Genomic DNA, 55511 nt, shown 5'->3' with positions numbered 1-55511 from the left:
GGGGGCGCGGCCGCGGGGGGCGCCCCGGGGTGGGGGGGGGGGGGGGGGGGGGGGGGCCCCCCGGGGGGGGGGGCCCCCCCGCGGCGCTGTACCGAACCCGTCGACGTCGCAAGGAGTGTGCCCGTGTCGACCTCACCGACAGCCGGCGTGACCCGCCACCCCGGCAGTGTCTCGGCGCTCGTCCGCGAGCTGCCCCGGGTCAACGCCCCGCTCACCGCGCTGCTCGCCGCGCTCGTCGCCGGACAGGTCGCGGGCGTCGTGCTGCTGCCGCTGGCGATCGGCCGGCTGGTCACGGCGCTGACCGCCGGTGGTGGCCCGGCGGCGTCCCTGGCGGCGTGGGTGGGGCTCATCCTCCTGGCGCTGGCGCTCGTGCTGGACATCGCCCTGGAGCCGATCCGCGCGATGGTCACCGCGAAGCTGAGTACCGCGGTCGACGGCAGCCTGGCCCAACGCACCGTCGAGGGCGCGCTGCGCCCCGCCGGGGTCGCGCACCTGGACGACCCGGACGTCGCCGACCAGATCGAGCAGGCCCGCGGGGTCGGGATCGGCGCGCACGCCCCCGGACAGGCCGTCAACGCGCTGGCCGCGCTGGTCCCGCTCCGGCTCACCGGGTTGGCGTCCGCGGTCCTGCTCGGCTGGGCCGGACAGTGGTGGATGCCGGTCGTACTCGGCGCCGCCTGGATCGTCACCGGCCGCTGGCAGGAGAAGGAGATGGCCCGCGCCGTCGTCGCCAACACCGCGAGAACCGTGCAGCTACGGCACGCGGCGTACCTGCGCGACATCACGGTGACCGCGCCGTCGGCCAAGGAGCTGCGCCTGTTCGGCCTGCACCAGTGGCTCGCCGAACGCTTCGCCCGGGAATGGTGGGACGGCATCGTCGAGATGCGCCGCAAGACCACCGACGGCCGGCGGCACCTCGCGGCCAGCGGGCTGCTGCTGGCGGCACACGTCGTCGTGGTGATCCCGCTGGCGTACGGAGCCAGCACCGGCGACCCGACGGTCGGGCAGCTCACCATCGCGCTCCAGGCCCTGCTGGGACTGTTCGCCCTGGGGTTCACCGGCGACCTGCAACGGCGGCTGCACCTGGCCAGTGCGGCGGTACCGCCGGCGCTCGCCGTGAGCGCGCTGGGAGGCCAGCGGCCCGCCGTCGCCGGGCCGGCCGCGACGGGGCTGCCGCACCGGGAGATCCGATTCGAGCGGGTCTCCTTCGGATATCCCGGCGACGCCCGCCCGGTCCTCGACGACCTGGACCTGGTCATCCCGGCCGGGTCCTCGCTGGCGATCGTCGGGGACAACGGCGCCGGCAAGAGCACCATCACCAAGCTGCTGGCCGGGCTGTACCGGCCGGACGCCGGCCGAATCCTCGTCGACGGGCGGAACCTGCACGATCACGATCTCGCGAGTTGGCGCCGGCAACTGGCCGTCGTGTTCCAGGACTTCGGGCGGTACCCGTTCTCGGTACGCGACAACATCGCCTTCGGCGCCGTCGAGGCGGCCGGCACCACGGAGGCGGTGGTCGAGGCCGCCCGGCTCGGTGGTTTCCTCGGCGTCGAGCAGGGGCTGGCGGGCGGCTGGGAGACCCCGCTGACCAGCGCGTACACCGGCGGAACCGAGCTGTCCGGCGGACAGTGGCAGCGGCTGGCGCTGAGCCGGGCGCTCTACGCCGTGCGGCAGGGCGCCAAGGTCCTCGTCCTGGACGAACCCACCGCACACCTGGACATCGAGGCGGAGTACGAACTCTACGCCCGGTTCCTGGAGATCACGGCCGGGATCACCACGATCCTGGTGTCACACCGGTTCGCCACCGTCCGGCTGGCCGAGCGGATCGCGGTGGTGCGGGGCGGCCGGGTGAGCGAGTACGGCAGCCACCACGAGTTGCTCGCGGCCGACGGCCGGTACGCCCAGATGTTCCGGGTGCAGTCCGCGCCCTTCACCGATCCGGCAGGAGGCCGTCGTGGGTAGCTGGTGGAGCGCCGCCCGCCTGGTGGTGGGCGTCGCGGTCCGGGCGGACCCGCGACGCGCGGTGCTGGTCATGGTCTTCGTCCCGCTGTTCAACATCGTCGCGGCGGCGCAGGCGCTGGGGCTGCGCAGCATGGTCGACGGCGCGGTCGCCCGGCAGGTCACCGAGGCGCTGACCGGCGGTCTGGTCCTCGTCCTCGTCACCGTCTTCGTGCACCAGGCGAGCGCGGTCGCCACCGACCTTCGGCAGGTGCTCCAGCAGCGGGTCGGACTCGAGTTCGACCGCCGTCTGATGGCGTTGTGCTCCGGTCCCGCCCACGTCAGCCACTACCACGACCCCGAGTTCCTCGACACGGCCGAGCTGGTACGGCAGCGCCGCACCGAGTTCGGCGGGGCGTTCGCAGCGCTGGTGGAGAACGCCGGCCTGCTGGCCCGGTTCGTCGGCGCGGTGGCCCTGATGGCCGTCGTCAGTCCGGTGCTGGCCCTGCTGCCGGTCTTCATCGTGCCGCTGGCCCTCGCCATCCGCGCTCAGGCGAACCTCGTCGCCGCGGCCGAGGTGGCCGGCGCCGAGGCCGACCGCCAACGCGCGGCGCTGCTGACCCTGGCCACCGACCCGGCCGCCGCTCCCGAGGTCCGGCTGTACCGGCTGGGTGGCGAGATCGCCGCCCGGCACCGGGAGGCCTTCGCCGTCTCGGCGCGCCGCCGGGAGGCTGCCCGGGCTCGCGGCGCGGTCGCGGTGGCGGCCGGTTGGCTGCTGTTCTGCGTCGCGCTCGTCGGCGGGTTGTACATCGTGACCCGGTCCGTGCTCTCCGGCACCGCGTCGGCCGGGGAGGCGGTCCTGGTGCTGCTGCTCGGCACCCGGCTGGTCGGCGCCACCACCGGACTGAGTTTCCTGATCGGATGGCTGCGTCGTTCGCTGCACACCGTCGCGCTCTACCAGCGGCTGGCCGGATATCCGCACGCCGGTGCCACCGTCGGGCGGAGCCGGGACCTGCCCGAGCGCGGCGACCTCGTCCTCGACGGCGTCAGCTTCCGGTACCCGGGCGAGGCGACTCCGGCGCTGGGCCCGATCGACCTCCGGCTGCCGGCCGGCGCCACCGTCGCGGTCGTCGGTGACAACGGTGCCGGCAAGTCCACCCTGGTCGCGCTGCTGGCCGGCCTCTACCCACCGTCGACCGGGCGCATCACGTTCGGCGGGCAGGACCTGACGCAGGTGGATCCGGACCTGTGGCGGAGCCGGGTCACCGCGGTCTTCCAGGATTTCTGCCGGTTCGAGCTGCTGGCCAGGGAGTCGGTCGGTGTCGGCCGGCTCGGCTCGATCGACGACCGGGAGGCGGTGGGCGGTGCGCTGGAATCGGCCGGCGCGGCCACCGTGGTGGCAGAGCTGCCCGCCGGCCTCGACAGCCGGCTCGGCCGGACGTTTCCGGACGGTACCGACCTGTCGTCCGGCCAGTGGCAGAAGCTCGCGCTCGCCCGGGGCCGGATGCGGACCGCACCCACGGTGGTGCTGCTCGACGAGCCGGCGGCGAGCCTCGACCCGGACAGCGAGGCCGAACTGCTGCACAGGTACCTCGCACCGGGCGGGTCGGCCACCGATGCGCCGATCACCGTCGTGGTGTCGCACCGGCTCACCACGGTGCGCGACGCGGACCTGATCGTGGTCCTGCACGAGGGCCGGATAGTCGAGTACGGCCCGCACGCCGAGCTGGTCGACCGGGCCGGTCGCTACGCCGAGATGTACGCGCTGCACGCCGCCGCGTACGTCTCCGGCCCGACGGTCCTGGAGTCGGCTGCGGCGGTGGCCCGGGGCGAGGTCCGGGCAGGCTCGAGTCAGACCAGGTAGGTGTCCGGGGTGGTCGGCGGCCCCGGACCGCCCTCGGCAGCCCGGCTGAACCAGTCCGCCCGCAGCTCACGACGGGAACCGATGCCGAGTTTCCGGTACACCCGGGCCAGATGGCTCTCGACGGTCCTGGCCGACACGACCAGCCGGGTCGCGATCTCCCGATTGGGCAGACCGGTGGCGGCGAGGGCCGCGACCTCGTTCTCCCGGGCCGTCAGGGTCGGCGACGCGAGGTTCGGTGCGGGCAGGCCGAGGGCGCCGCGGAGCCGACCGGCCAGCGCGACGGCCCGGGCGTAGTCCTGGTCGCGCCCGGGCGACACCCAGGTGGCGGCCTCGGCCAGCCGCCATGCCGGCCGGTGCAGCCCGATCTCGGCGAGCCGGGTGGCGTGTTCGAGCAGGCCCGGGCGGTCACGGTTGAGCAGCGCCAGTTCGCCGCGCGCCTCGGTCACCAGCCGCCTCGCGTCCACGTACCGCAGGCAGCGGGCCAGCCGGTCGGCCAGGGCGACCGGCTGGTCGGCGGGCGGCAGCCGCGCCGCCCAGGTCAGATACTGCAGCTCGACGCTCCAGCAACCCGCCGTGTGTGCCGCCGCCACCGCCTCCTCCAGACGTCGCCCGGCGGACCGGGTGTCGCCTCGGGCAGCGGCGACCGCCCCGTCGGCCCACGGCCGGAGGCCCGGCAGCATCGCCAGCCGGTCCGGCGGCTCCACGTCCAGCACCCGCTGCGCGTCGTCCGGCTGCCCGGTCCCGGCGAGCGACACGGCGAGCCACGCCGACGCCTCCGACCGGAACGGCCGGAAACCGACGGCCTGTTGCGCCAGCGCCTCACGCAGCGGCTCGATCGCGGCAGGGTACTCGGCACGGAGCAGCCGTGCGTACCCGACCAGCAGCGGCCAGTCGACGGCACGTAGCCGGGTTCCGGGTACCGTCCCCGGCGGCCTCGGCCAGCGCCCGAGGATCGGATCGGTGACCGGCAGCGACGCGCTGCCGTCCCGCCAGAGCCCGACCAGGGACAGCGCCGCCGCGGCCAGGCCCGCCGTGTCCGGGGCCCCGGCGCCGCCGCCGGCATCCGCCACCACCGCCGCGCCGGCGGCGGCCGCCTCGTCGGTGCGGCCGACGAGGGCCAGCGCCACCGTACGGGCGATCCGGCACCGCAGCGCGGAGGAGCCGCCGGCCGACCCGTGGGGCAGCCGGTGCAGCAGCCGGTCGGCGACCCGGATGGCCTCGGCCGGGCGCTGGCCGACCAGCAGGACGAGCGCGCCGGCACCGTCGACGACGTCGGCCTCGGGTGCGTCCAGCGACGCGACGGCGCGCAGCGCCCGCAGGTCGGCGTGGGCGGACGCCGGGTCACGCTCGGTCGCGCAGCGGTGCAGGGCGAGCGCCGCCGAGAGCACGATGCGTCCGGCGGCCGAACGCTCGGACGCGGTCGCCTGGTGAAGTATCGACTGCGCCTCGCGTCCGGTACCCTGCTCGGCGAGCGCGTCGGCCAGCACGACCGTGGCGCGTGCGGACCGGTCCCGACCGAACGCGATCCGCGCCAGCCGGAGTGCCTGCTCCGGATCGTGCGAACGTAGCAGGCGGGCGGCATCCGTCAACACCGCCCCGGTGACCGGCACACCCACGGCCGCCTGCCAGCGGGCGACCGTGACCGGATCCGGTGCCGTACCACCGACCTCGCGGGCCGCCTCGACCAGCGCCGACGCGACCCGGCGCCGCCGGGCCGGTGACACCTGTGCCCAGGCGATCGCCTGGAGCAACGGATGGCTGAATCCCACGGACACCCCGTCCTCGGTGTCCGTGGTACGCAGCAGGTCCAGATCCTCCAGCTCCTCGACGGCAGCCGGGGCAACCCGGTCGATCAGCTCGATCGGCAGGTCATCGCTCACGGCGAGCGCGGCCAGCGCGTCCCGGTGGGTCGGGGTGAGCCGGTTGGATTCGGGCAGGAACAGCTCGACCAGCTGCGGTGGCACGCTGAGCGGACCACGCCACCACCACAGGCCCCGGTCCCGGACCAGTCGGCCGGTGGCGGTGCCGTGCCGGACCAGCTCGGTCGCCAGTCGCGGGTTGCCGCCGGTCCACTGGTAGACAAGCTGCACGGTGGTCGAGGCGACCGCGTGACCGAGCATCGCCCGCATCAGGGTCGCCGTCTCCGCCGGGTCCAGCGGTGGCAGGTCGACCCGACGCAGATGCCGGTCCTTCCAGAGCGCCACGACGGCGTCGGGCGTCGCCACGTCGGCCCGGGTGGTGACCATCAACCGGATGTGACTGTCGTGCGCGAGACCGAGCAGGGTACTCGCCGACCGGTCGTCCATCCAGTGCGCGTCCTCGACGACCAGTAGGGGCGTGCGTGATCGTCCACGCCGTACCAGCTCGGCGCGGATCCTGCCCGGTACGAGGGCGGGGTCGCCGGTGACCGGAAACAGCTGGCAGAACGGCCCGAACGGAATCGGACGTCCCGCTTCTGTGGCGGTGGTACGGGTGACGGCGTAGCGGTCGGTCGACAGTTGCCGGGTCACTATCTCGACGAGTGTCGTACGGCCGGTCCCCCGCTGCCCCACCAGTACGGCCCCCCGGTCGGTGGTCAGCGCGGTGATGATCTGCTGGACCAGGCCGGATCGTGCGACCAGTGGTGTCCGGATGCGGTCCACGGATTGCCCCCTCCCTGCCGCGGACACCGACATCTCGCCAGATGTCGACTGTGTCGTTCGGAAATTCGGTTCGGCAACGCCGACTACGAATATTTCCTTATCGTCGGAAGAAACTTCGGGCGACGTACCCGAATTGCGGTCAAGTCGGTGACCGGTGGCGAATGGGCCACGCACCGGGCCTGCGAGACGAGCACACCGGGATCCCTCTCGCTTCCGCAGTGGAGAATCCGGTCCAGCTCAGCCCTTGGCTGGATCTTGCCCTGCGGAGATTCGGCATTCGGATCCCCCGTACCAGCATCACGAGTACTCGCTCAATGTCGTTGGATTGGCCGACGATGCCAGGCGCGACTGGATCGTGACTGAACGCAGGCTGGACGGCCGGCGCGCGACGACCCGACGGACCGTGTCGACAACGCGTGTGCCATGCGCACGATCCTCTCCCCCGACCGGATCAAATGATCAACGACAGATATGCGACGGCGCAAGAACCGACCGACTCCGCAAATACGTCATGGCGACCAATCCGCTGATCTTCCCGGACGCGCGCACCCGAACTGATCCGTTCGGATTACACAAAGTGAGCCGAAGCAGACCAGGTGCGTACCGCGCTCGCTTTACCGTTCGGAATCCCGATCCCGAGGGCTGGCGTGGGGTTCTGCACGGCGTCGAGAAAATCGTAGCGTCGCCCCGAGGGTTGGGATCCGGTCTGTCGGATACCCAGCGTGCGTGGCTGCCTGGCCGGCCGGGACGGCGACGCCGGGCGCTGCCCTACCGCTTCTGTATCTTGGCCGCCGGCCAGGAGGTGACCAGCGGGGGTAACGCGGCGATCAGCATCAGGCTGGTCGGCAGCCCCTGGGCGATGAAGGCCGGAGCGAACACGGTCGCGATCGGGGCCCCGGCAGCGGGTACGGACGCGACGAAGAAACAGACCTCGTAACCGATGAGCATTTGTCGCGGCGGGAGGTGCCGGGCGAACTGCGCGGCCAGCAGCGTACCGCCGGCGGACAGGCCGGCGGTCACCTGCAACACGTGGCGGGAAATGCCGAGGCTCGAGGGGATGATCTCCCCGAGCGCCCGGTCCTGCCGATCAAGCCGCTGGGCGGCGAGTGAAGGTGGCGTTCCGGCTCGTACGTCCCCGACCGGTGGCTAGCCTGAGCAGGCAAGCTGCCTCGGCGGTGCCGAGGCAGCTTTCTGCTCCGCTCCAGGCCTTGGTCTTTCTGCTCCGCTCCAGGCCTTGGTCAGAGTTTCACGTACCCGTCGAACGTCTTGCCCGGATACCACGGCATGCTCTCCAGGTCGGCGAAGCCAGGAATTTCCGTGATCATGTGTTGCATCATCCTCGCCCGGGTCGCCGCGTCCGGCAGCGGGCCACGCAGCACGGTCATGTTCTCGTCGAGGTGGTCCGGATCGCTGGTGGCCTGCAACACCACCGTGACGGCGGGGTGCGAGAGGACGTACTTCAGGAAGAACTTCGCCCAGGTGCCGGCGCCGAAGCTCCTCGCCCAGCCCGGCACCCGGTGCCCCTCGACCAGCTTGTGCAGCCGGCCCTTCTCCATCGACATGTTGACCATCACGCCGATGCCCCGATCGGCGGCGAGCGGCAGGATCCGCTCCTCGGCGTGCCGGGTGAAGATGGAGTAGCGGACCTGCACGAAGTCGACGTCGAAGTTGCGCATCAGGACCTCGATCGCCGGATAGTACTGCGGCGCGTGGTGGCTGACCCCGACGTACCGGATCTTCCCCTCGCCCTTCCAACGCCGCAGGATCGGCACGGCGGCCTCGGCGTTGACGAGGTTGTGCACCTGCAACACGTCCATCCTGTCGCGCCACAGCCGGGTCTTCGACGTCTCCAACTGCCGCACCATGTGGCTCTCGTCGCTGAGGTACTCACCGGTGGACCAGCTCTTGTTCGTCAGGAAAATGTCGTCGGCGATGCCGAGATCGGTGGCGAAGTCACCGACCGACAGCTCGGCCCCGCCGTACAGCGGAGAGGTGTCGACCACCCGGCCGCCCGCCTCCCAGTACCGCTTCAGCACCTCCCGCAGGTGGCCCCGCGGGGCACCGGGCCGCTTGTCGAACGTCATGAAGGTGCCGAGACCGACCGCGCGGAGCCGTTCGCCGGTCCGCCCGACGACCCGGGTGATCTCACCGCCGCTCCTGCGATTGGCCGCCGGTCCCGCCGGTGCGGCGCCGACGGCCTCGGCCCGGCCGGCGGCGCCGACGGCGAGCAGCGCGCCGGCGCCGGCCGCTCCGGCGGCCGTCAGCAGGTTTCGCCTGGTCGGGTTCCCGCCCGGGCGGGAAGCCGGTGGGTCGCTGGGGAACGCCATGGGGACTCCTCCGTGTGTCATGGACATCGCCCGACGGAGAACGGACGGCCCTGCCCTCCGGCGCCGTCGGCGCGTTACACCGACCATGTTCGTTCCGGCGTCGCACCCGGCACCTCCTGCTGCCGGCGACCGGCGCCGGGGCGTCCGGCCGGCCGGTCGGCCGAGGGAACCGGCCAGGTGGAGGAGGCGCGCGGGCCGTGGGGTCACGACATCGGGGGTAACCGGAAGCGTGGGAGCCGGACGCGGCGACGGGCTCAGCCGCGGCCGATGCCGGCCCGGACCGCCAGCACGGCCAGCCGGACCCGGTTCGGGGCGCCGATCTTGGCCAACAGGCTGGTGACGTACGTCTTGACCGTGGTCACCCCGAGGCCCAGCCGTTGCGCGATCTCGCCGTTGGAGAGCCCTCCGCTGACCAGTTCGAGGACCTCCCGTTCCCGGCCGGTGAAGCTGAACCGGGCCACCGGGTCAGCCGCGCGTTCGCCGGCATGCGTGCCGACGGCAGTCGCCACCAGCCGGCCCAACACATCGGCGCTGAACGGACTCTCGCCGTTGGCGGCCCTGCGGACGCCGTCCAGGAGTTCGGCCGGGGCGGCGTCCTTGACGAGGAACCCGCATGCGCCCGCCCGCAGCGCGGCGTAGAGGTGGTCGTCGTCGAAGGTGGTCAGTACCACCACCCGGACGCTCGGCCGGGCCGCCAGGATCCGCTCGGTGGCCACGATGCCGTTCATACCCGGCATGTTGAGATCCATCAGTACGACGTCGGGCAGCACCTCTCGGGCGTAGCGGACCGCCGCACTCCCGTTCTCGGCCTCGCCGACCACCTCGACGTCCGGTGCCGCCTCGCAGAGCATCCGCAGCCCGGCCCGGACCAGGTGTTGGTCGTCAACGAGCAGAAGCCGGATCACGACGCGCCCTGCTCAACCGGGCCGCCCCGGGCAGCAGGGCGTGCAGCCGCCAGCCCCGGTCGGTCGGGCCGGCGGCAAGCCGTCCGCCGAGGATCTCCACCCGCTCACGCATTCCGGCCAGCCCCAGACCGAGGCCGTACGACGCCGCCTCCGTCGGGTCCTCGCCACCGTCGTCGCAGACCTCGACGCGGACGTCGCCGTCGGCGGTCATCCGTACCGCGGCCGAGACCCGGGCTCGGGTACCGGCGTGCTTGGCCACGTTCGTCAGCCCCTCCTGGACCAGCCGGAGTACGGCCAGACCGCGTACCGCGTCCACGCCGGTGATCCGGGGATCGACGTACGCGTCGACCCGCAGCCCGACCTTGCGACTGCGCTGCACCATCTCGGCCAAGGCGTTCGGCAGCTCGGACGGATCCAACAGCGGCTGGTCGAGGCTCGTACCGGTCGACGGCCGGCGCAGCAGTCCCACCAGCCGGCGCAGCTCGGCCAGCGTGCTCGTACCGCTGGCATGTACGTCGTCGAGTACCTCCCGGACCTTCGGGTCGGTCTCCGGCAGCACATGCCGGGCCACGCCGACCCGCAGCACCATCGACGCGATGTGATGGGCGACCATGTCGTGCAGGTCCCGGGCGATCGCGGTGCGTTCGGTGGCGCGGGCCAGCGCCTGCTCGGACAGCCGGCGCCGGTGCTCCTCGGCGAGCCACCGCTCGGCCTGCCGGGCCTTCTGCCAGACCGAGCGGAGGTACGCACCGAGCAGCAGCGGCAGGCCGATCAGCACGGTCACCCGGTACAGCACCGGCGCGAGGTCCAGCGGCAGGCCGCTGACGACCCGGGTCGCGTAGACGCCGGCCAGCGCGCTCCAGCCGACGAGCAACTGCCACCCCGTCCGCTACATCGCCAGCTCGAAGACCGCCAGACTGGCGCCGACCTTGATCGGTACCAGCAAGCTCGCACCGACCTGTTCGGCCGTGCCGAGCAGCGCTGACTGGACCAGCACGATCGCGAGCGGCCACCGACCACTGCCGGCGCTGACCGCCACCGCCGTCATCGCCAGGACCCAGTCGACCGGGCGTACGGGTGTCGCCGGGTCCCGCAACTGCACCAGGTATCCCACGGCACAGGTAAGCAGGATCAGCAGCCGCAGCGGCAGCATCCGCCGGTCGAACAGCCGGCTGACCCAGCTCATGAAGACCGCGGCCGGCTCCGGACCCTCGGCCGGCCTCCGCGTTCGGTCCCCACCCGTCCCACCGTGTGCCGGGGAGAACGGCGGCGACCCGGTATCGGAACGGGATCCGCGTCCGACCTGGTCGGACGATTCGATCTCGGTGGGCGGTCGCGCACTGCCGAGCGGCACCGCGTCGCCGGTCGGCATGACGTCCTGCTGGCCGGTCCGCTCCACCGGTTGGCCCGGGAGTGCCCGCCCGGTCCGGCCCGGGCCGAGGCCCAACGTCACGGCCGGCTCCGCCGCCCGGCTCGAGGGTACCGCCGGGTGTCGTCGGCGCGGCGGGATCCACCTGCCGCTTCGGCACGTCCCCACCGACCAAATGCGATCATCTCACCCATCCCGCAGCGCAGCTATCAGGACCGGAATCTAGGCCGAGCCAGTTAACGATTGGTTGGTCCGCCACCCACGGCAGGCCACCGGGTCACCGCACCGGAAGCACGACGTGTCAGCATCGGTGATCGACGGAGGGTCGGGACGGCCGCGCGGCCGAGGTGCTGCTTGCCGGCGGCCTCCGGGAACGCCTCGACCTCCCGCGTCTCCGCGTGACCGTTCCTCCTCAACCCGGGCGGTCGGGGTTCCTGTCGAGGAATTCGGCCAACGTCCGCCACTGCCGGTGTCGGGTAGGCGTCATCGTCGTAGTAGCCGATGTGGGAGTCGGTGGGCAGTGTTGCCGCCGCGGAGCGACAGCGATCGTACAGGCAATTCTCGTCCTGCACCGGGTCGAGATCACACGAAAAAGGGCTCCCAATAGGCATCGAGTCTGGCCGATCAGCTTTCGATCTCAGGAGTTGGCAGAACCGTCGGTGGCCGCGGTCCGGACGCCGTGGAAGCTTCGACACTAGATCAAAGGCCCTGAAGTTGGCCGTAATCGATACCATCGAGCAGGGAGGGAGACCGCATGACCCGCAGTACGACACTCCTGCGGAAGATCGGCTGGACGCTGCTCACCGGTTTCATCGGCTTCGCCGGCTCCGCTCTGTTCGACGAGGTCCTCGAAGTGACCCTCGCCGACCAACTGATCATCACCATAGTCATCGGCGGCGTAACGCTCCTTGCGCAATACCTGATCGACATGGAACGTCGCTTCGCCGAGTCCGAGCGACTCCAGAGCGAGACGACCGAAGGCCTGCGCAACATGATTCAGCGCGGCTTCGAAAGCGTCGACGAGGCGACCGAACTGATGGCTGAGCTAGAGCAGTCGGCAGTCCGCCGCGAACTACTCAAGCAGGTGATTCGCCGTTCTGCGCACCTCACGCAGGCGGCCCCCCCACTGGTGCAGGCCCTAGCGGCAAGCGAGACCAAGCGGCTCGCCGATACCCTGCAGTCGCTGTCCGACGGCCACGAGGTCTTCTACGACGGCGAGGACCGGGAGTTCCTGCTCGCCCTGACCCGCGGCACCAGGGTGTCCCTGCTTGCCACCAGTTGGGCGACGATCAACGCGGACGGCGTCGGCTTCGAGGCCGGTTTCTGGCTCAGCGACCTGGGCGCCCGGTATCTCGACCTGCAACGCATGGCGCTCCGCCGCGGTGTGGTGATCCGGCGGGTGTTCATCATCGAATCAGCAACGCTGGTGACCCACCCGGAGCTGAGCCGCATTCTCGCACTGCAGAAAGGCGCCGGCGTCGAGGTGCGGCTGGTGGACGGCAGCGAGACACCGCAGGACGGCGGGCTGTCCGACTTCGTGATCTTCGATGAGCAGCTCTGTTACGACACGACGCCAGTCTCGCGCCGTGAAGCGCACGGCGCGCCGTGGCGGCTCACCACCCGGCTCGTACTCAACGAGGAGACGGTGCGTCACAGGGCCGAGCGATTCCACGAGCTGTGGATGAACGCCCTACCTGTGAGCCAGACCCACGTCGGCGAGGACAGCTCGCCCATGGTCCCCGGTGCGAAACCCCTCGGATCGACGTAGGTCGGCGGTCGCGTGGACCACGCGTAGCCACCGGTCGCTGCCGTCGTAGCGGGCGGTGAACGGCCGGCGCCCGTGGACGCTGCGCAGATTGTCGATAATCATGATCTCGCCGGGGGCGAGTGGCACGTCCTGTAGGCTGCGATCGACGGCCTTGATGGCTGCCGCCAAGGCGTCACCGGCCGCCCCGTTCTCGGGGCCGCAGTTCATGAATGCCGGGTCGAGCCGCACGAACGGGCGCCTGGTGTCGCCACTGAGCACGGCAACCGCGGGCGGCGTATTGCCCGTCTCGCTGGCCACGTTCGACGAGTCCGGCTCGATGCGAAAGAGCGGCTGGAACAGCAGCGACCGGGTGAGCTCGTCGAGCGGGACGTCGAGGATACGCGCGAAGCTGGTCGCGGTGCGGTCGGGGTTGCGAAGGCAGAGCAGGCAGATCCAATCCGGACGCAGCGGATGGTACGCGTCCTCGTTGTGCCACATGAGCTCGGCGGACGAGCCGGAGCCGCGCTGCGTCGTCTCGTTGCCGGGCAGCGGGCTCACGTCCCGGACGAGCCGCCCCTCGTCCACACCGGCCTGCGAGACCGGGTAGCCGAGGAACGATGCGATGAGCAGCAGCATCGCGTCGGCCCGCGCGAGTTCGTCATGGCGCGTGGGCTGCACGGTAACTGGAGGGCTGCTGCCGAGGTCGGTGTCGATGATGGGCAGCCCACCGATGACGAGACCGCTGTCCGTGGAGAGTCGGAAGTCGATCAGGGCCCGGCGCAGCTCCAGGGGAAGTTCCTGGCTCATCAGCGCAATCTGGCGCAGCCGCGCGACGGGCGGATCGTAGCGGAGATCGGCCACCACCCGGCTGGCCAGCGCCCGGACGGCCGCGCCGTCCGTCGGCGCGAGCAGCAGCCGTCCAATCGGGGGCGCCGTGTTACCAGACACCACTATCCTCCGCTGATACGTTTCAGGGTCGACTCAAAGCCGACAAACCGATCCACTCAGTTTATCTCGCAGAGGATACGTCACCGGCCTAACCGGATTTCCCGGGCCGTCGACGCACGATCCGGAGCGGGAGCCACGGGCGAACAAGTCGCCGGTGGGGCCAGCCCAGAGGGCTGTACGCGCGGCACGCCCGAGCATCGCCGACCGGGACAACTGCCTTCTCGGCGATCGGCCGACAACAGGCGGTCGGCAAGTTCTCCTCCGTGAGTTGACCGGGCGCCGGTCACATCATCGGATGAGATTCCTTCGCTTCTGTCCAGGATTGATATCCACCGGTTCGGTGGAAACGTTTGAATGACGATTTCGCACCCGGCGACCTCAGTGGTGAAGTGCGGGTACGGGTTCAGCTTCGCCTCCCGAACCCGACAGTCGGACGCGGTCCGCCAGCACTGCACCAGTCCTGACGTAGCACGGGCCGGCCGGCGGCCGACTCGCCCGCAGGTCCAGGCAGGGTCAGGCTACGGCCCGTAGGTGTTGGCGCGTCCATTCCTCGAAGGTCGTGAGCGGGATACCGAGGACCCGCGCGTATTCCGGGCGGGCGGGTTGTCCGGCCACGTTCATCAATTCGTGGGAGGTACCCGCCCACTCCGGCATTCCCGCGGCGACCGCCTCCTCCTCGGTCATGTCGGGCGCGGTCAGTCCGGTACCCAGAGCGCGGGAGAGGATCTTGGCGATCTCCGTCATCGCCAGGTATTCGCTCGCCAGTTCCAGCTCGACCCCGTTGAACCGATCGGGTTCGGCAACGGCGGCGGCGGCCGCCTCGCCGATGTCGTCGACCGCGACGAGCGAGAGCCGGGTCTCGGGCTTCAGGACGGTCACCAGGCCACCCGCGACACCACGGGGAAACAGGTATGCCACGGCGGGCAGGAAGTTCTCCATGAAGAAACCCGGCTTGAGGAGCGTCCAGTACCTGAAGCCCGCCTCGCGTACGCGGTCCTGGATGCCGGCCTTGGTGGTGTAGTACGGCTCCATGGCGGCCCAACGGCCATCGGCCCAGCCGGGGGCCTCGGTGTGCTGTCCGGCTCCGGAGACGGTGGTCTGCACGAACTGCGGCACACCGGCGGCCAGCGCGCCTTCGATCAGGTTGACTGCCTGGGTCAATTCGCCGTCGAAGTCGATAGCGACTCCGCTCACCGCGGGCATCTGCACCGAGAAGACGGCTCGGGCTCCTTCTGCGGCCCGGATCACGGAGTCGCGGTCGTGGAGGTCGCCGGTGACCAGTTCGGCGCCGAGTGCTTCGACGGCCCGGGCCCGGTCGGTCGCGGGATTACGGACCAGCGCCCGGACGGCAACGCCGGCTGCGAGCAGGGCACGGGCGGTGGCGCCGCCCTGCTGTCCGGTGGCACCGACGACCAGGACGGATGCGGGATCGGTGGACACGGAGCTCCTCCTGTGGTGCGCACGGATTAAACGGCGGGGTCCGCCGTTTCTGCATCGCTACGATACGGAGGCCCCCGCCACTTAGCAACCTCGAGACAGGACGCCATGACCGGCCAACGTGCGGATGCCCGGCGCAACTACGCGCGCCTGCTCGCGGTCGCCGAGAAGGCGATCGCCGCACACGGCGCCGACGCATCTCTGGAGCAGATCGCCCGCGCCGCGGGAGTCGGATCGGCCACGCTGCGCCGGCACTTCCCCAGCCGCCGCAGCCTGCTGGACGCGGTCTTCCGGGAACGGATCGAAACACTCTGCGCCCACGCTCGCGACCTGACCGAGGCGGCCGACTCCCGGGCCGCGCTGCTGGAGTGGCTGAGCACCGTCACCGCGTACGCCGCAACCATCCGAGGGCTGGCCATCGCGCTGGCCCGCCACAGCACAGCCGACCTCGGGGTGCCACCCGAGCACTGCGCCTCGGATCGACTCACCGAGGCAGGCGACCCCCTGGTGCGCCGCGCCGCGAACGACGGCGCGCTGGCCCCGGGGGTAACGATCACCGACCTGCTCGCGCTGATCACCGGCATCGCCCTGGCCACGGAGAACCACGCGAACCCCGCCGCCGAAGCGAACCGACTACTCGGCCTGACCGTGGCGGGAATCAGCCCCCGTCAGCGATGAGTCGGGGGAACGCCGTCCGATCCGAGGAGCGAGCGGATCACCGTCGCCAAATCTCCAGGTCGGATACTGCTCGGCCAGGTAAGGACGGTGGCCGTTCCAGTCGGCCGGCCCGAGCAGGTGCAGCGGCGACAGGTGAAGCTCGCCGCGTGAGTCCTGGTGGTAGCCCCAGGCGAATCCGACCAGGGGGACGACGAGTCGCCGGTCCCCGTCCCAGGGGCCGATCGTCAAAAAGCTGTGTGCCTGCCACTGCACGGCACCGGTACGCCACCGGGAGGGAGCGTCGAACAACACCGGCCGGAACCCGTACCAGGCAAACGGTGCACTGGAGTCGGTGAACAGGTCGAACGGGTCGACCTCGAACGGGTCCGCCGCACTCGGCTCCCGAACCAACTGCACCCACCCCAACAGTGACCGGTAGCCGCAGGCACTGAACTCGACGGAGGCAGTACACACCGGCATGCCCAGGTCCCGCTCGCTCTTGCCGACGGCGACCGGGTCAGTGTTGGGCACCACCTCCACCAACACCCGACCACGCTCGTCGCCGAAGTCGAATCGAATCTCCACAAGGCCCTCCTCGCACCAAGACCGCGCAGTCAACCGCCGCCAGCCGGACGTCGCGGTACGCGACAGCAAAGCCGCGCCCCCGAGGCGCCCGGAAGGACCGACCTGAGTGTGTCGACATAATCGATGCGATCGCCGGACGGGCCGGGGCTGCCCCGAGCCGACTCCCACGCCGCCAGGGCGGATGCCCGTTCGACGGAGACCGCGTTGACGGATCGTCGCTGCAGCATCACCCGTTGTCGTGAGCCGGATCATACCCTCCCGTGTGAGCCTGACTTTTACAAACTTCGATGTCACGGGCGCCGGCTCAACGGGGAGTCGCTCTGCACTGTGGACGGTAACGGAAAGGAGTCTCATGCGCGGACGCAGACGAGCGACCCTGGTAGCGGCGGTGACGCTCGCACTGGGCGGGCTGCTCGGGATGGGCGCCGCTCCGGCGGCTGCGGACCCGCCGGGCGGCACCCTGCGTGGTGTCTACTCCGACGGCCAGTTCTGCAACAGCTACGGCAGCGAAGGTGCCCAGACCGGCCTGTGGAGCTGGTACTACTGCGAGTACCGCCAGTACGGCCCCACCGGCCCCGGCTACTACTTCCTCTGGACCTTCACCTACTGACGCCCGCCGACGTTCACCGGGTTCCCGCTGTGTCGTGCATCCTGGCCGGTGACGGAAACGACATCACGTCAGGACCGGCCGGCACCGGGTAGGTGCCGGCCGGCTCGACGGGGTACTACTCCCCCACGCACAGCACAGGATCCGTCCTTCCGGCCCGCCTGGCAGGCGATGCCGCAGCACCTACGCAGGGTCCGGCTGGGCCGCAGGGCCGTCGAGCCAGGGACCGAGCAGAATCATGGTGCGTCGGTAGAGATCGTCTCGAAAGCTTGCCGCGCGGACCTGTCCGGCCGGCTCGGCCACCCGGTTCTCGTCCAGATAGGCCCCGCTCGGCACGCCGGGGTCACCGGCGGCGTGGATGACGTTCGCAGCCCCGTACGGCGCATTCCTGCCCTGGACCGCGAACATCGCGTGCAGCAGCCGGGTGTCGATGACCCCCGGATGGACACTGACGATCCCGGGCCGGTAGTGCCCGGACTGGCGAACGGCGTGGGCGACCAGCGCGAGCTTGGACCGCGCGTACGCGGCAGCCGGCTGGTAGCCGTGGTGGAACTGCAGGTCGTCGAGATCGAGGTGCGCCGAGAGGTGGGTCGCCGAGGACACGTGCACGATCCGGGCCGTCGCGGGCATCAGTGGTACGAGCCGTTCGGTGAGTAACACGGCCGCCAGATAGTTGGTCTGCAGCGTCGCCTCGTAGCCGTCCGCGCTGCACCGGCGGCTCTCCGCACCGGGACGACCCGCGTTGTTGATGAGCAGATCGACCTGGTCGGTGGCGCCCGCCACCTGCCGGGCCAGCGCCACGACGTCGTCGAGGCGGTCGAAGTCGGCCTGCGCGTAAACGACCTCGGCCCGCCCGGCCGCACGGATTCTCTCGACCAGCGGCCGTACCGCCGAGTGCGGCTCCGGACCGTGCACGAACAGCCGCTGGGCCGACTCGGCGATGCGGAGTGCTGTCGCCGCGCCGATCCCGCTGGTCCCTCCGGTCAGCACCACCGTTCCGGATGTGTGGCCGATCATCCCTGCTCATTCTCCGTTCACCATGGGCGTCTGTCCTGACATCATCGGCCGGGTGGCGCCCGCAGCGTCGTCTCGGCGACCGGCGCGTCGGTGCCCGCTGTCGCGCCGAGCTACCGGCGACGACCCTGGCGCCGACGTTGCGGACTTCCCGGGGGTAGGGGCGCCGCCGGTATGCCTCGGCTGGGCCGTCGGCGCCTGCCACCACCCGCCCCGTCCCTCGACCAGGACCTGCTCGCCGCCGGTGAACGCGCCGTCCGCGTACCGCCCAGGCGCATGGCCGGCTACGGACGCCGACAGACCTCACCTGCGCCGTACCCCGAGTCGGCGTATCGTCAGGGCCCCGAACTCCGTTGTGGTTGCCGAGGCGGCGGTGGGACGTGACGACGCAATTGCGGATCTACACCGCCCGACCGGGGCGGCTCGACGCGTGGGTGGAGGCCTGGCAAACTCTCGTCGTGCCGCTACGCCGACGCTTCGGCTTCGAGATCTCGGGATCCTGGGTCGATGTCGCGCGTCAGCAGCACCTCTGGGTCGTGTCGCACCCCGGCCCGCAGTCGTTCGAGGAGGCCAACGCCGACTACTGGCGCTCGCCGGAGCGCGTCGCGCTGAGCCTCGATCCCCACGAGTACCTGCTCGACGAGGAGATCCGCACCGTCGAACCGGTGCTCTGACCTCGGGCGGTCCCCGTCAGGTCTCCGGATAGCCGATCATCCGCCTGGCCTCGCCGAGGAGCGGGGATCGGGTCAGCGGGTGTCCGTCGAGTTCGGTGGCGGCCAGGATTCCGCTCAGCGATCCGGTCAGCCACACGCCGTCCGCGCACAGCAACTCGTCCGGGGTCACCAGGGCCTCGTCGGTGGCCAGGCCGAGCAGGGGTGCCCGGGTGATGAGCGCACCCTCCGTCGTACCGGCGACGATGCCGGACCACCTTGGCACGGTGAACATCGTCGAGGACCGGATCCAGACCAGGTTGAAGCTGGGGCACTCCAGTGCGTAACCGTCGGAACTGAGCCAGAGCATTTCCTGAGCACCCCGGTTGGCAGCCCACCGCTGGCTGGCGGTATGCACGGCGTAGGACAGGGACTTCACGCCGCCCAGCAGCCACGGCGCATTCGCGCGTTCATGGACCGGGAACCCGACGGTGCCGGTAACGAGACGAAGGCCACGCTGCCGATTGAGCGAGGTCCACGGCGGCACGGGCTCCACGGTGGTGAAGATGGTGGGGCGGCCGGTGCCGACCCGTCCCCGCGTACACACCAGGCGTTGGACGGCCTCGACATCGCGGGGCCAGGCCGCTGCCACGTCGAGGACGAAGGTGCGCAGTGCGTCGGGTTCCGGCAGCGACAGCTCCAGCCTCGTTGCCGACCGGTACAGCCGGTTCAGGTGGGCGGGCAGCAGTACGGGCGCTCCGGCGGCGAGGAGCCACGCCTCGAACGCCCCGTCGCCGCGCAGCAATCCCGGATCGTCGGCGTGCACGATCGGCGTGTCCGCCTCGACCAGGCCGCTGCCGAAGACCGCCACAAGCCGATCCATTGTCGAATGCTCCTTCGCCGCGCTGCCAGGACTGGGTGGCAGCTCTGCCATGTCCTCGATCGGAGCACCGCCGGTGCCGGACGCCGCGCTCGCCCGCATCGCCGCCGGCCTATGGTAGGACAGGTGCCGGCCACTTCGTGCTCGGCAGGGTGCCGACCTGACCCGAGACCGAGCATGTTCGAGAGGCCTCTGCCGTTGTCGGGCAGCCGGCTCGACGACACGGGGGGAGCCGAGGCCGAGAACGAGATGAGAGGGTGTTCGAGCGCATGGAAGCACCCGCCGAGAACGAGGGAGCGATCTCGTCCGACCTGGATCCCGTCGCCGTCTGGACCGACGGTCGACTGGGCCTGCCCGGCACCAAGACGGCATCCGGCCTGATCCTGACCGGTGACCGCTGGACGATCGCCTGCGTGGTCGACGCGCGTCATGCCGGTGCCGATGCCGGCGAAATCCTCGGCGTCGGACGGCTCGGGGTACCCGTGCTGCCGGATCTCATCGCGGCCCGCGGTGCTGGTGCCCGCAGCGTGGTGATCGGCGTCAACTCGATGGACGCCTACACCGTCGTCCCCGCCCGGCTGAAGGGCTTCGTCGTCGAGGCGGTCGGGCACCGGCTCAACGTCATCTGCAGCACCCACGCCCGGCTGAACGACGATCCCGAGTTGGTCCGCTTGGCCGCCGCCGCCGGTGTCGAACTGGTCGACGTCCGGGGCGACGGCCCCCGGGAAACCCTGTCGGCCGACCTGTCGGTCGACGCGACCGTGCTGCTGACGACCGGCACCGACTGCGCGGTCGGAAAGATGACGACCGCCCTGGCCGTACACCGGGAGGCGCTCTCCCAGGGCATCCGCAGTGCCTTCCTCGCGACCGGGCAGATCGCGGCGATGTGCGGCGCCGACGCGGTGGTGCAGGTCGACCGCATCTTCGCGGACTTCATCACCGGGGCCGTACAGCATGCCGTACACCGCCTGGCCGGCGCGGGGCACGAACTCGTCGTCGTCGAAGGACAGGCGTCGACCCTGCACCGGGTCTACGGCGGCAACGCGGTCAATCTCCTCTACGGGGCCGCCCCCGATGCGATCATCATGTGCCACGACACCGATCGTCAGGTCCGGGCGATGTTTCCCGGCCTCCCGGTCCCACCGGTGACCGACGAACTCCAGACGATCGCGGACCTCGGCCGCCGGATCGGCATCCCGGCCGCGCTGGCCGGCTTCTCGGTATTCGGGCGCAAGCCGTTCCACGAGGGAGATCAGCACGCCGTGCCGGTGGTCGACACCCGTGACCCGGGCGCCGCCGCCGTCCTGCTGGACTCCGTCCTGCGGCTGACCCGGCACAGCGAGCGCGACCGGCGCTGAGGGCTCAGTGCTGCGCGGACAGGTCGTCCGGCAGCGGAAGCATGTGCGACTGCCGCTCGTCGGCGGACAACTCCCGGAACACCCGATGGCGGGCCCGACTCCGAAGGTCGTCGAGGTCGGGCTGGACCGGCCAGAGCCGGGCCGACTTGTCCAGCGACGCGGTGAGCAGCGTCCGCGCGTCGGTCGACCACGCGACCGATGTCACCCGGTCCACGTGTACGCCGACGACCTGCGGCTCCGCGTCGTCCTGCGCGCTCCACACCCGTACCGTGCGGTCGTAGGAGCCGGTGGCGATCTGGTCACCGGCCGGCGACCATGCGACGGCCCGTACCCGCCCCTCGTGACCTTCGAGCGTCCGGACGTGCCGACCGGTCCGGGGATCCCAGATTCGGGAGGTCCAGTCGGCCGAGCAGGTGACGACGAACTGTTCGTCCGGTGACCAGGCCACGCCGTCCACCCAGTTGTAGTGTCCGCGGAGGACGGCGATCTCCTCACCGGTGGAGCTGTCCCAGATCCGGGCGGTACGGTCGTCCGAGGTCGTGGCGATCATGCGCCCACTCGGCGACCAGGCGAGGCGTACCACCCAGTCGGTGTGGCCGCGCAGTTGCAGCAGCCGGCGTCCGGTGGTGGCGTTCCAGATCGAGGCCGTGGCGTCCCGGCAGGCCGTGGCGATCCGTGTGTTGTCCGGGGCCCACATCAGACCCTCGCAGATCGTCTCCTCGTCCAGCCGGAGGTACGGCTCGACGCCACCCGGGCGCCACAGTTGCACCGAGCCGTCGTTGGCGCACGAGCCGAGGCGCTGACCGTCGGGCGACCAGGCCACACCCCAGACGGTTCCGGTGTGCCCGGTGAAGGTGCTGGCCACTCCGGACGCCACGGTCCAGACCCGGACCGATCCGTCGTCCGAGGCGCTCGCGATCCGGGCCCCGTCCGGCGCCCACGCCGCCGCGCGGAGCCCGCCGGTGTGCCCGGTGAACGACTGCCGTTCGGCGCCGTGCGGCAGTACGGACCAGACCCGGGCGGTGCGGTCGCTGGAGGCGGAGGCGAGCGCGGTACCGTCGGGCGACCAGGCCACACCCCAGACAGCGTCCTCGTGTCCGCGCAGTGCCGCGATCTCCCGGGCGTCGCTGACGTCCCAGATCCGTACGGTGCGGTCGCTGGAGGCGGAGGCGAGCGACCGCCCGTCGGGCGACCAGGACACGTCCCAGACGAAGTCGGTGTGCCCGCGGATCAGCAGCAGTTGGCGGCCGTCGGCGACGTCCCAGATCCGGATCGTCTGGTCGCCGGAGGCCGTGGCGATCCGCCGTCCTTCCGGGCACCAGGCCAGGCCCTCGACGAAGTCGGTGTGCCCCCGCAGCGCCGTCTGCTGCTGGCCGGCCGTGAAGTCCCACACGATGGCGGTGCGGTCGTGCGAGGCCGAGGCGAGCAGCGTGCCCTTCGGCGACCAGGAGAGACCGTAGACATCGCCGGTGTGCCCGCGCAGCGTGGCGGTCTGTTCGCCGGTATCCGTCCGCCACACGTGGATGTGGTGATCCTGTGCGCCCGCGGCGACGTACTCGCCGTCCGGCGACCAGGCCACGCCTCGGACGATGTCGCCGGCGCCGTAGAGGGTCGGCGGTGGCTCGTCCGCGCCCACCCGCCACAGCTTCACCGTACGGTCCCGCGCACCGCTGGCGACCCGGCGCGAGTCGGGCGCCCACGCGATGGCCTCCACCATGGCGTCGTGCCCGGTGAACTCGGCGACCGTCCGGCCGGAGTCCGGATCCCAGACCCGGGTGGACCTGTCCCGGGAGCCCGTGGCGATCAGGCGGCCGTCCGGGGACCAGGCGATCGCCCGAACGGTATCGGTGTGTCCGGCGAACACCCGGCGCAGGTGGCTGAAGGCGAGCGCGGACATCAGGGCGCGTTCGATCAGGGGGGTGACCGGCGCCTCGGCGATCGCCGCGATCGAGAGCAGGATCGACAGCTCCGGGAACCGCTCCGCGTTGGCCAGGACGTACCGGCCGATGTTCTCCGACACGCGACGCAGAAAGGCGATGTCCCGGCGCTTCGACTGCTGGATCAGGGCCCGGACCATGTCACTCGCCTGGCCGAGCGCCTCCAGGCCGACGAGCCACTGCTCGGCCAGGATCAGCCGCTGCCCGGTCAGCAGATAGTCGTCGCTACGCCCGGAGTGCTGCCAGTCGGCCGCCCACCGCTCCAACTCGGAACGCCGACGTAGGTGCTCGGCCCGTGTCTCGACCTCCTGCCGCAGCGGCGCCCAGAGCCGGAACAGCGCCTCGTGCGCCACCTCGACGACCGGTTCGCCGTCCCGCATCTTGCTGACCAGCAGCCTCGCGTCCACGAACGCGGCGACGATGCGGTGCTGCTCGGGGCTCAGCTCCCGCAGCCGTACCGGCCGCTTGGTCGCCTCGCTGGAGTCGAGCGAGACGAACCGGAGCAGGGTCGTCAGGATCGGGGCGATGCCACCTTCCCCGCGCAGTTCGGTGACGGCCTGATCCGCCTGCCGGGTGAGCGCGCCACCGACCCCGCCGGTGGCGAGGTACGCGTGCATACTCACCGTGGCGCCCGGCCGGGCCTCGAAGAAGAGTTCCTGTAGCAGGTACGCCAACAGGGGCAGCGCGTCGGTGGTGCCGACGTCGGCGGTGATCCGGTTGACCACGTTCGACTCGAACGTCATGCCGGCGATCCGGGCCGGCTCCTCGATGATCGTGGTGAGGTACTCCGTCTTGATGGCACCGATCGCGACAGGGTTCTGGAACAGCGCCGCCTTGTCGCTGTCGAGGAACTGCGTCAGGTACTCGATGCGCATGCTGGCGATCACCGACAGCCGGGAGTCGGCGTGTAGCAGGCGCTCGACGACATCGAGGAAGAGTTGCCGATCGCTCTCGCCGGCGAGCGTGTACAGCTCCTCCAACTGGTCGATCACCAGGAGGAGGTGGCCGAACCTGCGTCGCTGTCCTCGACGGATCTCGGCAAGGTACTTCGTCGCGCTGGCCGGATCCTGCCGCATCGCCCGGACGATGACCGGTGCGGCGATGGGCTCCGGGAGGGCCTCGGCGATGGCGATGGCCAGATTTCCCACCGGCGCGCTGCCCGGGTTGACCGTGGCCAGGGGAATCCACCGCCGCGTCTTGAGCGTCGGGACGACGCCCGCCTGCACCAGCGAGGACTTTCCGCTGCCGGATGCGCCCACCACCACCAGCAGCCGTTCCCGGGGCTCGGCCGAGGCGGTGAGCATCCGCCGGACGATGTCCGAGACCTGCTGGTCCCGGCCGAAGAAGACGGCGGAGTCCTCCTCCCGGTAGGGCTCCAGACCGGGGTAGGGCGGCCGCTGCGGATCCCAGTCGGAGCGCTTCGCCTTCGGATTCGTCACAACGTGCAGAACGATCTGTCCGATGATGAGTAGCACCACGATGGCGATGAACGCCGGAATCGCCACGGACTGGAGCAACCGCAGATAGGTGGGCGGTTCACTCAGGCTGGTCAGATAGTTGCCGATCAGACCGAGCAGGCTCGTCGCCAATATCAGCGCGACGTTGAGATACAGCGCGAGTGCCGGTTGTCTCTTCACGCCGACTCCGAGTCCGACATATTGTGTCCCAGAGGCGAAGCCCGCACCATCGTCGTCAGCGCTCGGGGAGCCGAGAATGCGTACGCTGGCACATGATATCGCCTCGGTACATCCCCGGCGCAAGACGACGCCGGCCGCCAGCAGATCCCCGTCGACGCTCCCTCGGTGCTGAGTATTTGATCGCGATGCCGGTCCACCGGGTCAGCGTGCGGGCCTGCCGCCGTGTCGGGTCCGGCATCGCCGGCCGAACTCGGCCAGGACGGCCAGGTCCAGCGGGCTGCCGGCGGTGTGCTGTTCGAAGTGCCATTGAACGCCGAGCACGAACCGGTGTGGCCGGTCGACGCTGATGGCTTCGACCGCGCCGTCGGGCGCGACCGCCTCGATGTCGACGGTGTCCGGCAGCCCGGCGACGACCTGCGAGTGTTGGGAGTTGACCAGGAACTGGTCGCCGGGTGGCAGAGCGGGCAGGTCGGCCAGCAGGCCGCCAGGGGTGAGGGTGACCGGGTGGGCCGGGCCCCACCTGTCGTCGTTGTCATCCGGCAGCCGCCGGTGGCTGTCGGTGGGATCGGTGTCGCGCAGTTGTCCGCCACTGTGTACGGCGATCTCCTGCATGCCCCGGCAACTGCCGAGCACCGGCAGGTCGGGCAGGTGCGCGGCGGCGGCGAGCAGTGCGTCGGCGACGGCATCGCGGGCGGCGTCGTATTCGCGGCTCGGCTGGACCGGCACGGCTGCGTCGTAACCGGCTGGGTGCACGAAGGTAGGCCCACCGGGCAGCACGAGGCCGTCGAGGACGGACAGGACGGTGCCGGCGGTGTCCGGCTCGGCCGCCGGGATCAACACACTGGCAACGCCGGCGTGCCGGGCGAGTTGACTGACGACGGTCCTGTTGACCCGGGAGTACGTAGTGCCGGTGGCGCTCTGGTTGCTACAGGCGAGCACGCCGACGACCGGCCTGGTGCGTGCTGGTGTTCCCACGTGATCAGCCTCTCGCCCAGGTAGACGTCGGTCACGAGCGCGTCGATGCCGGAACGTCAGTGCAGCGTACGACGGATGGCGGCGACCATGACGCCGCCGGACGCCGTGGGCGCTACCGTAGCAACATCCCTACCCGCAGGCATCGACGGATTCCTCTACCATCGACGCGACGGGACCGTACGGGAGAATCGGGGCACGAAGAATCCCTTCTCTTCAACGCATCGGGCGAGATGAGGATCAGATGCGGTCACCGCAACCCCGCGAAGGAACAGATCCGCAGCGGCGGGAACCGGCTGATCCGGCACCGGAGCAGCGGCGCAGGGCTCGGCAGATGGCAGCGGACATTCTCCACAGCGATCCGGAGCTACGCGCGCAGAAAGAAGCGACGGCCGATCACGGGAAGTGGGCCTCGGTCGGGCGGGCCGTCCTGTTCGATGACTACAGCGCGATCCGGCTCATGAATGAGATTTCATATCCCGACGGGTTCCAGCTGAGAGCCCGGCTGCGTGCCGGAGACGGCGACCTCATCGTCTGTCGGCCACGTCCGCCATCCGGTTTCGACGAGTACTACTCGGCCCGTCTTCGACTGGGTGACCCGGTATGGCTTCACCCCGGTTCCGGCGCGGACCTCTGCACGGCGGCGTGGAACGACAGCCGTACGTCGGCCGCCCTGGTCGAAGCCGCTCGCAGTGGAGCCTATCTGCATCCCTACCACGCGTGCGAAGCGGCATGGCAGCTCGCCGAGCGGCTGTCCCGGGCGGCGCACCGATCGGTGCCGGTGCTCGGGCCGCCGCCCCGGTTGTGCCAGTTGGCAAATGACAAGTCCTGGTTCCTCGGCACGGCCGCGGAGCTGCTCGGCCCCGAGGCGATCCCCCGGCTGCGGGTGACACGCCGCCTCGCCGAGTTCCCGGCCGCCGTCCAGGAAATCTCCCGGCGCTCGTCCAAGCTCGCCGTACGGATACCAGATTCGGCCGGCGGCCTGGGAATGCGCTTCTTCGCCACCGACGCCCTGCGTCGACTCAACCGGCAGGCCCTCGCCGACTGGGCCGCCGACGTGTACCGCGAGCTGGATCTGCGCGACGATTCTCCGGTGCTGGTGACCGGCTGGGAGGAAACAATCGCCGCGCCCAGCATCGAGGTCAGGATCCCGCTGGGGGAAGCAGCGGTACCGATCTGCGGGCGCGTCATCGATCAGGTTTTCACGGACGCCGACCGGTCCCAGTTCGGTGGCGGCGTCGCCGGCTCTCTTCCGCACGAGATCGTGCGCCGCCTGCGCCGCCATGCTTCGACGATCGCGGTACTCCTGCAAGGACTGGGATATGTCGGGCGTCTGTCGTTGGATTTCATCGTTACCGGTCGGTCCTTCGCGGACGCGGACGTTCGGGTCGTCGACTGCAATGCCAGGTGGAGCGGCGGCTCGGTGCTGGGCGCCATGTTGGACCGCCTCTTTCCCCACCACGGGCAACTACCGTACGCCTTCGGCTTCCTGCGGCATCCAGAGCTTCGCACGGTACCGTTCCACGTCCTGATCGAACGGTTGGAAGACAGGCTGTGGAATCCGTCCACCGGGCGCGGTGACCTGCTCGTGCACAACGTGGGTCATCTCGCGTCGTCCGGGCGGGTGGACATTGTGGTACTCGCTGGCGATGCCGGAACGGCCCGGTGCCGGCTGGAAGACCTGGCCAGAGCGGTGGCGGACGGAGCCGCCGCGCTGCTGCATCGTTAGCACCCACCCTGAGGCGGCGTCCTGTGGGTACGCCTGTGGTTGTCGACCGGCGGTCCCGCTAGCCCGTTCTCGACCGGTGCGCTACGCCGCCCGGTCCGTCACGCCGACGGTGCGGCCGGAGGCCGAGTCGGCGTGGACGCCTGCCGTACCAGCATGATGATCCCGCTCACCACCATCACCAGCGACACCACCGCCCCGAACGGCACGGCCAGTAGGAAGGGCCACCGCCAACTGAGCGTCCGTGCCAACAGCGCCCCAGCCACGGGCCCGAGACCGAGCCCCAGCACCACCGCGCCGGCGACGAGTGGCGCCGCCCAGACACGCCGTGGGCCCGCCTGCGCGATCAGCATGGCCGTCACGCCCCAGACCAGACCGGCCCCGAACCCGGCCACCGCGCGGCCGAGCAGCAGCGAACCGCTCCCCGAGGCCAGCGTGATCAGCACCGCCCCGGGAACCATCAGGGCGATCGCGGGCAATCCGACGGCAGTCGGCCACCGCCGGCCGAGCAGAGCGCCGACCGGGACCGCCAGCAGTGCCGGCAACAGGTAGGCGACGAAGACCCAGAGGATCGCCGAGGCCGGCAGATCCATGTCCCGCCGCATCGCGGCCCATTCCGGCCCGACGGTGAGGGTGAGCAGGAAGGCACCCAGCGAGGCGGCGAGTGCGGGCCCGATCAGCAGCCAGGCCGGGCGTACGCCGGGGCGCGGGCCGGGCGGAGAAACCTGGTCGGCGGTACCGGGGAAGGATGGAGTCATCCCCGGGAGTGTACGGACGCGGTTGCGCGACAGGTGACGGTACCGGCGGTCGGCGAGGATCGGTCAGTTCGGCGTCACCGGCTCCGGCCGTCGTGCCCTGGCCCGGCCTGCTGACTACCCTTCGAGACGTGGCTACGGGCCCAGGCGCGAAGCGCTCGTCCGGTAGCCATCGGAGGGTCAGGGTATAGCGGAGACGGCGAAGCGTTGGACGTACCGGCGCTGCCAGGGCGTCTCGACGGCGTGCTTGTCGTAGTGTCGCCGGACGAACCCGACCACCTCGTCCGCCGGTACCCCGTCGAGCACGGCGAGGCAGGCCAGCGCGGTACCGGTGCGGCCGCGCCCGCCGCCGCAGGCCACCTCGACGCGTTCGGTCGCGGCGCGCTCCCACGCCTCGCGCAGCGTCTTCGCCGCCTGCTGGCCGTCGCTGGGCAGCCAGAAATCGGGCCAGCGCAACCACCGGCTCTCCCACCCGACCGGCGGTGGCGTGCGACCCAACAGGTACACGCCCAAGGTTGGCGGCGGCCCAGCCGGCAGGGGCCGGCGCAGGCCACGGCCACGCACCAGGCGCCCGGACGGCAGGCGAAGGACGCCGGCGGCGGTCGGTTCCCAGCCAGTGATCGGCCCCATGATCAGATCGCTCCCGCAGTGAGAGGTGCCTCTGGACGGCGATCATAGGAACGGGCTTCGGGTGTGGCTTTCCGCACCCTACTGACTGTGTTTCTGCCGCGGCGAACGCGATCGCCCCGAGCAGTCACCCGGCGGGACCGGGCCGGGTCCACGCGCGGCGGGGACCCGGCCCGTGCCTGACCATCACGGAGTGAACCCTTTTCAATCTGGACCTCGCGGCGCTCACGCACCGCGTCCGACCTTGCGGTCCGCCGGACCGCAACGGGAGGTTGAAAAGGTCCGATGATCAGGTCGCGGTGCAACTCTGGTCGGTGCCCCGTCGCTTCCGGCGGGGCGAGCGGCCCGAACCGGAGGGCGGTGGGCGGGCGGCTACCGGTTTCCGACTCAGAAGTTGACGTCGGCGCACCAGTAGTAGGTCTGGTCGGAGTGACTGGCCTTCCAGATGGTGTAGACGATGTGCCGACCGCTGCGCCCCGGCGCGCTGACGTTGATCGTGTTGGAGACGCCGTTCAGCACCGGGTCGTTCTCCCGGGTGCCGGCACCCGGCGCGTACCGGCCGGTTTCCCGGACCAGTTCGAGGTTGTTCCAGCCCAACCGCTGGGTGAGCGGGTTGAACCCCTGCCGGGTGACGTAGATCCGGAAGTAGTCCGCCCCGTGCAGCGCCTGGTCGTGGACCTTGACACCGAAGTTGGCGCCGACGCTGGTGGCCTGCCAGTTACCCGGGTTGTCCAGCGCGGCGTACCGGACGCCGCCGGTCTGCCCGGCGCTGCACAGTTGTCCGTTCGGCACGGCGGCCTGGTGGTTGCCCGCGACGCCGTCGCGGTACAGGCCGTTCCAGTTCCACATGGCGTTCGGGTCGGCCTGCCAGGCCTGCCAGCACATCGGGTCCTGGGTGGCCATCGCCGGGTTCTGGAAGTCGCTGCCCCAGCGCTTCCAGCAGCCGTAGTTGCGCGAGGCCGGGTTGATCGTCGAACCGTGGGCGCTCGCGGTGTCCTGTGTGACCACCAGGGCCACGGTGAGCGCGACGGCCCCGGCCACCGCGAGAGCGACGAGCCGCAGGACCATCGAGGCGCGATGCCGGGCCGGGTTGAGTTGTTGGGCGAGTGAAGACATGGGATCCCCAGACGTCGATTGCACGAGCGAGTACGCGGGAGGCTGCCCGGCGCTCCCGCACCAACCACCCGGCTCCGGCGGCGGTGCCCTGAACAGAGATTCACATCGATGGATACAGCTTGTCAATAGTTTAGAAAGCAAACTATGTCAGGAGGAACCGGAGCTACGACAGCCTCGCGGTCAAGCTGAGACCGGGCGGCGAGATGGGTCGAGCACGACGAGCGCGGCCGCCCGGTAGTCGCGGAGATCCACTACGCCTGCGCCGCGGACGACGGCGACTCGGCGCACGACCGAGGTACACCCGGGACGGCCGGGAAGGCGTGGGGTATCTGTTACGGTCGATGACGTGGCGACCCATCCGCAACCGCCACTGCTCCGAAGCATCTGCGACGGAGAGGAAGCGCATCGATGAGTGCACTGTTCAACGCCCTGCGCGAACGGGTCGAGGTCAACGCGCGGCACGCGGTCGAGACCTACACCAACGAGGTCAGCGAGTACCAGGCGTTGTCGCCCGGCGTCGACGACCGCATCGGGATGTACGACTTCGCGGTGTTCATCCGGCGCCGGTCGCTCGACCTCGCCGCGGCCGAGCTGCCGTTGAGCGAGGAGGACCTGGCCGGCATCGCCACGGTCGGCCGGCAGCGGGCCGAGGTGGGACTGTCGGTGCCCTCGCAGCAACAGGTACTCGGCCTGCACACCGCGATGATGGTGCGGGAGGTGCACGATCTGGCCCGCCCCGAGGACGTCACCGACCTGCTGCGGATGGTCGGCTGGCTCGGTACCCAGGGCGTCCGGGCTCGAAGCGCCTACCTGCGCGGCTACACCCGTGGCGTGGGTAGCGCGCGGGTGTTGTCGACGCGGCTGGAGATCCTGGCCCGTACCCTGCTCGCCGACGAGCCGGTGGAGCCGTTCGTCGCCGACCTGCGCCTCGCCGGGCAGTACCATATTTCGATCCTGAAAATGGCGCAGCCGACGCCTCCGGAGACGCAGTCCGAGGTGGTCGCCGCGTTCGCCACCGACCGGGTCCCGGTGACCTGGCTCGCCGCCGACGAGCTCGCGGTGCTCACACCCGGCACTACTCCGAGAGCGAAGACCCTTCAACGGATACGCCGTGCGACGGCGCTGATCGGCCAGCCCTGCGGCGTGGGCTCGGCGGAGGGCGTACTGGGCGGACTGGCCGAGCCGCTGGCGTGGGCCCGCGAGGCGAGCCGGGTGGCGCCGCCGCAGGATCGTCCGGAGCGGCTGCCGGAGATCGCGGACCTGTTCGTGGAGATGGCGGTGGCGCGCACGCCGGCGCTCGACGGGTGGCTGCGCAGCTACGCGAAGGCACTCTCCACCGGCCCGGACCTGGTGGCGACGTTGCGTGCCTATTACGCCAGCGACATGAACCGGACGAGCGCCGCCGCCGCGCTGCACATCCACCCGCGCACGCTGGACTACCGGCTGCGCCGCGTACGCGAGGTCACCGGCATCGATCCCGGCTCGACCGTCGGGGTCCGGCTGCTGAGTGCAACGGTAGCCCGGACCCTCGCCGTGGCGCACTACGCGGACTGACAAACGTCACCGCGGACTTACGCATCGCTCACGAAGACGCGCCCCGTCCGGTGCCGAGACACTCTGCGCCATGTGGAGGAGACTCATACGTGGCATCGCGGCGCCGGCCGTCGCACTCGCGATGCTGCTGACCGGGACCGCACAACCGGTCCGGGCCAACGCCGACGGCATCAGCGATCCGATCGTGGACGCGTCCCTGATCGCCTGGAACATCTACCGGTCGGGCGGTGCGACGCCGGAACAGATCGTCGAGTTCGTCCGGATCGTGACCGGCGCGCTCACCGGTCTGCAGAACGAGGTGAACGAGCACATCGACGGCATCGAGGCGGCCGAGGTGCTGGGGCACGCCGCTTCTGTAAAGATCGACATGCTCGACTACCACAACTTCCGGGACAACGAGATCATCCTGGAGACCTTCGCCATGGAGGTCGGCCGCTACGCACAGAACGCGAGCAGCAAGTACCAGGCGGTGGACCCCGACTCGAAGAAGGCGAGGGACCAGATCGGCCTCGGCGCGCAGGTGCTCTATCCGATCACGCTGGCCGCGCGCACCGACGCCGGCTGGACCGGCGGGCTCAGCGACATCGCAGCCGCGTACCGCGAACTCAACCAGAAGATCGTGGCCGACCTGGAACCGACGTGCACCCGGGTCAGCGATCCCGAACCCATTCCGGGCCGGATCTACGTCCGTCACGAGTGCACGGCGGCCAACGGCGAGAAGGCCTATGCCGTCGACCACAAGGTCGGCGACACCTGGCACAGCGGCCCGGTCAACCTGGAGAACCTCAAGCTCGAAGCCGCCAAGGACTCGAGTTGGGCGGCGGCCAAACGCATCCTCGCCGGACAGGGACAGTAGGAGAGCAACGTGAGAAAACGACTGCGCAACTGCCTGATCGCCGCCGGCCTGGCCGTCGCGGTCACGGTGGTCCCCGCCGTACCGGCCCAGGCCGCACCGCGCACCGGTGACGTGCGGGCCATGGCCCTCGACTGGGTCAGCCTCGTCGTCCAGGTCGCCGGGCACCTGCTGTCCGGCGGCGGCTCCGAGGACGCCTCGCTGAAGGCGGCGGTCCAGGAGATCGTCGCCGCCGTCGAGGCCGCGAAGAACGACATCATCGCCCACACCGACCTGATCGCCAGCGCCGAGGTGCAGGCCTGCGCCCGCCAGCACACCATCGAGTTCGCCGACATCGAAAACATGTCGAACACGGTGCGGCAGCTCTGGGCGCAGAACGCGACGGGCTGCGCGACGCTGGCGACCGCGTACGTCACCACCGTCCAGACCCCGCAGGCGGTCGACAACATCGGCCACGTCCTGCCCGCACTGTTCGCCATCGTGGTCGCCGCTCGGGGCCGCGCCGGCCTGCCCAACGGCATCAACCTGGTCATCCAGGACCAGATCCGCAGCTACGAGGCGGTCGTCGCCAAGCTCACCCCGACGAACTGCGTGAAGAAGGGCCTCAAGGAGCCGGGCCTCCCGCGCGAGAAGTGGTGGGAGTGCACCGCCTACAACGGCGACTGGGGCCAGTCCCAGTGGGTCACCGCCCCGGCCGAACCCGTACGCGCCCAGGCCGAGAACTCCGCCACCCGCAACACCAGCCGACCCACGGCCTTGACCGCGCTACCCCAACTGCGCTCGTTGGGAGTCTGAAGCTTCGCGCCCGTAGGCAGCACCGGTCCGACGACACCCGGCCGGTAGGCCCCGGCCGCCCGCCACGCAATCTGACGGGGGCGGCCGGGGCTGGCGAACCACTCCCGGCCGCCCGCGTTGTGGCCGCAGGCGTTGGCTACAGGTCGAGCGGCTCGACCCAGATGTTGCGGTACTGGACCGGGTTGCCGTGGTCCTGCAGCCGGATGGCGCCCGAGGCCGGACCCTCGGGCCGGCTGCCGCCGGTCGGGCCGAGGATCTCGACGTCGTCGTGCACCCTGACACCGTTCCAGACCAGAGTGACGCGCGCGTTCTCGACCTTGTTGCCGGCCGCGTCGTAGCGAGCCTGCCGGTAGACGATGTCGTACGTCTGCCAGCGCTGGGGCGGCAGCGCCGCGTTCACGTCGGGAGCTTTCTGGAGGTATATGGCTGCGGAGTCGTTGGTCTGCGGCGGGTCGATCCCGAACGAGTCCAGCACCTGGATCTCGTAGCGGTCCTGCAGGTACACGCCGCTGTTGGCGCGCGCCTGGCCGGTCACGTCCGGCGGGTACAGCGGCAGGTTGAACTCGACGTGCAGGCGGAAGTCGCCGAAGGCCTGCACCGTACGCAGGTCTCCGTTGCGCACAGTCATGGCACCGTCGGCGACCGTCCACCCGGGTTCACGCCCGTCGCTGTGCTGCCATTCGGCGAGTTCGCGACCGTTGAACAAGGTGATGCGCGTGCCGTGCGGCCGGACGGCGAGCACGTCGAGGTTCACGTGCCCGGAGTCCGTGGCTTCCTTGCGGTACTCGATCACGTTGCGGCCCTTGCCCAGCCGCACCGCCGTGGTGACCGTGCCCCACTCCTCCCAGGTCACGGTGGAGGGGAAGACCGTCTGCTCCACCCGTTCACCGTTGACGTACAGACTGAGCTGCTTCTCGCCGGAGTAGGGGTTCGGACCGTTGCTGTAGCGCATCGCCAGGTCGTATTTCCCGCTCGCCCGGACGTCGACGGCGATCCTGGTCGACGAGCCGTCCTGGGCGAACCCGGCGGCGAAGCCGGCACCGGAGTAGGCGGCGTGGTCGGTCGCCATGCCGACACCGGCGGTCCGGCCCTCCTCGGCCTCGAAGAACGTCTGCGGCTGCACCACGCGACCCGGGATCTCGTTGAGCGTGTACCAGGCCTCGGTGTTCCACAGCTCCTCACCGTCGGCCGAGGTGAACGGGCGAGGTGAGCGCAGGTGCACCACGCGGTTCTCCTTCAGGCCCGGAATCTTGAGCTTGACTGTACGGCGGTCCCGCGACAGCTCGGCCCTGGTGACGTCGAGCGTCTCCAGCTCCAGCTTGGGCCCGCCGTACTGGCTCGTCGCACCGTACCGCCACTGCGTCACCTGGTAGGCATCGGCGAGCTCCTGCGCGGTCTCGGTCGACAGCGGCTCGGTGTACTCCAGCTCGAACCCGACATGCGACGCACGCATCTGCTTGACCTCGAACACGGAACTGCGGTTGGGCGTGAGCTTCTGCAGGCCGTAGGTGAGCTTCCCTTCCTGGCCCCAGTTGCCGCCGGCGCCCAGGCCGCCCACGTAGATTGCGCCGTCGGGGCCGAGGGCCACCTCGTTGACGCCGGACTCCAAGCCCTGCGTGTGCCGGAGCACCGCGCCCTGGTACTGGCCCTCGATCCTCTCGAGGAACACCCGCTGCAGGCCGCCGTAGGTCACGTCGCCGACGACCAGCTGCCCCTGGTACGGCCCCTGCCTCAACAGCACCGGGGTGGATGGGGAGTTGGCGATCTCGTTCTGCGGAAGCCAGACGATGGGACGCGTCACCGGCTTGTCGTCGAACGGGCCCGCCGGGGTGGTGTAGTGGTTGTAGAAACCGCCCTGCTTGATCTCGACCAGCTTGGACGCGGGTAGCCAGCCTCCCTGGTTGTCGGTGGCGAAGACCTCGCCCCGCGGGCCCCAGCCGATTCCGTTGGGTGTACGCAGCCCTCCGGCGACGTACGTGATCTTCCCGGTCCTGGCGTTCACCTTGATCGAGGTACCGCGGTTCGACGCGGGCTGGGGAACCGTGGTGGCGCCACCGAGGTTGATGGCGACCGACAGGTTGAGGTAAAAGTATCCGTCCCGATAGAGCAGGCCGAACGCGAACTCGTGGAAGTTGCCACCCCACGGCCAGGTGGCGACCGTCCGGCGGTTGTCCGCGGCGCCGTCGCCGTCGGTGTCGCGCAGGGCCGTCAGCTCGTGCTTCTGGCTGACGTACACCGTGCCGCCGACCACGGCAACGCCTTGGGGTTCGCGCAGCCCTTCCGCGAACTTGCGGTAGGTCACCTGCTCGGGGCCGGTCTGGCCGGTGGCGCCCTCGACCACGTAGACCTCGCCGGTCGCGTTGTCGGTGCCGCCCCAGGTCGAGATCACCAGGTCGCCGTCGGGCATGAAGGCCATGCCGGTGACCTGTGGCTGGACCCCCTGTGGACGCAGGTCGGTAAGGGTGTAGCCGGGGTGCACCCGGTCGAGGGGCAGGCCGTCGCCGGCCGAGTCGGTGGCGCCCTCGCAGTACTTCCACCCCGGCGCCGTGACACGCACGACGCCCGCGTCGGTGCTCAGCGCCGAGGTCGGCACGAGCTCGAAGTGGTCGGCGCCGGGGACGCGCCACTCGAGCCGCAGTACCTGGCCGCCGCCGTTGTCGAAGAACTCGACGAACAACGGGTGCAGGCCGGCGCTCAGGGTGACAGACCCTTCCGCGGAGGTCTCGCCGTGCAGACCGTCGTGGTCGACGACAAGCTGGTCGCCGATGGTCAGCCGTGACCCGTCGTCGCTGGTGAGCCGGAACGTGTAGCTGCCGTCGACCGGCGCGGCGAGGTTGGCGATGACGTGGCTGACGAACCGGTCGGCGAGGCCGAACTCGTCGGTGGTGGTCCAGTTGATCTGCGGCATGAGCTTGTCGACGTTCGGCGTCTGTGCCGGTTTGAGGGTGCACAGCGCCGACAGCGGGGTGCCCATGTCGAAGGAGCGCAGGGTGACGCCGGGTTCCTGTGGCGGGACGTCGGCGGCGACGGGCGCGGCCGTGGCCGGGGTGACGGTGGCGGCGGCAGAAAGGATCGCCAGAGCGGCACCCGCGAGCGCGGCTCGACCGCGCGGGTGCCGTCGGTTCGGTGCGGTCACGGCTCCTCCTGATGAGTGCGGATCCGGTAGGAAGCGGTCGGGGCAGCTTTCTTCCGATGGACCGGTCAGATCGATCTCGCAACACAAAAGATAGGCCGCTGACAGTACCACTTTGGATCTAGCTAACGAAACTTTCGGAGGAATGAGTAAAAGTCGCCCGCAGTCGCCAATCAGCCGATCGCCGGCGACGCCGTCGACGCCCGAGCAGGAAGGTATCCAACGTTCTGTACCACCGTTATATAACGACGGTATGCTGCCCGTGTGAGTCCTCGAACCTCCGATCCCAGGGTGCGTACGATGCTGGTCGAAGCGGCCGCGCGAGTGCTCGCCGAGGAGGGTCCCGCCGCGTTGACCAGCCGCCGGTTGGCGGCGGAGATCGGCTCCTCGACGATGGCCGTCTTCAGCAGGTTCCAGAGCATGGCCGAGGTTCGGCGGGCGGTCCGGGAAGAGGCGTTCGGCCGCCTCAACGTGCGGCTCGACGCGGTGCCGGCCTCGGACGACCCGGTCGCCGACCTCGTCGCGGCCGGCGCGGTCTTCTTCGCCAGCGGCGTGGCGAACCATCACCTGTACCGGGCGATGTTCCTCGACCCCCCGCCGGAGGACGACAACCTCGGCGCCGGGACCTACGAGCGGCTACTCGCACTGATACGCCGGTGCGTGACCGCTGGCCGCTTCCCGGCCGCGCGTGAGTCTCTGGTCCCGGCCTGGGCTGCCCAGATGTGGAGCATGCGACACGGCATGGTCACCATGACGGTCGCCGGGCTCCTGCCGGACGAACAGGCGCGGTTCGTCCTCGACGACATGACCTTCCGGCTGCTGGTCGGTTACGGCGACGATCCGGCTCGGGCGAGGCGGTCGATCGAGCGGGGAAGCCGCGCCGCAGCCGCAAGTGAGACACGTCCACAGTGAACCTCTTTCAACCTGAACCGCGCGGCGCTCACACAGCGCGTCCGACATCGCGCTCCGACGGACCGCAACGGAAGGTTGAAAGGTTCAGTGAAGGGGGAACCCGATGCGATCCGACAACAACACAGACAGCGACCGCCCCGCTCCGAGGACGGCGGCGACAACCGTGTGGGAGCGTACCGGCGGCCTGACCGGGCTGATCCAGTCGTCCCTGCCCCCCACGGTGCTGGTGATCACCAACCTGTGGTGGGGCCTGTACCCGGCGATAGTCATCGCCGCCGGCACCGGCTTGCTCGTCACCCTGGCGCGGGTGGTGCGTCGCCAGCCGCTGCGTCCGGCGTTCGGCGGGTTCGTCGGCGTGGCGATCTCCGGAATGCTCGCCGCACGAAGCGGTGAGGCTCGGGACTTCTTCCTGGCCGACATCTGGTGGTACTTCCTGGCGTCCGTCGTCCTGGTCATCTCGATCCTGCTTCGCCGGCCGCTGGTCGGCGTGTTCTGGAGTGCCACCCAGGGAGTCGGCATGTGGTGGCGCCGGGACCGTCCGTCGCTGCGACGGTACGACATCGCCACCGCTGTGCTCGCGGTCGTGTTCGCGGCCCGGTTCGTCGTGCTGCGGTGGTTCTACGAGCACAACGAGGTCGGCTGGCTGACGTTCTCGAAGATCGCGATGAGCTATCCACTATGGGCGGTGGCGCTGGTCGTCGTCCTCTGGGCCGTACGCCACGCGGACCACCGCCTCGGCTACTGCCGCAGTCGTTGACGCGGCGATCGGCCTACCCCTAGTGGTGCGTGAGGCGCGCGTCGGCGCGTCGTCCAGGGCCGAAGCTGCTCGGGGTCGCGAACCGACCAGATGTGCGTGACCCCGGTCGCCCGCGACGTCGAACGCGATCACCGTCAGCCGCCGCCGGCGCTGACCATCGTGCTGGTACCCGTGCGCGAACTGCGCACCGTCGCGGCTCCGGCGCACCGAACCGGGGGTTGCTTGCGAGGGCGGGGCTGGCGATGGAATCTGAGGTGGAGGCTGCCTGATCATCCCGGGGTCGGCGCGGCCGGGCCCGTGCCGGCTCCGAGTAGCGGAACCGTCTCGCCGCGGTTGATGGCCCGGACGCCCGGTTCGATGCCGTGCCGCCGGGCGAGATCGAGGAAGTCCCGCAGCGGGGACCGGAACACGGGGTAGTCGTCGTAGTGGATGGGCAGGGTCAGGCGCGGCTGGACGAGCTGCACCAGGTCGACGCCCTGCCGGTCGTCCATCGTGAGGAGAACGCCGAGAAGCCTGGTCCCACCGAGATGGATCAGCATGGCGTCGATGTCGGGAAAGCGTTGCGGAATCTCGGCCAGCGCCGGGTGGTTGAGGGTGTCCCCGGTGACGTAGAGGCGGAGCCGGCGCTCGTTCTGTTGCTCGAAGTCCAGGATGCTGCCCATCACCGTGGGTAGCGCACGGGCCAGCGGACCCGGCCCGTGTCTGCCGGGCACGGCGGTGATCCGTACGAGTTGGTCGCCGCTACTGATCTCGTGGCTCTCCCAGGTGGCCAAGGACTCCGTCGAGGTGAAACCCCAGCGGCGCAGTCGCCGTTGCGCCTCCGGTGTCGTGATGACCGGCAGGGCCCGGGACAGGTGCCTCCGGGCCACCCGGTCGAAGTGGTCGCCGTGCAGGTGCGAGAGTACGACCCCGTCCAGGGGTGGCAGTTCGCCGATCCGCATGGCAGGGTCCGTACGTCGCCGGGTCCACAGGCCGTAGCCGAGATAGGCGCGCTGACCGCTGTGCAGAAAGTTCGGGTCGGTCATCAGCGTGATGTCGCCCAGTTTCAGCAGCGTGGTCGCCGTACCGATGAACGTCACGGTGGCCTGCGGCTCCGGCTCGGCTCCCATGTTTCCTCCCCCTCGCAAAATCCTGTCGCCGACCTCCGAAACATCCATCAGAACACGGCGGTGCGCAGGTCTACGCCGAATCCACGACCACGGACGGCGCATCATGTCTCAGGGATAACGCTTCATGTCTCCGGATACGGGTGCCCCGCTTTTCCGGACACTGGTGCCCCGGTTTCCCACCGAGCGATGTGCCCGCGCCGCCGACTGGTTCCGGACAGCGCCGGAACGTGCTCTCCAGGTCGAATTGCCGAAGAACGCCGGACACGGCGAGCAGATAGCGGACGACCGGCGACGGATCGCGCAGCAGAAGCTGTCCACCCACTTCGGCGACCGCCTGCTGGACCTGGAGCAACGCGGTGAGACCGTGTGCGGACAGTGAGGTCGCCCTCGCCATGTCCAACACGAGTCTGAGCAGCCGATCACGGGTGAGGTGCTCGACCAGTTCGATAAGCAGGTGCACGCTGCCCGTGTCCACTCTGCCGGTTACCTTGACGAGCGCCAATGCTCCACGCCTGGAGATTTCGAGCGAAAACACGGCGTCGCGTCCCGGATCGCGGGCCGACGCGGAGGACAGACGTTGGGTGGGCATGAGGACCTCCGACCAGGAACGAGTGGGATCGGACGGCAGCCTCCAAGGCGGTGTGAACCGGTCCGATGTTGATCGTCTTCCCACTGGGGCTGCTGTCCACGGCGGCGGTCTTCGCTGCGCTCGTCAGGGACCGGCACCTGACCGGCAGCTGATGGCGACAGGTTTCGCCCCCCCGACACCAGGAGACATGGCCGGCATGGACGACGACACCCTGCCCTTCGACGTACCGGACGCGCTCCTGGAGCCGGAGGCGCTGCGGGGAGCCGGTTGCGTGCCTCCAGCCGGTGCCGGGCGCGACTGTCCCGGCCGGTTGCCAGCGGAGGGTGGTGCACGACCATATCGTGGACGTAGGCCAGTCCCCAGCCCGCCGCCGCGAGGTCCAACGCCAACAGCGCCTCCTCGCCGTACACCCGCAACCTCGGGTTGAAGCCGCCCACCTGCCGGAACGCCTGGCGGCGCACGACGGCCGCGCAGGCCAGGAAACCCAACACCGCCGGACCGGGCAGGTCTGACGGCGTCCCGAGTGGCTGCTCGGCCATTGCCGCCGACACCGGGTCGAGACGCCGCTCCGGACCGAGCCGTACCTCTGCGGTCAGCAGCCCCGCCCTGGGATGAGCCCGGAAGAACCGTGCCGCCTGTTCCAGGGCACCGGGCGCCCAGTAGGAGTCGTCGTCGGCGAAGGCGACGACGGGGCTGCGGGCCAGCTCGACGCCGACGTTGCGGGCGGCGGCACCGGCGTTGTGGTCGAGCCGGACGACCCGCACGTCGGGGAAGCAGGCCGCCACGGCTTCCGCGGTGCCGTCGGTGGAAGCGTTGTCGACCACGATCACCGGCGCCGTGTGCCGGGCCAGCGTCGCCAGGAGTTGGTCCCGCCGATTGCGGGTGGCCACCACTACCGTCACATCGCGCATGATCGGGCTGGTACCCCCATCCCGGTCCGCTCATGTCGGATGGTCGATCACGATTCCTCGCGTCGTGGCCAGCCGCATGCCGGGACGGCGGCTTCGGGACAACCCCGACCAGCCAGCCGGTGGCGATCAGGTCCGACCGTCCGCGGCGCGGGCAGGTTTGGTCGGGTAGATATGGGGCAACGGAGGGCATGACGGCCGACGCTCTGCACCCGCCGTTGCCGGCGCATCTGCAGCTCGAGATCACCTCGGCATGCAACCTGCGCTGCGTGATGTGCCTGGTGCGGTACCGGCCGCCCGTGAACAAGCTGGCCGGTGCCATGCGGCCGGAGTTGTTCCACCGGCTCCTGGACCAGGTGCCCACACTGAACCGGCTGACCCTACAGGGCCTCGGCGAGCCGCTCCTGTCGCCGTACCTGATGGAGATGATCACGGCGGCGGTCGCTCGGCGGATCACCGTCGGGTTCAACACCAACGCCACCCTGCTCACCCGCCGCCGGGGCGAAGAGCTGGTGGACAGCGGTGTCGACTGGCTCCATGTCTCGCTCGACGGCGCATCGGCGACCACCTACCAGGCGGTACGCGACACCGCCGACTTCGACACCGTCCTATCGAACCTCGCCGGGCTGGTCCGAGCCAAACGCGCCGCCGGCAGCAGCACCCCGTGGGTCCGGGTGGTCTTCGTCGCGATGCGCGACAACGTCGCCGAACTGCCCGACCTGGTACGCCTGCTCGGCCGCCTCGGCGTGGACGAGTTGCACGTGCAGAACCTGTCGCACAGCTTCTCGGACACCGACCCGACCGGCCGCTACCACGAGATCCGCCGGTTCACCATGGAGCAGGCACTGTGGACCGGGCAGGACGGCGACCGGGCGGCCGCCGTCTTCGACGAGGCGCGGCGGGTGGCGCGGGACTACCGGGTACGGTTGCGTCTGCCGCGCCCGGGCACGCCACCGGTGACCGGAGTGTCCGACGGCCGAGGCTGCTCCTGGCCCTGGGAGGCGGCCTACGTCACCAGTAGGGGCGTGCTACAGCCCTGTTGCATGGTGATGGGCGACGACCGGGTGTCGCTGGGACGGTTGGCCGAGCAGAGCTTCCCCCAGATCTGGTACGGCGACGCGTACCGCGAGTTCCGTCGGCGTCTCTCCGGCGACGACCCACCCGACGTGTGCCGGGGTTGTTCCCTCTACCGGCACACGTTCTGACCTCGAACGTCAGTTTGCCCGAACCAGTGCCTCGCGCAGTACCGGGAGCGTCACCACGCCCGGGTCGGCCTCCGACACGTCGGCAACCTGATCACCGCCGACGTAGGCGTCACCGGCCATCAGCCCGGCGACATCGACCCGCAGATATCCGGTCGCCATCAGGCGTTCCGCTTCGCCGGGTGGCGCATCCGGGCGCACGTCGGTGCCGGGCTGCTGCACGGCGGAGACCGTCCCGACGGCTTCGCCTGCGGCGTCCACCACCGACATTCCCGGGTTGGCCTGGGCGATGGGCAGCGGCTCGGTCGGCATGCCGGGCACGGCCGGCTGGTGCGGGTGCATGCCTACCTCGTTCCCACGGCCTGCCAGGACGAAACCGAAGCTCTGTCGTCACTCCGCGAGCCATCGGCGAACCAGCGCGAGGTCTGCCCCGGTCAGGCCGATGTAGGGGTCGATGCGATGCAGGAGGGCCCGCGACGGATGCTCGGCCGAGACCCATCTCCGGTCGGCGTCGGTTATCTCGTCGTCCAGCCAGACGAACGGACGCCCGGCTGCCCACCGGGTCAGGCACGTCGTCTTCCAGTGCAGGCCGTGCCGCGGTTCGTCGTCCGAATCGGGCCATTGCACGACCGGCAGTTCCGGAAGGCCGATCCGCGGCGAGATGACCTCGTTGGCGTCCGCCATCCAGGTCGTCGCCCAGACGAGTTGGCACCCCAAGTCCAGGAGCATCCGCCCGTCCTCCGGACGGAGCCGGTCGAGGAGCGGATTCCCCGTTGTGTCCGGTGGAGTCGACCCGGCGGGGCCTGCGGGACGTCCAGGGCTGGCGGGCCGTGCGACCAACGGGATCAGTGGTCCGTCCACGTCGAGAAAGATCAACGGACGGTGCGCCTGGCTCGACACCATGGCGCGAACCTACAACCACCGCTCAACCCGGCCGGTCAGGCCAGACCCCTGTCTCTGCCCTTCTTGATCTTCCTGGTGTCGCGGAGTTCGACGAACGGTTCCTCGTCCTCAGGGTGCCCGTCGGCGATGGCGCGGCCGCGGTGCAGTTCGGCGTCGAATTCGGCGCCGAGCAGGAGCGCCAGGTTGGAAATCCACAGCCAGACGAAGAAGATGACGACGCCACCCAGGATGCCGTAGGTCTTGTTGTAGGTGCCGAAGTTGGCGACGTAGAACGCGAAACCGGCCGAGGCGATGATCCAGACGACGACGGCCACCAGCCCGCCGGGGGTGATCCACCGGAAGCCTCCCTGGCGGGCGTTGGGGGCGGCCCAGTACAGGATGGCGAACATCAGGCTGACCAGCACCACCAGGATCGGCCATTTGGCGACGTTCCAGCCGGTGATCAGCGCCGAGCCCGCGCCGAGGGCGTCGCCGACCCACTCGGCGAGCTTGCCGGTGAAGACGACCATCAGAGCGCTGACCGCCAGCAGGATCCCGACCACGATGGTCACCGCGATCCGGATCGGCAGGGTCTTCCAGATCGGGCGCCCCTCGGGTACGTCGTAGATGGCGTTGGACGCGCGCATGAACGCGGCGATGTACCCGGACGCGGACCACAGCGCGACGACCAGACCGATGACGGCGAACAGTCCGGCCGCGCCCTGTGCCTCGATGAGGTTGCGCGTCCCGGTCTTCAGGATCTCGCCGACCGGGCCGGGCGCGATCCTGCCCATGTCGTCGATCAGCGGTTGAAGTACCGAGTCGCCGACCAGGCCGAGCACCGAGACCAGGACCAGTAGGCCGGGGAAGATCGACAGGACCGCGTAGTAGGTGAGCGCGGCGGCCCAGTCGGTCAGGCGGTCGTCGCCGAACTCGCGCACGGTACGGCGCAGGACGCCCCACCAGCCCCGTACACCGAGCGTGGTGGGCTGGTCCGGAGCCTGTCCCGCCCCGTGCGAGCCGGCCTGCGACGCCGACGGGCCCCGACCCACGCCGGTCGGTTCGCCGTCGGCAATCTGGTGGTCGCGATAGGCGCGGTCGGTGCTGTTGTCCACCATCGCGGAGCCTGCCTCTCAGGTGTCGTAGCGGGCTGTCTCTACCGCGACCGCCACCGCCGCAGCCGGGCACCGGGCTTGGTCGCGCGGCGATGGCGCACCAGCAGCACCGCTGCCAACGCGGTGGCGAGCCCGGCCAGCGCGCCGACGTACGGCGCCGGTCGCTGCCGCGCCTTTCGGACACTGCGCCGGGCGGCCTCCCTGGCCCGCACGGCGGTGACTTGGGCAGCGTCCTTGGCGCGCACCACGGCCACCTGGGCGGTGTCCGTCGGCGGTACAGCCGTCACGCCTGTGGCGGTGGTGCGGGTACGGCCGCTCTTACCGGTACTCGTGCTCATCGGTGTGCCCTCTCTTTCACCTCATCGATGTCGGACAGTTCGGCGGTCGGCGCCTGCGCGGGACCAGCCGAGCCGTCCCGGCTGAGGTCACTCATCTCGTCCGCTCCCTTCCTCTGACGGACGGATATGCCCCACCGCGGTCCTGCGCAAAACGCCCGGCTGCCGGGCCGTCGCCCCGGGCAGGTGTGGACGGACGATGCGATCGTGCACGGAGGACGGTCCGGGGCGGTTTGCTGGCCGAAACATCACCGGGTACGCGATCTGCGGCAACGCCTCCGTGCGCAGCCGCGCCGTGCTGCCAGCGCCGCCACGTGCCCCCAACGACGCCGAACCATCCAGAGAGAATGTCGACCGGCATCTATAGGCTGACCTCCAGTCATGCCCCTGAGCTGGGCAAAGAATCCTAGTACCAGCGACGCGCGTCGCAGCAACCATCGACGTTCATTTATTGGCTTCCATGGATAAATCGGTCCGGATTATGGCGTGCCGGTGCCCGCTCGATTACCAAGGTGTTGCCGGCCATCACCACCTGTGGTCCGGCGGGAGCGGCGAGCCGGAGGACGGCGACATCGTCGAGCGACCACGGACAGCGGGTGCGCCAGGACGAGCACCGGCCGAGCCGGCGTCCGCGCGACCACACAGAGCCAACGGAAAGGACAGGAACCGTGAACAGGAGCAGGTGTTTGCTATCGCTGGGGATGTCGCTCGTCGTCACCGCGGCGGCGGTCATGGCGGTGGTGGCAGGAACGGGCACGCCCGCCCGGGCGGCGCCGGTCACCATCACCAACGGCACGCAGTTCAGAGACACCAGCGGCAACCTGCTACAGGCCCACGGCGGCGGGGTACTCAAGGTCGGCAGCTACTACTACTGGTTCGGCGAGAACCGCAACCCGGACAACACCTTCCGCGCGGTCTCCGTCTACCGCTCCACGAACCTACGCGACTGGGAATTCCGCGCCAACGTCCTCACCCAGTCATCCGCGCCCGAACTCCAGGTCGCCAACATCGAACGGCCGAAGGTCATCTACAACGCCAGCACCGGCCGGTACGTGATGTGGATGCACAAGGAAAACGGATCCAACTACAGCGAGGCCCGCGCCGCCGTCGCATCATCAACCACCATCGACGGCACCTACACCTACCACGGCAGCTTCCGACCACTCGGACAACACATGTCCCGAGACATCACCCTCTACAACGACAACGGCACCGCCTACATGATCTCCGCCGCCGACGAAAACTACGACCTACACATCTACCGCCTCACCACCGACTTCCTCAACGTAGCCACCCTGGTCGGCAACTTCTGGAACGACGCCCACCGCGAAGCACCCGCAATGTTCAAACGCGGCAACACCTACTTCCTCCTGACCTCAGCAGCCACCGGCTGGAACCCCAACCAGGCCAGATACGCCACCGCCCCGAGCATCTCCGGCCCATGGACCGGCTGGACCAACGTCGGCGACGCCACCACCTTCCGATCCCAACCAACATTCGTACTCCCGATCCAAGGCACCTCCACCACCAGCTACCTCTACATGGGCGACCGCTGGGCCGGCGCCTGGAACGGACCGGTCAACGACTCCCAGTACGTCTGGCTACCCATCACCTTCCCCACCACCACCAGCATGACCCTCACCTGGTACCCGTCGATCACCATCGACACCGACACCGGCACCATCACCGGCCAGTCGCCCCCCTACTACCGGATCACCGCCCGACACAGCGGCAAAGTCATGGACGTCGTGAGCAACTCCACCGCCAACAGCGCAGAAGTCAAGCAATTCGCCTGGAACGGCGGCGGAAACCAGAAATGGGAATTCCAGGACGCCGGCAACGGCTACTACCGGATCATCAACCAGAACAGCGGCAAATGCCTCGACGTCGCCTCCGCCTCCACCGCCGACAACGCCAACATCGTCCAGTACACCTGCAGCGACAGCACCAACCAACAATGGCAATGGATCGCCACCGGCAGCTACCAGCAACTACGAGCCCGGCACAGCGGCAAATGCCTCGACGTGGTCAGCAGCGGCACCACCGACGGCACCGACATCACCCAATACACCTGCGGCAACGGCACCAACCAACAATGGACACGCACCCAGTCCTGAACACCGACGCCCCACCGCGACCTCGTACGCCCGACCGAGCTTGGTGATCACCTGGTCTCGGCTGGGCGGCGGTGCGGTCGGCGGGCCCGGCGCCGGCGGGGTGCCGGCGGCCGAGGCGTCGGCTCGCTGCGTGGTGGTGGCGACGCGACGGAACTCGAGTTCGCCGACGGCCACCAGGGCGCGCCGTTTCTCGTCGTGCGGGCGCCGGCCACCCGCACGACGATCCTGGTGGTCGCCGGACCGCTGCACCGACGGATCGGCCAACCCAGCGGCCTCGACCCGGTCCGCGCGTGCCTGCCTGGTCCGTTCGAGCGCGTCGTCGGCGACGAGGGCGATCGCCTCCGCAGTGAACCTTTTCAACCTCCCCTTGCGGCCCGTCGGAGCGCGAGGTCGGACGCGGTGTGTGAGCGCCGCGCGGTTCAGGCTGACGAAGGTTCAGTGATCGTGGTGCTGCCGCGGACGTCGCCGAGCCGGTCACGGACCACGACGGTCAACAGCGCGATCCCGGCACCGCAGAGAACGACCAGGGCCAGCCCGCCCGCCACGAGCACCGCGACGACCCTTCGCCGGCCGGGCGGCGGCGGGCCCGGGCAGGCCCGCCGGTGGCGTCCCGGCCGGTACCGACGAAGGCTGACCGTGGGCCATGGAAGGGAGCTTACTGAGCTTCAGCCACCGTACCGTCGGTTGGCTGGTCGAGGCGGGCGAGCTTGCCACGTACACCGTCGAAGTGGGCGTGCATCGCGACGGCGGCGGCCGCCTTGTCCGCGGCGGCGATCGCGGTGTAGATGTCGCGGTGCCGGCGCGCGACGTCGGCCGGCGTCTCGTCCGGAGTCCCCAGCTCGTCGCGGAGCTGGTAGAAGACCTCCCAGAACGCGCCGAGCAGGCGGCCGACCAGCGGGTTGCCCAGCGGCCGGTAGAGCAGTTCGTGGAAGAGCCGGTCCGTCTCCGGCGAGACGATGCCGGCCAGTGCCTCTGCCTCCATCCGCTCGGTCACCTCGGCGACCGGCGCCAGATCGAGCTCCTGCGGCCGGTCGATCAGCCGCTGGACCAGCCCGCTCTCCAGGACCTCGCGGATCTCGGTCAGATAGCCGAGGTCGTTGCGCCCGTCCTGCAGAGTGATCCGGCTGTGGAACGCCAGCTCGTCGACGAAGCCGGTGAGCGACATCCGGCCGACGAACATGCCGAAGCCGTGCCGGATGTCCACGATGCCGACCGCCTGTAGCGCCTTGAGTGCCTCCCGCACGGAGTTGCGGCTGATTCGCAGGTCCTCCATCAGCTCCGACTCGGTGGGCAGCGGATCCCCGGCCGCGAGCCGGCGTTCGAGGATGAGGCCCTTGACCGCCTCCTGGACCTCGACCGCGCGGCTCAGCCGCGGTCGGGTCCGGCGGTCGGGCGCGGCGGGCTTTCGCTGGGTCGGGCGGTCGGTCATGACGTCGCGCCGAGGCGACGCCGGCTGGCCGGGCGGATCGGGGGCGTATCCAGACCAGACGTCCTACGACGGCCGTCGGCGGCCCGGCGTGACGCCGCTGTGACTGCCTGTCGATCATGGCGAAACCGTGCTGACATCTCCAGGTAACCCTCTCTTGACCCGAGGACTGATCGACCTCTAGCCTCCAGTCTAATGCCAACATGGGATGTGGGACGTCCAACTTCCATCGCACACATAACTGCCGACGCCTTGTAGGAGGCACCGTGAGCGCCCCGGTATCTCGGCCCGTTTTCAGCCGTCGCGACTTCCTGCGTTACAGCGGAGCGCTAAGCGCGGCGGCGACCATCGCGGCCACCGTCTCCGCCTGCGAGTCCGGCCCCGCCTCGACCGGTTCGGTCGGTGCCGCCGACGACAAAGACCTGGCCACCGCCGTGATCGGGTACGGCAACGACCAGAGCTGGGACCCGACCATGACGGCCTCGGCCTTCTCCATGGCCGCGATCGGGCACATCTACGAGGGGCTCGTGGAGACCGACCCGATCACCCGCGAGCCGTACCCGGCACTCGCCACCGCGTTGCCGACCGACCCGGCGGCGACCTCATGGAAGCTCACCCTGCGTCAGGGCGCAAAGTGGCACGACGGCCAGCCGGTCACTGTCGACGACGTCGTCTTCACCTTCCAGCGGATCCTCGACCCCCAGGCGAAGGTGCTGCTCTACAGCTTCTTCGGCGCCTGGCTCAAGGAGGTCAGGAAGGTCGACGACAGCACCGTCGAGGTGGTCTTCAACTTTCCCTTCCCGGACGCCCTCAAGCGCCTCGCCATCGCCAAGATCATGCCGAAGCACGTCTTCGGCGCACCGGGCGGCTGGGACGCGGCCAAGGGCGGCAAGGCGGTCGGCTCCGGCCCGTACAAGATGACCGCGCACAACCCGAAGTCGAACACCACCTTCGAGGCGTTCGCCGACTACAACGGCCCGCGCAAGCCCCAGTTCAAGAAGATGAACTGGTTGTCCATCGTGGATGCCGCCGCCCGGGTCGCGAAGATCTCCGGTGCACATGCCGAGGCGCAGATCGCCGACAACATCCCCTATGCCAACATCGCCCAACTGAAGGAATCCGGGCTGACCGTCGAGGGCGGCAAGGGCATGAACCACATGTTCCTGATGTTCAACACCGGCGCCAAGCCGTTCGACGACGTACGGGTGCGGCAGGCCCTGCTCTACGCCATCGACACCGGCAAGATGATCGAGGTCGCGCTCAAGGGACACGGTACGCCGGCCACCAGCTTCCTCAACGAGCAGAACCCGTCCTATGCCAGAGCGAAGACCGTCTACAACTACGACCCGGACAAGGCCAGGTCACTGCTTGCCGCCGCCGGCGTCACCAACCTGTCGGTCACGCTGATGGCGGTCAACGTGAGCTGGATCAGCGACTGCCTGCCGACCGTCGCGAACTCCTGGAACGCGATCGGGGTCAAGACGACGCTCCAGCCGCAGGACACCAGCGCGCTGTTCACCAAGATGGACCAGTCGCAGGACTACCAGGTGGTCGCCGCCGCCTCCAACCCCAACCAGTTCGGCATCGACGCCGACCTGATCCTGCGCTACAACTACACCTCGGGCGGCACCTGGATGAAGTACACCCGGTGGGACACCAGCCCGGCGGCGAAGAGCATCTTCGACCTGATGGACCAGGCGATCCGGGAACCGGACGAGGCACGGAAGCTCGCCCTGACCCGCCAGTACCTGGACATGGTCGCCGAGCAGGCGGTGCTCTACCCGGTGGTGCACACCGAGCTGATGACCGCGTGGGACCCGAAGAAGATCTCCGGGATCCGCCCGCAGCCGTACCCGGGGTTCAACCTGCTGCAGGCCCAGCGCCGCTGATCCCAGTTCCGCGGCCGGTGTCCCCCGCCGGCCGCGGAACTCGTCGCCGAGGAGTCCCATGGCAGCGATCGCCAGCATGCTGGTCCGCCGCGTACTCATCCTGATCCCGCTCCTGCTTGGCGTGATCCTCTTCGTCTTCATCGTCATGCGGTTCTCGCAGAACAAGCCGGAGTACGCCTACTTCGCGGGCGCCAACCCGACCCCCGAGCAGATCCACCAGTTCCAGGTCGAGAACGGCCTGCTGGATCCGCTGCCGCTGCGGTACGTGCGGTTCGTCGCCGATCTGGCACAGGGTGACCTGGGCACCAGCGTGCTCACCAACGCGCCGGTACTGGATTCGGTGCTGACCGCGCTGCCACTCACCCTCCAGCTCACCTTCCTGGGCCTGCTGGTCGGCGTACTCACCGCGCTGGTCTTCGGGGTCACCGCGGCGATCTTCCGGGACCGCTGGCCGGACCAGCTGATCCGGGTCGTGTCGCTCGGCGGGGTGGCCGCCCCGTCGTTCTGGCTGGCCCTGCTGATGATCCAGTACCTCGCGGTGGAGCAGGGCCTCTTCCCGACCGGCGGCTACGTCAACCCCGCCGACTCGTTCAGCGGGTGGCTGCGGTCGATGACCCTGCCTGCCCTGTCGTTGTCGCTGCCGGTGGCGGCCCAGCTGACCCGGATCGTCCGGACGTCGATGGTCGAGGAACTGGACCGGGACTACGTCCGGACCGCCATCGGCAGCGGCCTGCCGCCGATCGTCGTGGTGGGCCGGAACGTGCTGCGCAACGCCTTGATCAACCCGTTGACCGTGCTGGGTCTGCGGGTCGGCTACCTGCTCGGTGGCGCGGTGGTCATCGAGACCATCTTCTCCCTGCCCGGCATGGGCAAGCTGATGATCGACGGTGTCACCAACGGGGACCCGGCCGTGGTCCAGGGCGTGGTGCTGACCATCGCGACCGGATTCGTGGTGGTCAACCTGGTCGTCGACATCCTCTATCTACTGGTCAACCCGCGACTTCGGAGCGCAGCCTGATGCGACCAGGACTGACGAGACGTCTCGCCCGGCCGGGCGTCAACTTCAAGCGGCTCTCCGCACCCGCCTGGATCTCGCTCGGCGTCATCCTCCTCATCGCGCTCGCCGCGCTCTTCGCCCCGCTGCTCGCGCCGTACTCGCCGCTGGAGCAGGCGGCCGCCGCCGACGGGGCCCCGTCGGCGGAGCACTGGATGGGGCTGGACAGCGCCAACCGGGACATCCTCAGCCGGCTGCTGTACGGGGCGCGGTGGTCGCTGATCATCGGCCTGGGTGCGACCGCCCTGGCCCTGGTCGTCGGCGCGGTGCTCGGTGCCGTCGCGGCCACCTCCCGCAAGTGGGTCGACGAGGGGATCATGCGGACGCTCGACGTCATCATGGCCTTCCCCGGCATCGCGCTGGCCGCCGTGCTGGTGGCGGTCTTCGGCGGCGGCATCCAGGTGCTCGTACTCGCGATCGCGTTCCTCTACATGCCCTCGGTGACCCGGGTGGTCCGGGCCAACGTGCTGGCCCAGTACGGCGAGGACTACGTGGACGCCGAGAGGGTCATCGGCGCCCGCACGCCGTACATCGTGATCCGGCACGTGGCGATCAACTGCGCCGCGCCGGTGCTGGTGTTCTGCACGGTGATGGTCGCGGACGCGATCGTCTTCGAGGCGTCGCTCTCGTTCATCGGCGCCGGGGTCCGGCCGCCGGACCCGTCCTGGGGCAGCGTCATCGCCGACGGCAAGAACATGGTGCTGCTCGGCGGCTGGTGGGCCACCGTCTTCCCGGGCCTGCTGATCCTGGTCACCGTCCTCGCGCTGAACATCCTCTCCGAGGGGGTCTCCGACGCCTGGGCGGCACCGACGGCCCGGCGGGTGCCCGGCGCGAAGAAGCCGGTCGAGGGCGACGCGTGGGAGCAGGCCGCCCCCGGATCCGGCGAGCTCACCGAGCTGCCCGGCCTGGCCGAGGCGGCACGGCGGCTGGCCGAACGCGCCCGGCCGCTCCCGTCCGGTCCGCCGATGCTCCAGGTGAAGGAGCTGACCATCGGCTTCGAGGGCCGGCACGACGGGGTGGACATCGTGGCCGGCATCTCGTTCGACGTCCGGCCGGGCGAGGTACTCGGCCTGGTCGGCGAGTCGGGCTGCGGCAAGTCGCTGACCGCGCTGACCGTCATGGGGTTGCAGCCGAGGGGCGCCCGGATCGGCGGCGAGATCCGGTTCGACGGGAAGGATCTGCTGAAGCTGTCCCGCTCGGCCCGCCGGCGGCTGATGGGGCACGACATGGCGATGGTCTACCAGGACGCGCTCTCCTCGCTGAACCCCGCGATGACCATCAAGGCGCAGCTCAAGCAGGTCGTCCGGCGCGGTGGCCGGCGTACCCCGACCGAGCTGCTGGAGATGGTCGGGCTGGACCCGGCCCGGACCCTCTCGGCGTACCCGCACGAGCTTTCCGGAGGGCAGCGGCAGCGGGTGCTCATCGCGATGGCCCTGTCCCGGGATCCGAAGCTGATCGTCGCCGACGAGCCGACCACGGCGCTGGACGTGACGGTACAGGCGCAGGTGATCGAGCTGCTGCTGCGGCTCCGCGCCGAACTCGGGTTCGCGCTCATCCTGGTCTCCCACGACCTGGCCCTGGTCGCCGACGTCACCGACCGGGTGGTGGTGATGTACGGCGGGCAGATCGTCGAGACCGGCGTCACCGCGGCGCTGGTCGGCGCTCCGGCCCACCACTACGCCCGCGGGCTGCTGGGCTCGGTGCTCTCGCTGGAGGCGGGTGCGCGGCGGCTCACCCAGATCCGCGGGGTCGTCCCCTCCCCGGCCGACTTCCCGGCCGGTTGCCGGTTCGCCGACCGCTGCCCGATGGCCACCGAGATCTGCCGTACCGAGGCGCCACGGCTGACCGGTGCGGTGCACGGGCACGCGGTCGCCTGCCACCACCCGGCGATCGAGATCGCGACGCCGGTGGCCGTCGGATCGGAGGCACACTGATGGCGGCGACCCTGCTGGAGCTGCACGACGTACACGTGGTGCACCGGGCGCGGTCCGGCGGGATCTTCTCCCGGGACCGGGTCTACGCGCTCACCGGCGCCGACCTGACCATCGCCGCCGGCGAGACGGTGGGCGTGGTCGGCGAGTCGGGCTGCGGCAAGTCCACTCTGGCCCGGGTACTGGTCGGGCTCCAGCGGCCGACCGACGGCGCGGTGTCGTTCCGCGGCGAGGACGTCTGGTCGATGGCGGACTCCCGGCGCCGGTCCCTGATCGGATCGACCACCGGGATGGTCTTCCAGGATCCGTCCACCGCGTTGAACCGCCGGCTGCCGGTCCGGACGATCCTGCGCGATCCACTGGATGTGCACCGCCGGGGCGTCCGCCGGGAGCGGGACGAGCGGGTCCGCGAGCTGCTCGACCTGGTCGGACTCCCGTCCAGTGCGGCCGACCTGCTGCCCAGCCAGCTCTCCGGTGGCCAGCGGCAGCGGGTGGCCATCGCCCGGGCGCTCGCGCTGCAACCGGAGCTGCTCATCGCCGACGAGCCGACCAGCGCGCTGGACGTCTCGGTCCGGGCGCAGATCCTCAACCTGCTGCTGGACCTGAAGGACCGGCTCGGCCTGGCGCTGGTCTTCGTCTCGCACGACATCCAGACCGTCCGCCGGATGAGCGACCGGGTGGTCACGATGTACCTGGGGCGGATCGTGGAGCAGACGCCCGCGCAGGCCGTACCGCAGCACGCCCGGCACCCGTACACCCGGGCACTCTTCTCCGCCACACCCGGGCTGCTCTCCCCGATCGACCCGATCCCGCTGGTGGGTCCGGTGCCGTCCGCGACCCGGCCGCCGAGCGGGTGCCCCTTCCGGACCCGCTGCTGGAAGGCGGACGAGGTCTGCGCCTCGGCGATGCCGCCGGTTCAGACCAGCACCGACCGGCCCGACGACCACCTGTTCCGATGCCATCACCCCGTGCTGGACGGGGCGAGTGACCTCGAACTGATCAGCCAAGCCCAGGAGCGTTCATGACCACCGCCAGCGCCCTCACCGGCGTCATCCCCCCGGTGTCCACCCCGTTGACCCCGGACCTCGACGTCGACACCGGGTCGTTGGCCCGGTTGGTGGACCATCTGCTGGCCGGCGGTGTGGACGCGCTCTTCGTGCTGGGCTCCACCTCCGAGGTCGCGTACCTGCCGGACGGTCACCGCAAGGTCGTGCTGGAGACGGTGATCGGGCACGTCGCCGGGCAGGTCCCGGTGTTGGCCGGCGTCATCGACACGACCGCGCTGCGGGTGCTGGACCACGCCCGGGTGGCGGCCGAGGCGGGCGCGGACGGCCTGGTGGCAACCGCGCCGTTCTACACCCGGACCCACCCGGACGAGATCGCCCTGCACTTCCGGACCATCGCGGCCCGCGGCGGACTTCCGCTGTACGCGTACGACCTGCCCGTCTCGGTACACAGCAAGCTCGGCACCGACCTGGTGCTGGAGCTGGCCGCCGAGGGGACGCTCGCCGGGGTCAAGGACTCCAGCGGTGACGAGGCCGGGCTGCGCGGGGTGATCCTCGGGCGCCGGGACCGCCCGGAAATCGGCGCGTTCAGCGTGCTGACCGGCTCCGAGCTGACCGTCGACTCGGCGCTGTGGATGGGAGCCGACGGTGTCGTGCCGGGCCTTGGCAACGTCGACCCGCACGGGTACGCGAGGCTGTTCCGGGCGGCGGTCAAGGGCGACTGGGAGGCGGCCCGCTCCGAACAGGAGCGCCTGCTGCGCCTGTTCCAGCTCGTCCACGTCGGCGCCGGCCGGATCGGTATGAGCTCCTCGGCGCTGGGCGCCTTCAAGGCGGCGCTGCACCTGCGCGGCATCATCGCGTACCCGACCACGGCGCTGCCGCAGATCCCGCTGAACCCCGACGAGGTCGCCCGGGTCAAGGAGTATCTCGCCGCCGCCGGTCTGGTGTGACCGGGCCCGGCCACCCGCCCGGCCGGCGGGGGTCAGGCCGGCTCGGTCAGCGCCTCGACCGGCCGGGCCTCCGCCCGCGCGATGCGTGCCTTCACGTCGCGGAAGTGCAGCCGCATCGCCTCCCGGGCGGCCTCCGGGTCCCGGGCGCGCAGCGCCGCCACGATCCGGCGGTGGTTGACCACGATCTCCGCGGTCCGCTCCTCCGGCGGACCGAGCGCCGGCTCGACCTGGTGGTAGACGTCCCAGAACAGGCCGATCAGCTGGAGCACCAGCTCGTTGCCGCACGACTCGTAGAGCAGCGAGTGGAACGCCCGGTCGGCCTCGAGGTCCCGGTCCATGGCGGTGACCAGGGCGTCCAGCGCGGCGATCCGGGGGCCGCTGACGATCTGCGCCACCTGGCCGATCAGCCCGGTCTCGATCAGCTCACGGACCTCGACCAGGTCGTGCAGCGCGCGGATCCCGCCGCCCGGTCCGGAGCGCACCCGGAACGCCAGCGACGGGGTGAGCACGTCAAGTGAAGCCTGACCGACGAACGTGCCGTAGCCGTGCCGGATCTCGACGATGCCCAGTGCCTGCAGGGCCCGCACCGCCTCGCGCACGCTGTTGCGGCTCGCCCCGAGCAGGTCCATCAGCTGCGGCTCGGTCGGCATCGGCGCGCCGGGGGCCAGGCGGCGCTCGTGGATCAGGGCGACGATGCGCTCCTGTAGCGACCCACCGTTACGCGTACGCATGCTGCCTCCAGGCTCGTCGAAACCTCGGGTCATAACATCCCACCTCTCGGACCCGGAAGGCCAGGCAGTGCGGGAAGTAACACCGGCGACACCGCCCGTACCGGTTGGAAATCAGCCGGACGTACCTGGCTCACCTGCCCGCTCGGCCGCTTGCCCGCCCGCTCGCGGCCGATCCGGCTGAACACAGGTCGTCTCGTCGACCAGGGAGAGCGGCATCGTGGAGATACTGACGTCGGAGACGCTCGGCGGCACCTGGGGAACGATACTGCTCCCCATCCGCGCCGACGAGTCGATCGACTGGGCGCGTCTCGACCCGGCCCTGGACATCCTCGTCGCCGCCGGGCTCGACGGCCTGTACGCGCACGGCACCGCCGGCGAGTTCCACACCCTCGACGAGGACGAGTACGACCGGGTCAACGAGCTGCTGGCGCAGCGCTGCGAACAGGGCGGCATGCCGTTCCAGATCGGGGCCAGCCACATGAGCGCGCAGACCTGCCTGGCCCGGGTCGCCCGGGCCCGCACGCTCCGGCCCGGTGCGATCCAGGTGACGCTGCCGGACTGGCTGCC

General features: G+C 70.2%; 48 protein-coding genes (1 of these 48 cut by a window edge). 21 read left to right on the top strand and 27 right to left on the bottom strand.

The window, feature by feature from the left end:
• Window positions 1–123 precede the first annotated feature (123 nt).
• Both R6Y94_RS00710 and R6Y94_RS00705 read left to right on the top strand, forming a co-directional pair.
• Window positions 124–1962, top strand: a complete 1839-nt coding sequence (locus R6Y94_RS00710; RefSeq protein WP_318393753.1) for an ABC transporter ATP-binding protein — start codon at window positions 124–126, stop codon at window positions 1960–1962.
• Window positions 1955–3802 (top strand): ABC transporter ATP-binding protein, encoded by a 1848-nt coding sequence (locus tag R6Y94_RS00705; protein WP_318393752.1) that lies wholly within the window; start codon window positions 1955–1957, stop codon window positions 3800–3802. Before R6Y94_RS00710 ends, R6Y94_RS00705 begins: the two co-directional genes overlap by 8 nt.
• Here R6Y94_RS00705 and R6Y94_RS00700 read toward each other — a convergent pair.
• The 6 genes from R6Y94_RS00700 to R6Y94_RS00675 form a co-directional block, all read right to left on the bottom strand.
• Window positions 3790–6444 carry a LuxR C-terminal-related transcriptional regulator gene (locus R6Y94_RS00700; protein WP_318393751.1) on the bottom strand — a complete coding sequence of 885 codons (2655 nt, stop codon included), beginning with the start codon at window positions 6442–6444 and terminating at the stop codon, window positions 3790–3792. The two genes, R6Y94_RS00705 and R6Y94_RS00700, sit on opposite strands and share 13 nt — an antisense overlap.
• 768 nt (window positions 6445–7212) lie before the next feature.
• Window positions 7213–7464, bottom strand: coding sequence for a hypothetical protein (locus tag R6Y94_RS00695; protein WP_318393750.1), 252 nt, complete (start codon window positions 7462–7464; stop codon window positions 7213–7215).
• Between the two features lie 218 nt (window positions 7465–7682).
• Window positions 7683–8771: an aldo/keto reductase gene (locus R6Y94_RS00690; RefSeq protein WP_318393749.1), complete on the bottom strand. Its 1089-nt coding sequence runs from the start codon at window positions 8769–8771 to the stop codon at window positions 7683–7685.
• Between the two features lie 254 nt (window positions 8772–9025).
• Window positions 9026–9676 carry a response regulator transcription factor gene (locus tag R6Y94_RS00685; protein WP_318393748.1) on the bottom strand — a complete coding sequence of 217 codons (651 nt, stop codon included), beginning with the start codon at window positions 9674–9676 and terminating at the stop codon, window positions 9026–9028.
• A complete protein-coding gene (locus R6Y94_RS00680; protein ID WP_318393747.1) occupies window positions 9654–10550 on the bottom strand; it encodes a sensor histidine kinase in 897 nt (298 codons plus the stop codon). The genes R6Y94_RS00685 and R6Y94_RS00680 overlap by 23 nt, the downstream gene beginning before the upstream one ends.
• A 15-nt stretch (window positions 10551–10565) precedes the next feature.
• Window positions 10566–11129 (bottom strand): hypothetical protein, encoded by a 564-nt coding sequence (locus R6Y94_RS00675; RefSeq protein WP_318393746.1) that lies wholly within the window; start codon window positions 11127–11129, stop codon window positions 10566–10568.
• A gap of 670 nt (window positions 11130–11799) precedes the next feature.
• Here R6Y94_RS00675 and R6Y94_RS00670 point away from each other — a divergent pair.
• Entirely contained in the window at window positions 11800–12813 is a 1014-nt protein-coding gene (locus tag R6Y94_RS00670) for a DUF6879 family protein (RefSeq protein WP_318393745.1), read from the top strand.
• On the opposite strand, the gene R6Y94_RS00665 is transcribed toward R6Y94_RS00670, so the two are convergent.
• Complete coding sequence (locus tag R6Y94_RS00665; RefSeq protein WP_318393744.1) at window positions 12736–13740, bottom strand: TauD/TfdA family dioxygenase; 1005 nt, start codon at window positions 13738–13740, stop codon at window positions 12736–12738. The two genes, R6Y94_RS00670 and R6Y94_RS00665, sit on opposite strands and share 78 nt — an antisense overlap.
• 513 nt (window positions 13741–14253) lie before the next feature.
• Window positions 14254–15180, bottom strand: a complete 927-nt coding sequence (locus R6Y94_RS00660) for an NmrA family NAD(P)-binding protein (protein WP_318393743.1) — start codon at window positions 15178–15180, stop codon at window positions 14254–14256.
• A gap of 105 nt (window positions 15181–15285) precedes the next feature.
• Here R6Y94_RS00660 and R6Y94_RS00655 point away from each other — a divergent pair, with 105 nt between their 5' ends.
• Window positions 15286–15855, top strand: coding sequence for a helix-turn-helix domain-containing protein (locus R6Y94_RS00655; protein ID WP_318393742.1), 570 nt, complete (start codon window positions 15286–15288; stop codon window positions 15853–15855).
• Here R6Y94_RS00655 and R6Y94_RS00650 read toward each other — a convergent pair.
• On the bottom strand, window positions 15811–16419 hold the full coding sequence (locus R6Y94_RS00650) for a hypothetical protein (RefSeq protein ID WP_318393741.1): 609 nt from the start codon (window positions 16417–16419) through the stop codon (window positions 15811–15813). The genes R6Y94_RS00655 and R6Y94_RS00650 overlap by 45 nt on opposite strands.
• A gap of 352 nt (window positions 16420–16771) precedes the next feature.
• On the opposite strand from R6Y94_RS00650, the gene R6Y94_RS00645 reads away from it, so the two are divergent.
• Window positions 16772–17029 carry a hypothetical protein gene (locus tag R6Y94_RS00645; RefSeq protein ID WP_318393740.1) on the top strand — a complete coding sequence of 86 codons (258 nt, stop codon included), beginning with the start codon at window positions 16772–16774 and terminating at the stop codon, window positions 17027–17029.
• 180 nt (window positions 17030–17209) lie between these two features.
• Here R6Y94_RS00645 and R6Y94_RS00640 read toward each other — a convergent pair whose 3' ends face one another.
• The gene (locus tag R6Y94_RS00640; RefSeq protein WP_318393739.1) at window positions 17210–18043 is read right to left on the bottom strand and encodes an SDR family NAD(P)-dependent oxidoreductase; all 834 of its coding nucleotides are present in this window, start codon (window positions 18041–18043) and stop codon (window positions 17210–17212) included.
• Window positions 18044–18420: 377 nt separating this feature from the next.
• Here R6Y94_RS00640 and R6Y94_RS00635 point away from each other — a divergent pair, with 377 nt between their 5' ends.
• Complete coding sequence (locus R6Y94_RS00635) at window positions 18421–18714, top strand: NIPSNAP family containing protein (RefSeq protein ID WP_318393738.1); 294 nt, start codon at window positions 18421–18423, stop codon at window positions 18712–18714.
• A gap of 16 nt (window positions 18715–18730) precedes the next feature.
• Here R6Y94_RS00635 and R6Y94_RS00630 read toward each other — a convergent pair whose 3' ends face one another.
• The gene (locus R6Y94_RS00630; protein WP_318393737.1) at window positions 18731–19573 is read right to left on the bottom strand and encodes an aminotransferase class IV; all 843 of its coding nucleotides are present in this window, start codon (window positions 19571–19573) and stop codon (window positions 18731–18733) included.
• A 254-nt stretch (window positions 19574–19827) separates the two neighbouring features.
• Here R6Y94_RS00630 and R6Y94_RS00625 point away from each other — a divergent pair, with 254 nt between their 5' ends.
• Window positions 19828–20928 (top strand): DUF1611 domain-containing protein, encoded by a 1101-nt coding sequence (locus R6Y94_RS00625; RefSeq protein ID WP_318393736.1) that lies wholly within the window; start codon window positions 19828–19830, stop codon window positions 20926–20928.
• 4 nt (window positions 20929–20932) lie between these two features.
• Here R6Y94_RS00625 and R6Y94_RS00620 read toward each other — a convergent pair whose 3' ends face one another.
• Window positions 20933–24502 carry an AAA family ATPase gene (locus R6Y94_RS00620; RefSeq protein ID WP_318393735.1) on the bottom strand — a complete coding sequence of 1190 codons (3570 nt, stop codon included), beginning with the start codon at window positions 24500–24502 and terminating at the stop codon, window positions 20933–20935.
• Window positions 24503–24703: 201 nt separating this feature from the next.
• Window positions 24704–25477, bottom strand: a complete 774-nt coding sequence (locus R6Y94_RS00615) for a gamma-glutamyl-gamma-aminobutyrate hydrolase family protein (protein ID WP_318393734.1) — start codon at window positions 25475–25477, stop codon at window positions 24704–24706.
• A gap of 331 nt (window positions 25478–25808) precedes the next feature.
• Between R6Y94_RS00615 and R6Y94_RS00610 the strand changes: the two genes are divergently transcribed.
• On the top strand, window positions 25809–27203 hold the full coding sequence (locus R6Y94_RS00610; protein ID WP_318393733.1) for a hypothetical protein: 1395 nt from the start codon (window positions 25809–25811) through the stop codon (window positions 27201–27203).
• Window positions 27204–27301: 98 nt separating this feature from the next.
• Here R6Y94_RS00610 and R6Y94_RS00605 read toward each other — a convergent pair whose 3' ends face one another.
• The 3 genes from R6Y94_RS00605 to R6Y94_RS00595 form a co-directional block, all read right to left on the bottom strand.
• A complete protein-coding gene (locus R6Y94_RS00605; protein WP_318393732.1) occupies window positions 27302–27958 on the bottom strand; it encodes an MFS transporter in 657 nt (218 codons plus the stop codon).
• Between the two features lie 177 nt (window positions 27959–28135).
• The gene (locus R6Y94_RS00600; RefSeq protein ID WP_318393731.1) at window positions 28136–28411 is read right to left on the bottom strand and encodes a protein-tyrosine phosphatase family protein; all 276 of its coding nucleotides are present in this window, start codon (window positions 28409–28411) and stop codon (window positions 28136–28138) included.
• Window positions 28412–28969: 558 nt separating this feature from the next.
• Window positions 28970–29698, bottom strand: coding sequence for a lytic polysaccharide monooxygenase (locus R6Y94_RS00595; RefSeq protein ID WP_318393730.1), 729 nt, complete (start codon window positions 29696–29698; stop codon window positions 28970–28972).
• Window positions 29699–30106: 408 nt separating this feature from the next.
• Between R6Y94_RS00595 and R6Y94_RS00590 the strand changes: the two genes are divergently transcribed.
• The 3 genes from R6Y94_RS00590 (at window position 30107) to R6Y94_RS00580 (ending at window position 32900) form a co-directional block, all read left to right on the top strand.
• On the top strand, window positions 30107–31252 hold the full coding sequence (locus tag R6Y94_RS00590) for a helix-turn-helix domain-containing protein (protein WP_318393729.1): 1146 nt from the start codon (window positions 30107–30109) through the stop codon (window positions 31250–31252).
• A gap of 70 nt (window positions 31253–31322) precedes the next feature.
• A complete protein-coding gene (locus R6Y94_RS00585) occupies window positions 31323–32108 on the top strand; it encodes a hypothetical protein (protein ID WP_318393728.1) in 786 nt (261 codons plus the stop codon).
• Between the two features lie 9 nt (window positions 32109–32117).
• The gene (locus R6Y94_RS00580; RefSeq protein WP_318393727.1) at window positions 32118–32900 is read left to right on the top strand and encodes a hypothetical protein; all 783 of its coding nucleotides are present in this window, start codon (window positions 32118–32120) and stop codon (window positions 32898–32900) included.
• 136 nt (window positions 32901–33036) lie between these two features.
• Here the strand turns inward: R6Y94_RS00580 and R6Y94_RS00575 are convergent, their stop codons facing one another.
• Entirely contained in the window at window positions 33037–36036 is a 3000-nt protein-coding gene (locus R6Y94_RS00575; RefSeq protein ID WP_318393726.1) for a family 16 glycoside hydrolase, read from the bottom strand.
• Between the two features lie 297 nt (window positions 36037–36333).
• Here R6Y94_RS00575 and R6Y94_RS00570 point away from each other — a divergent pair, with 297 nt between their 5' ends.
• The gene (locus tag R6Y94_RS00570) at window positions 36334–36945 is read left to right on the top strand and encodes a TetR/AcrR family transcriptional regulator (RefSeq protein ID WP_318393725.1); all 612 of its coding nucleotides are present in this window, start codon (window positions 36334–36336) and stop codon (window positions 36943–36945) included.
• 163 nt (window positions 36946–37108) lie between these two features.
• The gene (locus R6Y94_RS00565; protein ID WP_318393724.1) at window positions 37109–37702 is read left to right on the top strand and encodes a DUF3159 domain-containing protein; all 594 of its coding nucleotides are present in this window, start codon (window positions 37109–37111) and stop codon (window positions 37700–37702) included.
• 269 nt (window positions 37703–37971) lie between these two features.
• Here the strand turns inward: R6Y94_RS00565 and R6Y94_RS00560 are convergent, their stop codons facing one another.
• From R6Y94_RS00560 to R6Y94_RS00550, 3 genes are all read right to left on the bottom strand, one after another.
• Window positions 37972–38811 (bottom strand): MBL fold metallo-hydrolase, encoded by an 840-nt coding sequence (locus tag R6Y94_RS00560; RefSeq protein WP_318393723.1) that lies wholly within the window; start codon window positions 38809–38811, stop codon window positions 37972–37974.
• A gap of 70 nt (window positions 38812–38881) precedes the next feature.
• On the bottom strand, window positions 38882–39400 hold the full coding sequence (locus R6Y94_RS00555; RefSeq protein WP_318393722.1) for an STAS domain-containing protein: 519 nt from the start codon (window positions 39398–39400) through the stop codon (window positions 38882–38884).
• Window positions 39295–40311, bottom strand: a complete 1017-nt coding sequence (locus tag R6Y94_RS00550; protein ID WP_318393721.1) for a glycosyltransferase family 2 protein — start codon at window positions 40309–40311, stop codon at window positions 39295–39297. The genes R6Y94_RS00555 and R6Y94_RS00550 overlap by 106 nt, the downstream gene beginning before the upstream one ends.
• Before the next feature lie 188 nt (window positions 40312–40499).
• Here R6Y94_RS00550 and R6Y94_RS00545 point away from each other — a divergent pair, with 188 nt between their 5' ends.
• Window positions 40500–41513 carry a radical SAM protein gene (locus R6Y94_RS00545; protein WP_318393720.1) on the top strand — a complete coding sequence of 338 codons (1014 nt, stop codon included), beginning with the start codon at window positions 40500–40502 and terminating at the stop codon, window positions 41511–41513.
• Between the two features lie 9 nt (window positions 41514–41522).
• Here the strand turns inward: R6Y94_RS00545 and R6Y94_RS00540 are convergent, their stop codons facing one another.
• The 4 genes from R6Y94_RS00540 to R6Y94_RS00525 are packed head-to-tail and all read right to left on the bottom strand — an operon-like array spanning window position 41523 to window position 43845.
• Window positions 41523–41852 carry a hypothetical protein gene (locus R6Y94_RS00540; protein WP_318393719.1) on the bottom strand — a complete coding sequence of 110 codons (330 nt, stop codon included), beginning with the start codon at window positions 41850–41852 and terminating at the stop codon, window positions 41523–41525.
• 48 nt (window positions 41853–41900) lie between these two features.
• Window positions 41901–42413 (bottom strand): HAD domain-containing protein, encoded by a 513-nt coding sequence (locus R6Y94_RS00535; protein ID WP_318393718.1) that lies wholly within the window; start codon window positions 42411–42413, stop codon window positions 41901–41903.
• Between the two features lie 35 nt (window positions 42414–42448).
• Window positions 42449–43510: a YihY/virulence factor BrkB family protein gene (locus tag R6Y94_RS00530; protein ID WP_318393717.1), complete on the bottom strand. Its 1062-nt coding sequence runs from the start codon at window positions 43508–43510 to the stop codon at window positions 42449–42451.
• Window positions 43511–43548: 38 nt separating this feature from the next.
• A complete protein-coding gene (locus tag R6Y94_RS00525) occupies window positions 43549–43845 on the bottom strand; it encodes a hypothetical protein (RefSeq protein ID WP_318393716.1) in 297 nt (98 codons plus the stop codon).
• 698 nt (window positions 43846–44543) lie between these two features.
• Here R6Y94_RS00525 and R6Y94_RS00520 point away from each other — a divergent pair.
• Window positions 44544–45959, top strand: coding sequence for an RICIN domain-containing protein (locus R6Y94_RS00520; protein ID WP_318393715.1), 1416 nt, complete (start codon window positions 44544–44546; stop codon window positions 45957–45959).
• Between the two features lie 419 nt (window positions 45960–46378).
• Here R6Y94_RS00520 and R6Y94_RS00515 read toward each other — a convergent pair whose 3' ends face one another.
• Together R6Y94_RS00515 and R6Y94_RS00510 are read right to left on the bottom strand one after the other, a co-directional pair.
• Window positions 46379–46510, bottom strand: coding sequence for a hypothetical protein (locus R6Y94_RS00515; RefSeq protein WP_318393714.1), 132 nt, complete (start codon window positions 46508–46510; stop codon window positions 46379–46381).
• A gap of 104 nt (window positions 46511–46614) precedes the next feature.
• On the bottom strand, window positions 46615–47388 hold the full coding sequence (locus R6Y94_RS00510; RefSeq protein WP_318393713.1) for a FadR/GntR family transcriptional regulator: 774 nt from the start codon (window positions 47386–47388) through the stop codon (window positions 46615–46617).
• Between the two features lie 263 nt (window positions 47389–47651).
• Between R6Y94_RS00510 and R6Y94_RS00505 the strand changes: the two genes are divergently transcribed.
• From R6Y94_RS00505 to R6Y94_RS00485, 5 genes are read left to right on the top strand one after another with little or no spacing between them, the layout of a single operon-like run.
• Window positions 47652–49274 (top strand): ABC transporter substrate-binding protein, encoded by a 1623-nt coding sequence (locus R6Y94_RS00505; RefSeq protein ID WP_318393712.1) that lies wholly within the window; start codon window positions 47652–47654, stop codon window positions 49272–49274.
• 58 nt (window positions 49275–49332) lie between these two features.
• Window positions 49333–50292, top strand: a complete 960-nt coding sequence (locus R6Y94_RS00500) for an ABC transporter permease (RefSeq protein ID WP_318393711.1) — start codon at window positions 49333–49335, stop codon at window positions 50290–50292.
• Window positions 50292–52262: a dipeptide/oligopeptide/nickel ABC transporter permease/ATP-binding protein gene (locus R6Y94_RS00495; RefSeq protein WP_318393710.1), complete on the top strand. Its 1971-nt coding sequence runs from the start codon at window positions 50292–50294 to the stop codon at window positions 52260–52262. The genes R6Y94_RS00500 and R6Y94_RS00495 overlap by 1 nt, the downstream gene beginning before the upstream one ends.
• Window positions 52262–53284 carry an ABC transporter ATP-binding protein gene (locus R6Y94_RS00490; RefSeq protein ID WP_318393709.1) on the top strand — a complete coding sequence of 341 codons (1023 nt, stop codon included), beginning with the start codon at window positions 52262–52264 and terminating at the stop codon, window positions 53282–53284. The genes R6Y94_RS00495 and R6Y94_RS00490 overlap by 1 nt, the downstream gene beginning before the upstream one ends.
• Entirely contained in the window at window positions 53281–54213 is a 933-nt protein-coding gene (locus R6Y94_RS00485; protein WP_318393708.1) for a dihydrodipicolinate synthase family protein, read from the top strand. Before R6Y94_RS00490 ends, R6Y94_RS00485 begins: the two co-directional genes overlap by 4 nt.
• A 32-nt stretch (window positions 54214–54245) precedes the next feature.
• On the opposite strand, the gene R6Y94_RS00480 is transcribed toward R6Y94_RS00485, so the two are convergent.
• Entirely contained in the window at window positions 54246–54944 is a 699-nt protein-coding gene (locus R6Y94_RS00480; RefSeq protein WP_318393707.1) for a FadR/GntR family transcriptional regulator, read from the bottom strand.
• 217 nt (window positions 54945–55161) lie between these two features.
• Between R6Y94_RS00480 and R6Y94_RS00475 the strand changes: the two genes are divergently transcribed.
• Window positions 55162–55511, top strand: partial view of a dihydrodipicolinate synthase family protein gene (locus R6Y94_RS00475; RefSeq protein ID WP_318393706.1) — the beginning only. It continues 583 nt past the right edge of the window; the window shows 350 of its 933 coding nt (coding positions 1–350); its start codon is at window positions 55162–55164; its stop codon lies beyond the right edge, outside the window.

Source organism: Plantactinospora sp. KLBMP9567 (assembly GCF_033446045.1).
Classification (GTDB): Bacteria; Actinomycetota; Actinomycetes; order Mycobacteriales; family Micromonosporaceae; genus Plantactinospora.
The sequence above is the reverse complement of the archived record's forward strand: the minus strand, read 5'-3'. Positions and strand labels throughout refer to the sequence as shown.

Excerpts from the sequence above, each read along its gene's own strand:
- R6Y94_RS00690 (WP_318393749.1), bottom strand. The coding sequence starts at position 8,771 with ATGGCGTTCCCCAGCGACCCACCGGCTTCCCGCCCGGGCGGGAACCCG.
- R6Y94_RS00670 (WP_318393745.1), top strand. The coding sequence starts at position 11,800 with ATGACCCGCAGTACGACACTCCTGCGGAAGATCGGCTGGACGCTGCTC.
- R6Y94_RS00655 (WP_318393742.1), top strand. The coding sequence starts at position 15,286 with ATGACCGGCCAACGTGCGGATGCCCGGCGCAACTACGCGCGCCTGCTC.
- R6Y94_RS00645 (WP_318393740.1), top strand. The coding sequence starts at position 16,772 with ATGCGCGGACGCAGACGAGCGACCCTGGTAGCGGCGGTGACGCTCGCA.
- R6Y94_RS00640 (WP_318393739.1), bottom strand. The coding sequence starts at position 18,043 with ATGATCGGCCACACATCCGGAACGGTGGTGCTGACCGGAGGGACCAGC.
- R6Y94_RS00630 (WP_318393737.1), bottom strand. The coding sequence starts at position 19,573 with ATGGATCGGCTTGTGGCGGTCTTCGGCAGCGGCCTGGTCGAGGCGGAC.
- R6Y94_RS00610 (WP_318393733.1), top strand. The coding sequence starts at position 25,809 with ATGGCAGCGGACATTCTCCACAGCGATCCGGAGCTACGCGCGCAGAAA.
- R6Y94_RS00605 (WP_318393732.1), bottom strand. The coding sequence starts at position 27,958 with ATGACTCCATCCTTCCCCGGTACCGCCGACCAGGTTTCTCCGCCCGGC.
- R6Y94_RS00595 (WP_318393730.1), bottom strand. The coding sequence starts at position 29,698 with ATGTCTTCACTCGCCCAACAACTCAACCCGGCCCGGCATCGCGCCTCG.
- R6Y94_RS00590 (WP_318393729.1), top strand. The coding sequence starts at position 30,107 with ATGAGTGCACTGTTCAACGCCCTGCGCGAACGGGTCGAGGTCAACGCG.
- R6Y94_RS00585 (WP_318393728.1), top strand. The coding sequence starts at position 31,323 with ATGTGGAGGAGACTCATACGTGGCATCGCGGCGCCGGCCGTCGCACTC.
- R6Y94_RS00570 (WP_318393725.1), top strand. The coding sequence starts at position 36,334 with ATGCTGGTCGAAGCGGCCGCGCGAGTGCTCGCCGAGGAGGGTCCCGCC.
- R6Y94_RS00560 (WP_318393723.1), bottom strand. The coding sequence starts at position 38,811 with ATGGGAGCCGAGCCGGAGCCGCAGGCCACCGTGACGTTCATCGGTACG.
- R6Y94_RS00555 (WP_318393722.1), bottom strand. The coding sequence starts at position 39,400 with ATGCCCACCCAACGTCTGTCCTCCGCGTCGGCCCGCGATCCGGGACGC.
- R6Y94_RS00550 (WP_318393721.1), bottom strand. The coding sequence starts at position 40,311 with ATGCGCGATGTGACGGTAGTGGTGGCCACCCGCAATCGGCGGGACCAA.
- R6Y94_RS00545 (WP_318393720.1), top strand. The coding sequence starts at position 40,500 with ATGACGGCCGACGCTCTGCACCCGCCGTTGCCGGCGCATCTGCAGCTC.
- R6Y94_RS00540 (WP_318393719.1), bottom strand. The coding sequence starts at position 41,852 with ATGCACCCGCACCAGCCGGCCGTGCCCGGCATGCCGACCGAGCCGCTG.
- R6Y94_RS00535 (WP_318393718.1), bottom strand. The coding sequence starts at position 42,413 with ATGGTGTCGAGCCAGGCGCACCGTCCGTTGATCTTTCTCGACGTGGAC.
- R6Y94_RS00530 (WP_318393717.1), bottom strand. The coding sequence starts at position 43,510 with ATGGTGGACAACAGCACCGACCGCGCCTATCGCGACCACCAGATTGCC.
- R6Y94_RS00525 (WP_318393716.1), bottom strand. The coding sequence starts at position 43,845 with ATGAGCACGAGTACCGGTAAGAGCGGCCGTACCCGCACCACCGCCACA.
- R6Y94_RS00520 (WP_318393715.1), top strand. The coding sequence starts at position 44,544 with ATGTCGCTCGTCGTCACCGCGGCGGCGGTCATGGCGGTGGTGGCAGGA.
- R6Y94_RS00510 (WP_318393713.1), bottom strand. The coding sequence starts at position 47,388 with ATGACCGACCGCCCGACCCAGCGAAAGCCCGCCGCGCCCGACCGCCGG.
- R6Y94_RS00500 (WP_318393711.1), top strand. The coding sequence starts at position 49,333 with ATGGCAGCGATCGCCAGCATGCTGGTCCGCCGCGTACTCATCCTGATC.
- R6Y94_RS00495 (WP_318393710.1), top strand. The coding sequence starts at position 50,292 with ATGCGACCAGGACTGACGAGACGTCTCGCCCGGCCGGGCGTCAACTTC.
- R6Y94_RS00490 (WP_318393709.1), top strand. The coding sequence starts at position 52,262 with ATGGCGGCGACCCTGCTGGAGCTGCACGACGTACACGTGGTGCACCGG.
- R6Y94_RS00485 (WP_318393708.1), top strand. The coding sequence starts at position 53,281 with ATGACCACCGCCAGCGCCCTCACCGGCGTCATCCCCCCGGTGTCCACC.
- R6Y94_RS00480 (WP_318393707.1), bottom strand. The coding sequence starts at position 54,944 with ATGCGTACGCGTAACGGTGGGTCGCTACAGGAGCGCATCGTCGCCCTG.